This is a genomic window from Alicyclobacillus tolerans (assembly GCF_900142255.1).
Taxonomy (GTDB): domain Bacteria; phylum Bacillota; class Bacilli; order Alicyclobacillales; family Alicyclobacillaceae; genus Alicyclobacillus_I; species Alicyclobacillus_I tolerans.
This window is the reverse complement of record NZ_FRAF01000022.1, coordinates 1-57,671: the sequence shown is the minus strand read 5'-3', so window position 1 is coordinate 57,671 and position 57,671 is coordinate 1. Positions and strand designations below refer to the sequence as shown.

The 57,671-nt window shown below is 44.5% G+C and carries 56 protein-coding genes, 6 tRNA genes and 1 riboswitch (1 of these 63 running past the window's edge); of the genes, 44 read left to right on the top strand and 18 right to left on the bottom strand.

The genetic code is table 11. From position 1 onward, the window contains the following. The 4 genes from BUA75_RS12095 to BUA75_RS12080 form a co-directional block, all read left to right on the top strand. Nucleotides 1–182 carry the 3' end of a manganese efflux pump MntP gene (locus BUA75_RS12095; protein WP_072874856.1) on the top strand. The gene continues 349 nt to the left of window position 1, outside the view, so only the last 182 of its 531 coding nucleotides appear in the window; its start codon lies beyond the left edge, outside the window; its stop codon occupies nucleotides 180–182. Between the two features lie 78 nt (nucleotides 183–260). Next, nucleotides 261–1,133, top strand: a complete 873-nt coding sequence (locus tag BUA75_RS12090; protein ID WP_072874855.1) for a phosphosulfolactate synthase — start codon at nucleotides 261–263, stop codon at nucleotides 1,131–1,133. A 131-nt stretch (nucleotides 1,134–1,264) separates the two neighbouring features. Next, nucleotides 1,265–2,401, top strand: coding sequence for a citrate synthase (locus BUA75_RS12085; RefSeq protein WP_072874854.1), 1,137 nt, complete (start codon nucleotides 1,265–1,267; stop codon nucleotides 2,399–2,401). Nucleotides 2,402–2,490: 89 nt separating this feature from the next. Further along, nucleotides 2,491–2,718 carry an alpha/beta-type small acid-soluble spore protein gene (locus tag BUA75_RS12080; protein ID WP_072874853.1) on the top strand — a complete coding sequence of 76 codons (228 nt, stop codon included), beginning with the start codon at nucleotides 2,491–2,493 and terminating at the stop codon, nucleotides 2,716–2,718. Nucleotides 2,719–2,824: 106 nt separating this feature from the next. Here the strand turns inward: BUA75_RS12080 and BUA75_RS12075 are convergent, their stop codons facing one another. From BUA75_RS12075 to BUA75_RS12065, 3 genes are all read right to left on the bottom strand, one after another. After that, nucleotides 2,825–3,820 (bottom strand): fatty acid desaturase, encoded by a 996-nt coding sequence (locus BUA75_RS12075; protein ID WP_072874852.1) that lies wholly within the window; start codon nucleotides 3,818–3,820, stop codon nucleotides 2,825–2,827. A gap of 194 nt (nucleotides 3,821–4,014) precedes the next feature. Beyond that, on the bottom strand, nucleotides 4,015–4,446 hold the full coding sequence (locus tag BUA75_RS12070; protein ID WP_072874851.1) for a CBS domain-containing protein: 432 nt from the start codon (nucleotides 4,444–4,446) through the stop codon (nucleotides 4,015–4,017). 63 nt (nucleotides 4,447–4,509) lie between these two features. Next, nucleotides 4,510–4,866 (bottom strand): hypothetical protein, encoded by a 357-nt coding sequence (locus BUA75_RS12065; RefSeq protein WP_072874850.1) that lies wholly within the window; start codon nucleotides 4,864–4,866, stop codon nucleotides 4,510–4,512. Between the two features lie 88 nt (nucleotides 4,867–4,954). Here BUA75_RS12065 and BUA75_RS12060 point away from each other — a divergent pair, with 88 nt between their 5' ends. The 8 genes from BUA75_RS12060 to speD all read left to right on the top strand — a co-directional run bounded on the left by BUA75_RS12060 (nucleotide 4,955) and on the right by speD (nucleotide 10,961). Next, entirely contained in the window at nucleotides 4,955–5,266 is a 312-nt protein-coding gene (locus BUA75_RS12060; RefSeq protein WP_072874849.1) for a hypothetical protein, read from the top strand. 87 nt (nucleotides 5,267–5,353) lie between these two features. Beyond that, nucleotides 5,354–6,214 (top strand): efflux RND transporter periplasmic adaptor subunit, encoded by an 861-nt coding sequence (locus tag BUA75_RS12055; protein WP_072874848.1) that lies wholly within the window; start codon nucleotides 5,354–5,356, stop codon nucleotides 6,212–6,214. Continuing rightward, nucleotides 6,211–6,903, top strand: a complete 693-nt coding sequence (locus BUA75_RS12050) for an ABC transporter ATP-binding protein (RefSeq protein ID WP_072874847.1) — start codon at nucleotides 6,211–6,213, stop codon at nucleotides 6,901–6,903. Before BUA75_RS12055 ends, BUA75_RS12050 begins: the two co-directional genes overlap by 4 nt. Beyond that, nucleotides 6,890–8,098 carry an ABC transporter permease gene (locus BUA75_RS12045; RefSeq protein WP_072874846.1) on the top strand — a complete coding sequence of 403 codons (1,209 nt, stop codon included), beginning with the start codon at nucleotides 6,890–6,892 and terminating at the stop codon, nucleotides 8,096–8,098. The genes BUA75_RS12050 and BUA75_RS12045 overlap by 14 nt, the downstream gene beginning before the upstream one ends. A gap of 89 nt (nucleotides 8,099–8,187) precedes the next feature. Beyond that, nucleotides 8,188–8,493, top strand: a complete 306-nt coding sequence (locus BUA75_RS12040) for a hypothetical protein (protein WP_072874845.1) — start codon at nucleotides 8,188–8,190, stop codon at nucleotides 8,491–8,493. Continuing rightward, complete coding sequence (locus tag BUA75_RS12035; RefSeq protein ID WP_083574321.1) at nucleotides 8,490–9,650, top strand: glycosyltransferase family 4 protein; 1,161 nt, start codon at nucleotides 8,490–8,492, stop codon at nucleotides 9,648–9,650. Before BUA75_RS12040 ends, BUA75_RS12035 begins: the two co-directional genes overlap by 4 nt. Then, entirely contained in the window at nucleotides 9,647–10,345 is a 699-nt protein-coding gene (locus BUA75_RS12030; protein WP_072874844.1) for a rhomboid family intramembrane serine protease, read from the top strand. The genes BUA75_RS12035 and BUA75_RS12030 overlap by 4 nt, the downstream gene beginning before the upstream one ends. Before the next feature lie 229 nt (nucleotides 10,346–10,574). After that, a complete protein-coding gene (gene speD, locus BUA75_RS12025; protein ID WP_072874843.1) occupies nucleotides 10,575–10,961 on the top strand; it encodes an adenosylmethionine decarboxylase in 387 nt (128 codons plus the stop codon). 276 nt (nucleotides 10,962–11,237) lie between these two features. On the opposite strand, the gene BUA75_RS12020 is transcribed toward speD, so the two are convergent. Further along, a complete protein-coding gene (locus BUA75_RS12020; RefSeq protein WP_238413525.1) occupies nucleotides 11,238–11,741 on the bottom strand; it encodes a PepSY domain-containing protein in 504 nt (167 codons plus the stop codon). 221 nt (nucleotides 11,742–11,962) lie between these two features. Here BUA75_RS12020 and BUA75_RS12015 point away from each other — a divergent pair. The 21 genes from BUA75_RS12015 to BUA75_RS11920 all read left to right on the top strand — a co-directional run bounded on the left by BUA75_RS12015 (nucleotide 11,963) and on the right by BUA75_RS11920 (nucleotide 30,264). After that, nucleotides 11,963–12,037, top strand: a tRNA-Ala gene (locus tag BUA75_RS12015). 42 nt (nucleotides 12,038–12,079) lie between these two features. Continuing rightward, nucleotides 12,080–12,155, top strand: a tRNA-Phe gene (locus tag BUA75_RS12010). 35 nt (nucleotides 12,156–12,190) lie between these two features. Next, a tRNA-Gly gene (locus BUA75_RS12005) sits at nucleotides 12,191–12,265 on the top strand. An 88-nt stretch (nucleotides 12,266–12,353) separates the two neighbouring features. After that, nucleotides 12,354–12,427, top strand: a tRNA-Cys gene (locus BUA75_RS12000). 137 nt (nucleotides 12,428–12,564) lie between these two features. Next, nucleotides 12,565–13,068, top strand: a complete 504-nt coding sequence (locus BUA75_RS11995; RefSeq protein WP_165612012.1) for a GNAT family N-acetyltransferase — start codon at nucleotides 12,565–12,567, stop codon at nucleotides 13,066–13,068. Between the two features lie 233 nt (nucleotides 13,069–13,301). Next, nucleotides 13,302–14,258 (top strand): MIP/aquaporin family protein, encoded by a 957-nt coding sequence (locus BUA75_RS11990; protein ID WP_207549759.1) that lies wholly within the window; start codon nucleotides 13,302–13,304, stop codon nucleotides 14,256–14,258. A gap of 42 nt (nucleotides 14,259–14,300) precedes the next feature. Then, on the top strand, nucleotides 14,301–15,803 hold the full coding sequence (glpK, locus tag BUA75_RS11985) for a glycerol kinase GlpK (RefSeq protein WP_072874842.1): 1,503 nt from the start codon (nucleotides 14,301–14,303) through the stop codon (nucleotides 15,801–15,803). A 148-nt stretch (nucleotides 15,804–15,951) separates the two neighbouring features. After that, nucleotides 15,952–16,027, top strand: a tRNA-Phe gene (locus BUA75_RS11980). Nucleotides 16,028–16,062: 35 nt separating this feature from the next. After that, nucleotides 16,063–16,137 (top strand) — tRNA-Gly (locus BUA75_RS11975). Nucleotides 16,138–16,432: 295 nt separating this feature from the next. Then, complete coding sequence (locus BUA75_RS11970) at nucleotides 16,433–17,695, top strand: FAD-dependent oxidoreductase (RefSeq protein WP_072874841.1); 1,263 nt, start codon at nucleotides 16,433–16,435, stop codon at nucleotides 17,693–17,695. A gap of 64 nt (nucleotides 17,696–17,759) precedes the next feature. Further along, nucleotides 17,760–18,746 carry a 2-hydroxyacid dehydrogenase gene (locus BUA75_RS11965; RefSeq protein ID WP_129583636.1) on the top strand — a complete coding sequence of 329 codons (987 nt, stop codon included), beginning with the start codon at nucleotides 17,760–17,762 and terminating at the stop codon, nucleotides 18,744–18,746. A 161-nt stretch (nucleotides 18,747–18,907) separates the two neighbouring features. Continuing rightward, a riboswitch (cyclic di-AMP (ydaO/yuaA leader) is annotated at nucleotides 18,908–19,075 on the top strand. A gap of 2 nt (nucleotides 19,076–19,077) precedes the next feature. Continuing rightward, complete coding sequence (locus BUA75_RS11960) at nucleotides 19,078–19,923, top strand: C40 family peptidase (RefSeq protein WP_072874839.1); 846 nt, start codon at nucleotides 19,078–19,080, stop codon at nucleotides 19,921–19,923. Nucleotides 19,924–20,114: 191 nt separating this feature from the next. Next, a complete protein-coding gene (locus tag BUA75_RS15945) occupies nucleotides 20,115–20,252 on the top strand; it encodes a hypothetical protein (protein WP_165612011.1) in 138 nt (45 codons plus the stop codon). A 210-nt stretch (nucleotides 20,253–20,462) separates the two neighbouring features. Next, complete coding sequence (locus tag BUA75_RS11955) at nucleotides 20,463–20,723, top strand: hypothetical protein (RefSeq protein WP_072874838.1); 261 nt, start codon at nucleotides 20,463–20,465, stop codon at nucleotides 20,721–20,723. 148 nt (nucleotides 20,724–20,871) lie between these two features. Continuing rightward, a complete protein-coding gene (gene gnd / locus BUA75_RS11950) occupies nucleotides 20,872–21,768 on the top strand; it encodes a phosphogluconate dehydrogenase (NAD(+)-dependent, decarboxylating) (RefSeq protein WP_072874837.1) in 897 nt (298 codons plus the stop codon). 190 nt (nucleotides 21,769–21,958) lie between these two features. After that, nucleotides 21,959–22,309, top strand: a complete 351-nt coding sequence (locus BUA75_RS11945; protein WP_072874836.1) for a YojF family protein — start codon at nucleotides 21,959–21,961, stop codon at nucleotides 22,307–22,309. A 57-nt stretch (nucleotides 22,310–22,366) separates the two neighbouring features. Beyond that, nucleotides 22,367–23,056 carry a bacillithiol biosynthesis deacetylase BshB2 gene (gene bshB2 / locus BUA75_RS11940; protein WP_072874835.1) on the top strand — a complete coding sequence of 230 codons (690 nt, stop codon included), beginning with the start codon at nucleotides 22,367–22,369 and terminating at the stop codon, nucleotides 23,054–23,056. 185 nt (nucleotides 23,057–23,241) lie between these two features. Next, nucleotides 23,242–25,728, top strand: a complete 2,487-nt coding sequence (locus BUA75_RS11935; RefSeq protein WP_072874834.1) for a GGDEF domain-containing phosphodiesterase — start codon at nucleotides 23,242–23,244, stop codon at nucleotides 25,726–25,728. 31 nt (nucleotides 25,729–25,759) lie between these two features. Continuing rightward, nucleotides 25,760–26,989 (top strand): aminopeptidase, encoded by a 1,230-nt coding sequence (locus BUA75_RS11930; protein WP_072874833.1) that lies wholly within the window; start codon nucleotides 25,760–25,762, stop codon nucleotides 26,987–26,989. A 45-nt stretch (nucleotides 26,990–27,034) separates the two neighbouring features. After that, a complete protein-coding gene (locus tag BUA75_RS11925) occupies nucleotides 27,035–29,479 on the top strand; it encodes a GNAT family N-acetyltransferase (protein ID WP_129583635.1) in 2,445 nt (814 codons plus the stop codon). A gap of 35 nt (nucleotides 29,480–29,514) precedes the next feature. Beyond that, on the top strand, nucleotides 29,515–30,264 hold the full coding sequence (locus BUA75_RS11920; protein ID WP_072874831.1) for an NAD-dependent protein deacylase: 750 nt from the start codon (nucleotides 29,515–29,517) through the stop codon (nucleotides 30,262–30,264). A gap of 152 nt (nucleotides 30,265–30,416) precedes the next feature. On the opposite strand, the gene BUA75_RS11915 is transcribed toward BUA75_RS11920, so the two are convergent. Then, on the bottom strand, nucleotides 30,417–31,010 hold the full coding sequence (locus tag BUA75_RS11915) for a hypothetical protein (protein WP_072874830.1): 594 nt from the start codon (nucleotides 31,008–31,010) through the stop codon (nucleotides 30,417–30,419). 247 nt (nucleotides 31,011–31,257) lie between these two features. On the opposite strand from BUA75_RS11915, the gene trxB reads away from it, so the two are divergent. Beyond that, nucleotides 31,258–32,232, top strand: a complete 975-nt coding sequence (gene trxB, locus BUA75_RS11910) for a thioredoxin-disulfide reductase (RefSeq protein WP_072874829.1) — start codon at nucleotides 31,258–31,260, stop codon at nucleotides 32,230–32,232. Nucleotides 32,233–32,320: 88 nt separating this feature from the next. After that, nucleotides 32,321–33,118, top strand: coding sequence for a polyadenylate binding domain-containing protein (locus tag BUA75_RS11905; RefSeq protein ID WP_072874828.1), 798 nt, complete (start codon nucleotides 32,321–32,323; stop codon nucleotides 33,116–33,118). Nucleotides 33,119–33,255: 137 nt separating this feature from the next. On the opposite strand, the gene BUA75_RS11900 is transcribed toward BUA75_RS11905, so the two are convergent. After that, the gene (locus tag BUA75_RS11900) at nucleotides 33,256–34,395 is read right to left on the bottom strand and encodes a glycosyltransferase family 2 protein (protein WP_207549758.1); all 1,140 of its coding nucleotides are present in this window, start codon (nucleotides 34,393–34,395) and stop codon (nucleotides 33,256–33,258) included. Nucleotides 34,396–34,607: 212 nt separating this feature from the next. On the opposite strand from BUA75_RS11900, the gene BUA75_RS11895 reads away from it, so the two are divergent. Together BUA75_RS11895 and BUA75_RS11890 are read left to right on the top strand one after the other, a co-directional pair. Continuing rightward, nucleotides 34,608–34,988 (top strand): DUF423 domain-containing protein, encoded by a 381-nt coding sequence (locus BUA75_RS11895; protein ID WP_242650320.1) that lies wholly within the window; start codon nucleotides 34,608–34,610, stop codon nucleotides 34,986–34,988. Nucleotides 34,989–35,015: 27 nt separating this feature from the next. Then, the gene (locus BUA75_RS11890) at nucleotides 35,016–36,107 is read left to right on the top strand and encodes an HD-GYP domain-containing protein (protein ID WP_072874826.1); all 1,092 of its coding nucleotides are present in this window, start codon (nucleotides 35,016–35,018) and stop codon (nucleotides 36,105–36,107) included. Here BUA75_RS11890 and BUA75_RS11885 read toward each other — a convergent pair. Beyond that, complete coding sequence (locus BUA75_RS11885) at nucleotides 36,051–37,013, bottom strand: DMT family transporter (RefSeq protein ID WP_072874825.1); 963 nt, start codon at nucleotides 37,011–37,013, stop codon at nucleotides 36,051–36,053. The genes BUA75_RS11890 and BUA75_RS11885 overlap by 57 nt on opposite strands. 136 nt (nucleotides 37,014–37,149) lie before the next feature. Here BUA75_RS11885 and BUA75_RS11880 point away from each other — a divergent pair, with 136 nt between their 5' ends. Next, nucleotides 37,150–38,307 carry a trans-sulfuration enzyme family protein gene (locus BUA75_RS11880; protein WP_072874824.1) on the top strand — a complete coding sequence of 386 codons (1,158 nt, stop codon included), beginning with the start codon at nucleotides 37,150–37,152 and terminating at the stop codon, nucleotides 38,305–38,307. 22 nt (nucleotides 38,308–38,329) lie between these two features. On the opposite strand, the gene BUA75_RS11875 is transcribed toward BUA75_RS11880, so the two are convergent. Further along, nucleotides 38,330–38,980 (bottom strand): Maf family protein, encoded by a 651-nt coding sequence (locus tag BUA75_RS11875; RefSeq protein ID WP_083574318.1) that lies wholly within the window; start codon nucleotides 38,978–38,980, stop codon nucleotides 38,330–38,332. Between the two features lie 98 nt (nucleotides 38,981–39,078). Here BUA75_RS11875 and BUA75_RS11870 point away from each other — a divergent pair, with 98 nt between their 5' ends. After that, nucleotides 39,079–39,276, top strand: a complete 198-nt coding sequence (locus BUA75_RS11870; RefSeq protein ID WP_072874823.1) for a hypothetical protein — start codon at nucleotides 39,079–39,081, stop codon at nucleotides 39,274–39,276. 126 nt (nucleotides 39,277–39,402) lie between these two features. Next, nucleotides 39,403–40,551, top strand: a complete 1,149-nt coding sequence (locus BUA75_RS11865) for an MFS transporter (protein ID WP_072874822.1) — start codon at nucleotides 39,403–39,405, stop codon at nucleotides 40,549–40,551. Here the strand turns inward: BUA75_RS11865 and BUA75_RS11860 are convergent. Together BUA75_RS11860 and BUA75_RS11855 are read right to left on the bottom strand one after the other, a co-directional pair. After that, nucleotides 40,499–41,782 carry a BaiN/RdsA family NAD(P)/FAD-dependent oxidoreductase gene (locus BUA75_RS11860; protein WP_278247875.1) on the bottom strand — a complete coding sequence of 428 codons (1,284 nt, stop codon included), beginning with the start codon at nucleotides 41,780–41,782 and terminating at the stop codon, nucleotides 40,499–40,501. The genes BUA75_RS11865 and BUA75_RS11860 overlap by 53 nt on opposite strands. Before the next feature lie 41 nt (nucleotides 41,783–41,823). Beyond that, nucleotides 41,824–42,753 (bottom strand): DMT family transporter, encoded by a 930-nt coding sequence (locus BUA75_RS11855; RefSeq protein ID WP_072874821.1) that lies wholly within the window; start codon nucleotides 42,751–42,753, stop codon nucleotides 41,824–41,826. 299 nt (nucleotides 42,754–43,052) lie between these two features. Between BUA75_RS11855 and BUA75_RS11850 the strand changes: the two genes are divergently transcribed. After that, the gene (locus tag BUA75_RS11850; protein WP_072874820.1) at nucleotides 43,053–44,219 is read left to right on the top strand and encodes an iron-containing alcohol dehydrogenase; all 1,167 of its coding nucleotides are present in this window, start codon (nucleotides 43,053–43,055) and stop codon (nucleotides 44,217–44,219) included. 444 nt (nucleotides 44,220–44,663) lie between these two features. Here BUA75_RS11850 and BUA75_RS11845 read toward each other — a convergent pair whose 3' ends face one another. Beyond that, nucleotides 44,664–45,857 carry a G1 family glutamic endopeptidase gene (locus BUA75_RS11845; RefSeq protein ID WP_072874819.1) on the bottom strand — a complete coding sequence of 398 codons (1,194 nt, stop codon included), beginning with the start codon at nucleotides 45,855–45,857 and terminating at the stop codon, nucleotides 44,664–44,666. 168 nt (nucleotides 45,858–46,025) lie between these two features. Between BUA75_RS11845 and BUA75_RS11840 the strand changes: the two genes are divergently transcribed. Beyond that, the gene (locus tag BUA75_RS11840; RefSeq protein ID WP_072874818.1) at nucleotides 46,026–46,532 is read left to right on the top strand and encodes a hypothetical protein; all 507 of its coding nucleotides are present in this window, start codon (nucleotides 46,026–46,028) and stop codon (nucleotides 46,530–46,532) included. A gap of 79 nt (nucleotides 46,533–46,611) precedes the next feature. Here BUA75_RS11840 and acnA read toward each other — a convergent pair whose 3' ends face one another. The 6 genes from acnA to BUA75_RS11810 form a co-directional block, all read right to left on the bottom strand. Further along, entirely contained in the window at nucleotides 46,612–49,323 is a 2,712-nt protein-coding gene (gene acnA, locus BUA75_RS11835) for an aconitate hydratase AcnA (protein ID WP_072874817.1), read from the bottom strand. A gap of 105 nt (nucleotides 49,324–49,428) precedes the next feature. Further along, entirely contained in the window at nucleotides 49,429–50,595 is a 1,167-nt protein-coding gene (locus BUA75_RS11830) for a THUMP domain-containing class I SAM-dependent RNA methyltransferase (RefSeq protein WP_072874816.1), read from the bottom strand. Nucleotides 50,596–50,698: 103 nt separating this feature from the next. Then, nucleotides 50,699–51,664, bottom strand: coding sequence for an MraY family glycosyltransferase (locus tag BUA75_RS11825; protein WP_072874815.1), 966 nt, complete (start codon nucleotides 51,662–51,664; stop codon nucleotides 50,699–50,701). Beyond that, nucleotides 51,661–52,866 carry an ornithine--oxo-acid transaminase gene (locus BUA75_RS11820; protein WP_072874814.1) on the bottom strand — a complete coding sequence of 402 codons (1,206 nt, stop codon included), beginning with the start codon at nucleotides 52,864–52,866 and terminating at the stop codon, nucleotides 51,661–51,663. Before BUA75_RS11820 ends, BUA75_RS11825 begins: the two co-directional genes overlap by 4 nt. Nucleotides 52,867–53,032: 166 nt before the next feature. Next, nucleotides 53,033–53,239 (bottom strand): YjzC family protein, encoded by a 207-nt coding sequence (locus tag BUA75_RS11815; protein WP_072874813.1) that lies wholly within the window; start codon nucleotides 53,237–53,239, stop codon nucleotides 53,033–53,035. A 106-nt stretch (nucleotides 53,240–53,345) separates the two neighbouring features. Continuing rightward, on the bottom strand, nucleotides 53,346–54,413 hold the full coding sequence (locus BUA75_RS11810; protein WP_072874812.1) for a class I fructose-bisphosphate aldolase: 1,068 nt from the start codon (nucleotides 54,411–54,413) through the stop codon (nucleotides 53,346–53,348). Between the two features lie 221 nt (nucleotides 54,414–54,634). On the opposite strand from BUA75_RS11810, the gene ispG reads away from it, so the two are divergent. Both ispG and BUA75_RS11800 read left to right on the top strand, forming a co-directional pair. Then, entirely contained in the window at nucleotides 54,635–55,744 is a 1,110-nt protein-coding gene (gene ispG, locus BUA75_RS11805) for a flavodoxin-dependent (E)-4-hydroxy-3-methylbut-2-enyl-diphosphate synthase (RefSeq protein ID WP_072874811.1), read from the top strand. A 206-nt stretch (nucleotides 55,745–55,950) separates the two neighbouring features. Beyond that, on the top strand, nucleotides 55,951–57,486 hold the full coding sequence (locus tag BUA75_RS11800) for an APC family permease (RefSeq protein ID WP_072874810.1): 1,536 nt from the start codon (nucleotides 55,951–55,953) through the stop codon (nucleotides 57,484–57,486). A 9-nt stretch (nucleotides 57,487–57,495) separates the two neighbouring features. On the opposite strand, the gene BUA75_RS11795 is transcribed toward BUA75_RS11800, so the two are convergent. Continuing rightward, nucleotides 57,496–57,669: an ATP-binding protein gene (locus BUA75_RS11795; RefSeq protein WP_444861023.1), complete on the bottom strand. Its 174-nt coding sequence runs from the start codon at nucleotides 57,667–57,669 to the stop codon at nucleotides 57,496–57,498. Between the last annotated feature and the right edge of the window lie 2 nt (nucleotides 57,670–57,671).

Here is a 57,671-nt window from a genome sequence, read left to right as displayed (position 1 = left end):
TTGGGCTGGGTGTCATGCGTGTTCCTTGGATTGATGCCAGTTTAACTTTTGGAGCCATCTCGCTTTTGATGACTATTTTGGCGCTTGAGACGGGCCGCTGGCTAGGACGTTCTTTGCGTATGCCTGTTCATCAGTTTGCTGGAGCGCTTTTGGTTGTTATAGCTTGTGTTTTTGCCCTTTAGGAATCGGCGTTTCTCTGAGACACCGGAATCCGCCTCATGCCATAGACTGTGCTATTGGCGATGGGAGGGAATCGGTAGATGGAATCTTTGCCTTGGAACGTCTGGTATACAGCCCAGTTGCCCAAACGTGCGGAAAAACCAAGATTTCGCGGCATCACAGTCGCTATGGATACTGGGATTCCTTTTAGTTTCATGCAGGCAAGTTTACAAAATGTACATCCATATATAGACTTTTGGAAGTTTGCTTACGGCAGCCCTGTATTCACTACACCTTCCATTCTGCAAAATAAAATTTCCCTTTGTCACGAGTATCATATTCGGCCTCTATCTTCTGGTATTTTGTTTGAGTATGCGGCGCTGCGTAATGAATCCGGAGAATTTTTGGACGCGCTTCATGAAGCAGGTTTCGATGCGGTGGAAATCAGTTTTCGTCTAGCTGACGCAAAAAACAGCCATTGGGTGACACGAATAGAAGAAAGTAAAAATAAAAATTTTACAGTTTTTACAGAGTTGGTACTTCCTTCTTCGCCAGATTCTGTTCCTTCTTATCTTGCTTTGATTGCTGCTCATTTGATGGCTGGAGTTGATTACATTCAGTTGTTAGCAGAAGATCATCGTACATCCGCTTTTACCTTTTACAAAGAGTGGCAACCTATTCTGGAAGAGGCTTTTGGAGAACGAATACATCATTTGGTTTGGCCAGTGCCTGACGCGGAAGAACTTTCTCGATTGCCGCAACTGGCTTTGGGGAATCTAAATATGCATCTTGTGCGTCCGCAGCAACTGATGATTGTTGAGTCTGCCCGAAGAAGATTGCTTGGAGAATGCTCTGCAAAACCCAAGGAATGGATGCTTGGGAATGAGATAGACATATACGCTCCTTCCCAGCGACAAGAAGGGTTAAAGACCAAATTGAATCAGGGCTTATGGATGCCTCCCGAGAAAAAATGATGGCATGTCAATTTTTTTGTCAGCCTCATTTGTAGTATACTCAAATTAGGATGGACGATCTCGTTGCACGGGTTTTTGCAACCAATGTTTGATCAAAGCAGGAAACATATCTGGGAGTGGAGGGATTATCCATGGCAAACGATTCAACCGCATTTGTTGCCGGGTTAGAAGATGTTGTAGCTAATACATCCAATATTTGCTTTGTGGATGGTAAAGAGGGACGGCTTGTCTACCAGGGTTATGATATCCACGATTTGATTGCAGGCCATGCGACTTTCGAGGAAGTTATTTATCTTCTTTGGCACGGTAAATTGCCCAATAAAACTGAATTGCAGCAATTGACTCAAGAAATAGCGAATGAGCGTAAGTTGGATGAACCTACGCTGAAACTGTTAAAATCGTTACCGAAAAACTCCAATGCTATGGAGGTATTACGTACAGCAGTATCTTTTCTTGGGCTGTACGATCCAGACGAAGGTCATGAAACTCTGGAAGCCAATCTTCGCAAGGCAACTCGCTTAGTGGCTAAAATTCCTGCTCTTGTTACTGGATTTGAACGGATTCGTCAAGGTCTCGAACCTGTTCAGCCCGATACAACGCTCAGCGCAGCGGCTGATTTCTTTTATCAGCTAAATGGAAAAAAACCTACAGAATTTGAGGAAAAAGCGTTTAATATCGCTTTGATTTTGCATGCTGACCATGAATTGAATGCTTCTACATTTTCAGCTCGTGTCACGGCGGGAACACTGTCTGATATGTACTCAGCAATTACGTCTGCTGTTGGAACGCTCAAAGGCCCACTGCATGGTGGAGCGAATGAGCAAGTCATGAAGATGTTGTTGGAAATCGGTGACATAAATAAAGCGGAAGCTTGGATTGAAAATGCTTTGGAGCAAAAGAAAAAAATTATGGGCTTTGGCCATCGCGTTTATCGTACGGAAGATCCGCGTGCGACTCATCTGCGCCAGTTGAGCAAGCAAGCAGGAGAACTAAAGGGTGAGACGAAATGGTTTGAAATGTCGCAAATTGTCGAGCGCGTTGTCAAAGAGAAAAAAGGTCTCAACCCAAACGTCGACTTTTACTCAGCATCCATGTATTATTCGCTTGGATTACCCACACATCTTTATACACCGATTTTTGCCTGCAGTCGCATCGCGGGTTGGACGGCTCATGTGCTTGAACAATATCAAAACAATCGCTTGATTCGTCCGCGAGCAGAATATACTGGGCTCACTCATGCCCAATTTGTCCCTATCGAACAACGGTAACAACGGTAATATGTGTTTGTCTAACACCTTCTCCTCAGGGCACATTAAGATTGCAAGTTCATCTAAGACTCTCTGAGGAGGCGTTACACATGACGCAGAATAGCTCATCGAATCCATTGCTGATTCAGCAGGCTACCCAGGCTCTACAATCGCTGAAATATGAGGTTGCCTCAGAACTTGGCATTACCCCACCAGCTGACGGTTATTGGGGAGCTGTTTCGTCTTATGAAAATGGTTCTATTGGTGGAAGTATTACCAAAAAATTAGTTGCCTATGCACAGCAAAGACTAGCTGCGACTGAATCCTCGGTTGAATAATTGGGTTTGAACAATGGGGCTATCCTATAGGTCACCTTTGATGACGATAGGAATAGCCCCGTTAAGTATGAGTTTTTTATATTTTATTGTGGGAAGAAAAAGCTTTCTAATCGTCCCTAATTTCGCTGAAATGGATAAATTTTTTCTGTTCCTCATCCCACAAACGATAGAATAGGGAATCTAAACTCTGCCTCAACCCAATATGTCGAACCTGTCGAAAAGCATCAACATTTTCGTGTGCTTTTTGCAACTGATAATTGGGAATACGGGGACCAAGATGGTGTACATGATGGAATCCAATATTACCCGTAAACCATTGTAAAATGAGTGGGAGCTTGTAAAATGAACTCCCCTGCAGAGCGGCGTCAAAATAATTCCACTTATTTTGTTCTTCAAAATAACTGCCATCAAATTGATGCTGAATATAAAATAACCAAATACCGATGATACCAGAACCATAAAAAATGGTTCCTTGTACCACCAGTACCACTTGCCATCCCCAATAGCTTCCCAGTACCAGAAGAGAAGTTAAAATGAAAATTGTTGTTCCATACGTGTTCCATCGTTCTTTTCGTTCTGCTCCTTTTCGGTTCATGCGTGCTTTGCAAAAAAGATATATAGGTCCTAATCCAAATAAAATAAGTGGATTACGATACAATCGATATATCATTTTTTTCTTAGGAGAGAGTTGCCGATATTCGTTAACTGTCAATATCCAAATATCACCTATCCCTCTATGGTTTAAATTTCCGCTCGTTGCATGATGTAAAGCATGTTCGTATCGCCATTTGTAATAAGGAAACCCTGTCAAAAATCCTGTGAATAATCCAACCCATTCGTTAGTTTTGGGATGCTTGAAAAATGAGTAGTGACCACAGTCATGAAAAATGATAAATATTCTCATAAAAAAACCTGAAGCAGCCAATGCCAACAGAGGAGTTAGCCAGATCCAATGATCAAGCATACTTTTAGCAGACAGATACCATAATGCTAAATAGGGAATACTGCTGTTTATCAATTGCCATGTAGAAGTTTTCCAATTGGCTTCTTCAAAAGGTTCAATTCGTTTTTTCCATTTTCGCGCGTGTTCTTGAGTGCTAATTGCTCGTCATCCTTTCCAGCCTTTTGTCTTCGAATTCGGTGATTCTTGATAAAACGCTGTAATGCTGAATCTATTCACAAAACACTGCAAATGACACAGAAAATTGACTCAAACATGTATTTACCCAATAGAAAACGCCTTCACGTTCACACTAAAGTGTGATGTGAAGGCGTATGTGTATGGGTTTGAAATGTTTAGTGTACGCCTGCTGCTGTACGACACTCGGAGATTTTGCTCAATGCGTCGCCAGCTTCGTTAATATGAATATCCACGGTTGCTAGGTCGCCAATCGAACAAATGCCGCAAATTCGGCCTTGAGCATCTACAACAGGCAGTCGGCGTATTTGGTGTTGAGCCATGATGTCAGCCGCTTCATGAGCGTCAGTATCTGGTGTGCAGGTGATGACTTGATTGGACATACAATCTTTGACGGTAGCCTGAAGATTGCCTTTGGCTACAGCGCGCAAGCAAATATCGCGATCGGTAATCATACCCACCACTTTATTGTCTTTGCAAACTGGTACGGAGCCACAATCCTCGCTAGCCATGATTTGCGCAGCTTGCTGTATGGAATCATTTTCCTGGCAACATTGCACATCAGATGTCATGAAGTGTTTGACCTTCATTGCGCATTCGCCCTCCTCAAGATAAAGTGTGGTTCTCCTTTATCGTCTCCAGCAAAGTTGATTTTAAGCAATTTTGCGCCAAGCAAGTAGTTCCGCAATTGCCAAATAAATTGTCCAAGCTCCTGTCAAGATTCGCACAAGCAGTTCAAGAGGATGTGGAGAATGCAAATAAGGCATGGTAGAAAGGTAGGGAAGGCCGGACCAAGAAAGAAGGATCAGTCCTAACAGAGTACCACCTGACAGACGATATCGAGATCGACATCTGGCAAGTCCAATGAAGAGGATGCCTAATCCAAGCAAAATAAAATTGTCTTGGCTGGACAGTTGCATATAATCTCCAAATTGGTGAAATATAAATCCCCAAACGCCAAGGATGATGTAACACCATCCAAAGACGCGATAGACGACCTGTGTGGACATGCAGACAACCTCCCGAATTCTCATGGTTTACCTTATGATGGATTGTCCCATGCTTATGAATAGACTGAGCTTGAAGGAGTGAAGGAATTTGGACTTGCTTGAACAAATTTCCCAATTGTCACAGCGCTTGCGCGAAGCAGTACGGATGTGTGAGTATTTGCAAATGCAACTGAACCATCATCAAGAATCTTTACGCCCTCAAGCCAGAGAGCCGCAAGTTCATAAATCGGATTCTCATGTCAAGCGCAATCCAGCCACTTACACGTATGCGCCTACATCAGCAGTGGAGTCTCATCTTTTATCACCCATTCAAGAGTCTTTCTCGCTTCAAGCAACAGAAACGACTTCCGTCATGATGTCACCTCGTCAATCTGAGTATTCTATCTATGGGAGAGTCTGAATACACCTTCCCAATAAGCCATCTTTCTATAAAGTTTGTCTATGGTAAAATAATGCTATCTCCATTGACGGTTTATGAGGTGTACGTGTGCAAAGGCGCAGATTTTGGCGGCATTATGGTTGGTGGCTAGTCATTTTATGTCTGGTTTGTCTGTTGACGGTAGCCGGATGGTTGCTCTGGCAACGTCAGAAACCAGTGCGATTGCAGTGGACTGAAGTGAGTAAGCATAATCTTTCCAATGCTATTATGGAAAGTGGCACCGTTAAACCTGTGCAGCGTCAGTTGGTTTTTCTCAATCAGCTGCCAGGTCCTATTGAAAATACGTATGTCCATCCAGGTGAAGTGGTCAAAAAAGGACAGGCACTGTTTACGTCTGGTGGTGTGTCTTGGCCAGCCAGCATAACAGGGCAAGTTCTTTTTGTGCATCCACAAGGAGTCGATTCTTCAGGTCAGCCCGAACCCGTCATCGAAGTTGCCAGTCTGCAAAAACAAATTGTCATTGAAGTATCAGAAGAAAATGCGGTTCATGTCCATGCTGGTCAGCGAGTCCTATTGACTGCGGACGCTTATCCAGGTCAGACGTGGAGAGGTACAGTCATCAGTGTAGCTCCATATGCTGCTGAGAATGTCAATGGTTCTTCTCAAGTAGAAGTCGATATAAAACCACATACTCCCTTTACCGTTCCTTATGGATTTACTGTACATGCAGAATGGAACACGGTTATTGCGCAGCATGTCCTGACAATTCCATACTCTGCGCTCGTTCAAGATGGAACTCAGTATGCTGTGTTTGTATATCAAAATCATCGTGTTCAAGAAAAAATCGTTTCATTAGGACAGACGGACAATTCATTGGTCCAGGTCCTTTCCGGATTGTCAGACGGACAAAAAATCGTGAACAATCCACCTTCTTCTCTACAATCCGGTGAGGTGGTAGTTCAGCCATGATTCGCGTTAAAAATTTGCAAAAATCATATCAAATGGGGAAGGAAAGTTTAACCATACTGCATCAGGCTACGTTTACCATTCGCCAAGGAGAGTTTGTAGCAGTGGTGGGTCCTTCTGGGAGTGGTAAATCTACTTTGATGCATATTCTTGGTTGTTTGGATCGACCGACAAGTGGTGAGTATTGGTTTCATGATCAGGATACGTCACAACTTACGGGCTACGAATTGGCTCAATTGCGCAATCGAAAAATTGGTTTTGTGTTTCAAAATTTTCATCTACTCCCCAGAATGACAGCACGCCAAAATGTCGAACTCCCCATGATGTATGCAGGAATGAAACGCGCTGAACGACGCAAACGGGCAGAAGACTTACTCGAAACATTGGGACTTTCTGAACGCCTCCATCATCTTCCCAATGAATTGTCAGGGGGGCAGAAACAGAGAGTGGCGATTGCCCGCGCGCTTGCCAATCGTCCAGAACTATTGCTCGCAGATGAACCTACTGGTGCTCTGGATTCAACAACCAGCCATGAAATTTTAGAGATTTTTCAAGAACTCCACCAGTCGGGAGTGACCTTGCTTATCATTACCCACGATTATCGTGTTGCCCAATATGCGAAACGCCACCTATTTGTAGAAGATGGGTTTGTCAGCGAACGAACTTGGGAGGATATTCATGAACGCAACTGAACTTCTTACTTCTGCGTTTCTTTCCATGCGAGCACATTTACTTCGATCGCTGCTGACGATGCTTGGAATTTTCATTGGCGTCGCTTCGATTATCGCTATCGTTGCCATTGGTAAAGGCGGACAAAATGCTGTTGTATCGACCCTTGAAAACAACCAGTTGCGGCAAACCATTGAGATTGTACCTCGTGAATTGGTGGTTCCAGGCATTCCTCAGCCGGGACAAATACTTTCATTTTCAAATGAAGATTTTGACATTGCTCGTCAATTTCAGGGAGTTTTGCAAGTAGCAGAAACACTTTACGGGCAGGCTGCTGTCAGTGCAGGCAGACAGTCAGCGAATTTGATGTTGGAGGGTGGACCTGATTATTTAAACGGTTTGGCTAATTTTTCTGTTATCCAAGGAAGAATGTTTACAAACGGAGATGTGCTTACCCATCAGAATGTGGCGTTGCTAAGTCAGCAAGCTGCGCTTCAGTTGTTTGGACGAGAAAATGTTGTCGGACAGTCGCTTGTAGTGGGCGGGCAAACTTTACAGGTCATTGGTGTGACAGCATCCACAGAACCCTCTTTATTGAACGGCATCCTGGGAGGCGGTGCGGTCTATTTACCCTATACTACTTTAGAAGGCATATTCCCGAATTGGACGGCTTCAGAAATGGATATTGCCGTTCAACCAGGAGTATCCGTGCCAGAATTGTCGCAACGAATTGTTACAGCACTCAATATTCATGCACATAGCGCAGAGGCGTTTGAAACGTCGGCTGGATTTTTGCAAGGCATTGAGAAATTGATAGGGACCATCACTAATATTTTAACGCTTGTCATTGGGGCGGTTGCAGGTATTGCTTTAGTGGTTGGTGGAGTAGGAGTCATGAATATTATGCTTGTATCCGTGACAGAAAGAACACAAGAAATCGGTATTCGTATGTCTCTTGGAGCCACAAAATCCGCCATTGTATGGCAGTTTTTGTTTGAATCTATGATGCTTACCGCAACAGGTGGATTATTAGGCATTGTTTTTGGTGTGTTGGTGACTATTATAGTTCGGGCGGCTTTTCATTTTCCGGTTGCTGTATCTTGGCAAGTATCTATTGGAGCATTTTTGTTTTCTGCGCTTATTGGTCTTGTTTGTGGATTGTATCCAGCTTTAAAAGCGTCCCGTCTGTTGCCAGTCGATGCTTTGCGTTATGAATAAGTCACAGGTCACGACGCGATGTTTGTTCCATAGAGTTCCTTTTTGTATACTGAAACTATGGCTAGTGGAAAAGGAAGTGATTGAGCGACATGAAATTGGGTGTCAACATTGAATATGAAGGAAAAAACTATGACATTTTAGAGTTGCCATCTGAAGCATTCACCTCGCTCATCCCTGGGTTAACTGTTGAGCAATTTCAGCATCTGGACAAAATGTTTCAACCCTATTGGCACGATCCAACTGTGAGGAGAAATCATATTTTACAGTTTGCAGCCGAGATTTTAGGAACCTCCTTGGATTATTTGTTTATGAATCAAGAAACCGTTCGTTTTACCAAACATGACGTTGAAGAATATATTGAACATTACACCAAACAGGGGAATCGACCTTCTTGAATAGGATTGCACCCAATACAAAGTTACGTGTTTATGTCTTAGCTGCTGGAAACGAGCGAGGCGGTGCTGCGACTCATCTTTTGACGCTTGCCCGTTACGCTCAACAAGCGCGAATGGAGTATCATTTTTTATTATGGGGCAATGGTCCTCTCAGTACTCAATTGAGCGAGATTGCCGTAGAGCAGACCTGTTTAGAGATTTCCTCTTTACGTCATGCTAAACAACGCATTTGTCAGATGCTGCAATCGGATCGTTCGGCCATTTTACATTCTCATGGTCCAAGATTAAATGTGATTGCTGCACAAATAGCAAAACAAACAGGCGTTCCATTCACGAGTACCATTCATAGTAACCCTTATCTCGACTATCTTGCATCACGATGGAAATCAATCATTTATCCACAGTTGCATTTATACAGTTTGCGCAGGGCTATGGGTTTATTTGTTGTTTCCGAAGCTTTTGCACCTTTATTGCCTGTTAAAGATGTGGCTTTTGTACCCAATGCTCTGGATTTGCAAATCATGCCAAGCGCCTCTACGGAATTGAGATCGATCTTACGCAAGAAAATTCAAATACCGCTTGATACTCCACTGGTTGGAATTGCTGCCCGGTTTGATCCGGTTAAAAATATACCCTTGCTCTTGCGTGCTTTTGCACAAATGAATAACGTTTCTGCTCATTTGGTGATTGCAGGGGATGGTCCCTTACGCAAGGAATACGAGCAAATCGTTGAAAGCTTAGGTTTGCAGCAGCGTGTACATTTTCTCGGATTTTGGGAGTCAATGAAAGATTTTTACGCTGCTTTGGATTGGCACGTGCTACCTTCTAAAAGTGAGGGCTTACCGTCGGCTATTTTAGAGGCTGGAGCTACGGGCGTACCGACCATCGGATCGGACATAGCTGGTATTCTTCAACTGATTGAACACGAGAAAACAGGTTATATTGTAAAAGAAGGAGACAGTAAAGCGCTGGCTGTAGCGCTCGATTATTGTCTGGAACATCCTCAATTACGCCGGCGTTTGGTTGATGCTTTTCAGGCTGAAGTTTTGCCGAGATATCGGCCAGAGAAGATGCTGGAATCATATGCGCGAGGGTATGAGTGGTTCTTAGGATGGAGTCCAGTGACTTATATTCATAGGCGGAGGACTGGCCTATGAAGACCACGCTGTCCGTAGGCTTGCCAAGTTACAAGGAAGTGAGGACGAATCTAGGAGTTGCCTGGAGGAATTCGCCTGCAACAGTACTTCTTGTGGCATGTTGTGTGGGCTGGTTTTTACTGATGCAGTCTATTACGGGACATACTCCAGTTGGGGATGTACGGGCAGGTGCGCTGGTGGTGGGGGCTGTTTGGCGAGGCCATATTTACGAATTCGTCTCCAGTCTTTTTGTTCACGCATCATGGTTGCATTTGCTTGTCAATATGATTTCTCTCTGGTCTTTGCGTATTGTGGAACAAATTTTTCGCTGGCGTTTTTTTCTTGTGGTTTATGTTCTTGCGGGTATTGTGGGTAATTTGATTTCCGTTTTTTTCTATTCTCCAGGAACGATTTTGCTCGGTGCGTCGGGTGCGATTTTTGGAATCTTTGGTGTTATTCTTGTGATGTCCTATTTAGGGCTTTTTACAAAGCGTACAACTTATTGGATTTGGTTTTTGCTAGCTGTCAATCTTTTGTTTGATCTCGTTCAACCCCAGATAAACATTTTGGCTCATTTAGGAGGTCTTATCTGTGGGGCGGGATTGCTCTTTCTGTTTCGCAACTTCGGAAATCGGCATATGGTATGGAAAGGTGCTTCCTATGTTTGTATCGTGCTCATTGGCCTTGCTTGGATAGGAGTTTGTGCCCGTCTTTGACACACTCTGCTAAATTCCGCAATTGACAGGTATTTCAGTGTTGCAAATTGTCGGGGTGAGACTTATACTATCCCTCGTAATCTTAACCAGAACCATTTTGGATGAAAACGGAACAAGTGCGGCCTGCACTTAAAGGGTTAGGACCTCTATGGACTAACTTTCCCCCGTGGTGTAGGTGGGTTCCGTATGCCGAAAGGCATGGAACTTTTGGATGGAGGGGGATTTTGCAATGGATACAATGGGTCGTCATGTCATCGCAGAACTGTGGGGTTGTAGCGCAGAAAAGCTGAACGATGTGCAGGCAATTGAACGACTGATGGTTAATGCAGCACTGGAAGCAGGAGCAGAAGTGCGAGAAGTCGCTTTTCATAAATTTGCTCCGCAGGGTGTGAGTGGTGTGGTTATCATCTCAGAATCTCACCTGACCATTCACAGTTTTCCAGAACACGGTTATGCGAGTATTGATGTTTACACCTGCGGAGATCGCATTGATCCAAATGTAGCGTGTGATTACATCACCCGGTTTTTGGGAGCTAAACGCCTCGAGTCTATTGAGGTGCCGCGCGGTGTAGGACCTATTCAATTAAGTGAGGTAAGAACACGAGCCATTTCTTAAAGCAGTAAGTCGATTGGCTAGGAATAGGTTCATATTGTTCAGATGAAAATGACAATAGGTTTGTTTGTATGAGCTTTATTGGGATTCGGACAGCCCATGACAACCTCAGCAAGTGAAGAACGCTTCAATAAAGTAAAAGGGATTAGTGGGATGTCTATTGTTTGCATGAAAAAGAAGACACTGGGTTCTTTCGAATATACCCAGTGTCTTTTCCGTGCTTTCATACGTTTTCTGAAGTCTGGCAGTTGTTAATGATTTGCAATCCATTGACTTGCCTTACTCGCCACTTCCCGCGAATACTTTTGTATGGTGGGTTGGCAGCGGTTTGTCCATAAGAATTTTTCCATTTCCTGCGTCGACTACGACCAAATACTTGTCTTCATCGTCTTCAATAATAGCCATATAGACAAGACTTGTGCGAATGTTGCGTAATTGCAGTTCTGCAACTTTCATACCGGGATGTTCACTGATAACTACTTTTTGTGCTTGTGCGGCTGAGATTTTAGCAAATTTCTGCAGCTTCTCTGTATAGGCTTTTTGACTGGCTTCGAATGCTTGACGAAGTGCGTCCCGCGGTACTTGGACAGAAGATTGAATTTCAAAACGGCGTCCCGGTTCTGGAGCGTCGGCTGGCTGCATGGCAGCATTAATAGGATAAAGCGTTTGATGGATATGTTGTTTACAAGAATTGTGTTGGCATGCGCTTTGAGCCAATACTGTAGACATCGGGGCGAACGTCAGCATTGCCGTCATACTTGTTGCCATCAACCATTTTTTCATGTTTTACTCCCTTTCGTGAGGTGCAACATTTTATATGTAAGATGTCCAACGAATTCCAAGTTATACATCTTAAAAGGATTCTATAGAGAAATTTGGATAACTGTTTCTGATGAAATTGTCGCGTTGCTAGTTTAGAAAAATCAAGTTGAGGTACAGCCACTGCTTGCAATAGAGAATAAAACGCGATATAATCCAAAACGTTCGCTGTTTGTAAAGGGCAAGGGACCGTAGCTCAATGGGAGAGCACTGCGCTGGCAGCGCAGGGGTTGTGGGTTCGAGTCCCATCGGTTCCACCATTCTTGTATGTTACACATCGGTAGTTGAATGGTTGTTGAAATGGCTCGGTAGCTCAGTCGGTAGAGCAGAGGACTGAAAATCCTCGTGTCGGCGGTTCGATTCCGTCCCGAGCCACCAGTGTCGTGTAAGGCAGAGCGTAAGAGATGAAATGTGCGGAAGTGGCTCAGGGGTAGAGCATCGCCTTGCCAAGGCGAGGGTCGCGGGTTCGAATCCCGTCTTCCGCTCCAAAAGCAGTCGCGGCAAGCAGGATTCTTACCCAAGGGTTCCCCCCTTCGGGGTTGATAATTTGTCATTCAACATCGATGCATTTGATATGGCGCCATAGCCAAGTGGTAAGGCAGAGGTCTGCAAAACCTTTATCCCCGGTTCGAATCCGGGTGGCGCCTCCAAAAGTAAAATCAGTTGTGACGCAGTTTCTCGAAGCATGAGAGATTGCGTTTTTTATTTCTGTTGGTTTTTATCAATTGTCTGTGTTGGCACCGCAATTTTTTCTTGTAAGCTGCTTCAACCTGAAGGGATGACTAAAATGATGATATTTGATTCGGAGTATTTCTACGTATGTCCGATTGAAATATCTGACGTAGATAATGTTGTTGAAGTGTATAACTCCAATATGATTTTTTTGGAAAAACATACGAAAAATTATCCAGTTACATTTGAATGGGTTACTGAAGAACTGAAGTCAATGAGGAATGCGGGATTTTGTTCATGCAAGGTGGTTGACAAGCGTACAGGGAAAATGGTTGGAATCATTGACTATAAAATCGAGCAAGAATCCTATTTGTCGCTGTTAATCGTTCATCAAGATTATCAAAATATGGGATATGGTAAGCAAATCTATAGAGCATTCGAGGATTATGCCAAATCGAGAAAGAGCCAATGTATCAGATTGGATGTCGCCAATGGTTACAGCGACAAAGTAATCAATTTCTGGATTGCAAACGGATTTGAAAAGTTGGAGGACATAAAACTGAATTGGGCAGGGGTAACTTTGTCTGCCGTAATAATGAAGAAGTACATTTTAACTTAACCATGTCATTCTCAATAGTTTTTTCGATAGGCAGAAATGAAAAATAAGGTCGATCATTATTTTACGAAAAAACTAATGAAAGCGGTTTACAACTATCTTCTATTCATGTACACTCCAATCAAGTTAATCTTTTGCCCGTGAGTTTAGGAGACGGCGGCAGTGTCAGCCAAAAGGCTTACATGCCACTGTCTTTTTTTCATGGGTGATTGGATCACAAGTAAGAGAGGGGGGAATTGGGATTTTATAAAAGTAATTCAACTAAAAAGATTTCTAATAAAGGGGGATTTATTTTGTCAATAGCATTTCAACGAAAGAGTTGGCGCTGTACATTAATGGGAGAATTGATAGCAGAATTTTTTGGTACACTTTTATTGATCGCTTTTGGCGATGGAGGAGTTGCGGTAGCAGTAGTGGGACTATCTGAATCAGGAAGAACACCTCCAAATTTGGGAGGAAATTGGCTGTTGATAACGTGGGGATGGGCATTTGCCGTAGCTCTTGCTGTATACGTAACTGGTGGTGTAAATGGTGCCCATATGAATCCTGCTGTTTCTTTTGCAATGGCTATAAAAGGAGACTTACCTTGGAAAAAATTCATTCCGTATTCTATCTCGCAAATAGTAGGTGCATTTTGTGGAGCGGCTATTGTCTATTGGGACTACTATAGAGCTATTGATGCATTTAATGTGCAACACCATATCACCTCTTTAGCGGGAATAGGTGGGAGTGCTACTTTTGGTATCTTTGCCACTAGTCCTGCTCCCTATTTTTCACATCTTTGGGGTCCGTTACTGGATCAGATTTTAGGAACAATGTTCTTGTTGTTATTTATTCTTGGAATTACTGATATGAAAAACATGGGTGTTCAAGGGAATTTGGGTCCATTTATGATTGGTATCGCTGTTGCGGCGATTGGCATGTCATTTGGTGTTGATGCGGGTTATGCAATTAATCCAGCGAGAGATTTTGGTCCAAGATTGTTTGCATGGATTGTAGGTTATGGGCATAATGCTTTTCCTGGTCCATTAGGTTATTGGTGGGTACCTATTGTAGGACCTATTATAGGGGGCGGACTTGCAGTTTTTGTATACCGTTGGTTCATTGAAAAGACACTCATTGAGCGAGCCTCTATAAAAGCAAACCTCAAAGAGGGAGTTGTTTCATCAGAAAATATAACGGAAAGAGTCTAATCTGTTATTTCTATCTAAAATACTAAGAGAGGATGAATAATTGTGGAAAAATCTTATGTTCTGGCGTTTGACCAAGGAACCACAAGTTCAAGAGCGATTTTGCTTGATCAAAGCGGCAATCTATACAGCGTAGCTCAGAAGGAGTTTCATCAAATCTACCCCAATGCTGGTTGGGTTGAGCACGATCCTATGGAAATCTGGGGCAGTCAAAGTGGAGTCGCTCGTGAGGTGCTAGAAAAGGCTGCTGTCTCTCCAGAAGAAGTAGCTGCTATTGGTATTACAAATCAGCGAGAAACAACCATTGTTTGGGATTCGGGGACAGGAAAACCGATATATAATGCCATTGTTTGGCAAGATCGCAGAACAGCCTCTATCTGTGACGAACTAAAAGCACGTGGATTAACCGAGATCATCCGTCAAAAAACGGGTCTGGTAGTGGATGCCTATTTTTCAGGGACCAAAATTAAATGGATTCTCGATCACGTTGAAGGTGCAAGAGAAAGAGCTGCTCGTGGTGAACTGCTCTTTGGTACGGTAGACAGTTGGCTTGTTTGGAATCTGACGCGGGGTAAAGTGCATATGACAGACTATACCAATGCTTCCCGTACGATGTTGTTTAATATTCATACTTTAGATTGGGATGAGGAATTGCTCAAAGAACTAGATATTCCCAAAGCTATGTTACCAACAGTGCGTCCGTCAAGTGAAGTTTATGGATATACAGATGAACGAACTTTTGGTGGAGCCAATATACCTATTGCAGGTATTGCGGGAGATCAACAAGCGGCACTATTTGGTCAGACGTGTTTTGAGCCTGGTATGGTTAAAAATACCTATGGAACTGGCTGTTTCATGTTAATGAATACAGGTGAAAAACCGGTAGATTCAAAATCTGGATTGCTGACGACTATCGCTTGGGGAATCGACGGTAAAGTCACCTACGCGCTGGAAGGAAGCGTATTCATCGCCGGTGCGGCGATTCAATGGCTCAGGGACGGTCTCAAGTTTTTCGATAGTGCAGTAGACTCGGAGTATTTTGCCTCCAAAGTGGAAAGTTCCGACGGAGTTTATGTCGTTCCGGCTTTTGCAGGGTTAGGAGCACCTTATTGGGATATGTATGCGCGAGGAGCCATTTACGGGTTGACACGCGGTACTACGAAAGAGCATCTCACGCGTGCCACATTGGACTCATTAGCTTATCAGACAAAGGATATCATTGATGCCATGCAGTCGGATTCCGGCATTTTGTTGAAATCGTTACGGGTTGATGGAGGTGCAGTAGCCAATAATCTCCTCATGCAATTTCAAGCGGATATTCTTGGTGTACCTGTGGAACGTCCACGCATCACTGAATCGACAGCGCTTGGTGCAGCTTATTTAGCAGGTATAGCTGTAGGATTTTGGACAAAGGAAGAAGTGACTAAAACGGTCGATCTCGATCGAGTATTCAAGCCAGAAATGGCGGAAACAACGCGATCGAACTTATATAAGGGCTGGCAGAAAGCAGTGAAGAGAACCATGCATTGGGAAAGTGATGAAGAATAATGTGATGAATTTTGGTTGAGAGACGAATGAGCCGCAACCAGGTAACCGACTTTTGTCAAGGGTACAGGTTTGCGGCTTTCTTTGTGAAAGCCAAATTGCAGTTGAATTAAAAAGGGCTTTGTGATATGTTTGTAAAGTCACTCTAAAAGGCTCGGTAGCTCAGTCGGTAGAGCAGAGGACTGAAAATCCTCGTGTCGGCGGTTCGATTCCGTCCCGAGCCACCAGTGTCGTGTAAGGCAGAGCGTAAGAGATGAAATGTGCGGAAGTGGCTCAGGGGTAGAGCATCGCCTTGCCAAGGCGAGGGTCGCGGGTTCGAATCCCGTCTTCCGCTCCAAAAGCAGTCGCGGCAAGCAGGATTCTCACCCAAGGGTTCCCCCCTTCGGGGACTAGCGTGGACTGTGACCACGCGTCGGAATCCCGTCTTCCGCTCCAAAAGAATAATGCTCGTTATGACTCCCTACAGCTTCTTGGACTCAGGAAGCTGTTTTTTATTTCTCTCCCATAATGACCCATATATGCCTAGTGTCTGTTTTCCATTTTGCAGACAATTGAGTTAGAATTATGACTAGGTCATAAAAAAGAATAGGATTCATAGGATGAAGTAGTGCAAATGATTGGGGGAAGTATGAGTGCACGACCGTAATGTAACGTATGATGTGGTCGTGGTGGGCGGTGGCTCGGCAGGAGTAGCGGCAGCGGTAGGCGCAGCGCGAATGGGTGCATCCACTTTGCTTCTGGAGAAAAATCCTTACTTTGGCGGTGCCGCGACGCATAGTTCCGTGTTAACCTATTGTGGTTTCTTTGCTCAGCAAGATCCTCTATTGCAAGTCGTAGGTGGAGTAGGAAATGAATTGCTTGAACGGCTGCGTAGATATGGCGTATATCGGGAGCCTTATCGCAATCCTCGCACTGGAAACGTTATAGTTCCACTCGATAGTGAATTAACGAAATTGGCATTGGACGATCTCGTTCTTCAACATCGTGTGACGCCCTTACTACATTGTCAGGTAATTGAAGTAGAGCGCAGTGGAGACTGCGTATCAACGGTTATTGGCTACGATCATGCGGGCAAATTGAGGATATCAGCGCAGGCGTTTGTCGACGCAAGTGGTGATGCTGACTTGTCAGCCTTGTCTGGAGCAGAAGTTGTTCAGGGTAGTCCGGAAGGCATGGTACAAGCAAGTACATTGGTGATGCGTATTGGTGGAGTCCATCCATCAGTTTCGCTGGACAAGTCCATATTCGAGCAAGCTATTCAGAAGGCCAAGCAAGAAGGTTATCATCATTTAAGTAAAGAGCGTGGTATGCTTTTGCGTCTGCCTAAGTCTGGGGATGTTTTGGCGATGTTTGCGGATGAGGACGTGGATGCCTTGCAATCTGCTCAATTGACCAAAGCAGAAATTTCTGCAAGAAAACAGGCGTGGGAGTATATGGACGTCTTCTGCAAGTATATCCCAGGATTTGAGAACGCTTATTTAGTGCAAACAGGTCCAGCTATGGGAGTGCGTGAAACCAGACACGTACTTGGCAATTACATACTTTCCGGTGAAGATGTTGTGAACGGTATTCGACATGATGATGCAGTAGCACGGGGCGGCTGGCCCATTGAGATTCATCGACCGGGAAAACCGGCGGAATATCTTTCCATTAAGAATCAAGCATACTACGACATACCTTTGCGTTCACTCACCGTACGTGGTTTCAAAAATCTTTGGTGTGCCGGCCGAATTATTTCTTGTGATGCATTAGCTTTTGCATCTGTTCGAGTCATGGGTACCGCATTTGCCACTGGTCATGCTGCCGGAGTAGCAGCTGCCTATTACGCGGCTACAAAGAAGTATGATGTCACTGCTATTCGTCAGGAACTGATTCAGCAGGGAGCTTCGATATAATCCCGTTGAGGCTAGCAAGCTAGCAAGACTATCTGCAGAACGTCAGGAAATGGGGGAATTCGCTGTGCGCAAAGCTAAAGTATACGTGCCTGATACGGTAGCAGTAGAAGCGATTGACATGCTGCGGCAAGATTTTGAAGTTGTCTATACCCCCAAAGAAAATGCTGTTACGCCTTTGTCTGAATTGCTGGAACGATTGCAAGATGTGGATGGCCTGCTTGTATATCCACGCGTTCCGATTGACAAGAATTTATTGGATCAAGCACCAAATTTAAGAGTAGTAAGCAACATAGCTGTAGGGTATGACAATTTCGACTTATCGGAAATGGCGAAACAGAAAGTGGTTGGCACCCATACTCCTGATGTTCTGACTGAAACTACAGCAGATTTAGCCTTTGGCTTACTTCTCGCCGCAGCAAGACGCATACCTGAGGCGGATGCTTTCGTCAAATCTGGGCAATGGCATGCTAACGTTCCGAATTTGCTGGCGGGTACAGATGTGTATGGAAGGATAATAGGAATTGTAGGCATGGGACGAATCGGCACCGCTGTAGCACGCCGAGCGTTGGGTTTTGGTATGCGCGTTCTGTATTACAATCGGAGACGCCGGTCGGATATTGAGAACACCATGCATGTGCACTATGTTCATTTAGACCATCTTTTGCAGACGAGTGATTTTGTAGTTGTATTGACCCCACTGACTGAAGAAACGGTTCATTTGATTGGTCGATCACAGTTAGAGCAAATGAAACCAGATGCATATTTGATTAATGTAGCCCGAGGGAAAGTAGTAGATGAACAGGCTTTGATTTTCGCTTTACAAAATGGTTGGATTCGCGGAGCAGGTCTTGATGTTTATGAGAACGAACCCTTGCCATCAAATCATCCATTTTTACATATGAACCAAGTTGTCACTTTACCTCACATCGGGAGTTCGACAGTGGAAACACGCAAAGCAATGGCACTATTGGCAGCAGAAAATTTACGCTGCGCCTTGCTTGACGAAAAGCCACCGCACATGGTTAATCCAGAAGTATGGGATGGTAAATAGTCACTGTCCAACAGCGATCAATCCAACTTCTTGATGGCTCTTTCTTCTTGTCCAATCAAGGCAAGTCTATTTAAATAGAAAAAAATTTTCATGAGGTGGCTAATTTATGGTAAAAAGGATTGACCAACCAAGCGATATTTCGGTATACTTCCGCCAGACGTCGACATAAAACGCCGAACCCTCTTGGCGTCGGGGGACGGGGGACATTCTTTTTTGGGGCGAATCCTAAAGAGCTGAATATTCTATTTTTTCTATGCTTTTTTGGTAGGGCGCTCACAAGCTGCGGCCCGAGCCCGTCAACTAACCTCGTAGGTGCACAGGGAGCTTAAGTGTGAAAAAAACAGTTAAATTTGCGCTGTCTTTTGCTGCGTTTGCAGCCATGAACACGTCTGTCGTTTTTGCCGCCACCACATCTTTCACAGTTCAACCCGGAGATTCCCTCTACCTTATTGCTCAACGCTATCACACATCTGTTGCCAGCTTGAAAACTTTAAATCATCTCAGTGGAGACCTGATTTTTCCTGGTCAGCATTTGGAAGTAGAGACCAGTGATGTTGCTGGTGACTTGCAACCTGCAACAGTTTCTACACAAGTGGTAACCGTTCAACCCGGACAGAGTCTTTGGTCCATCAGTCAAGCGCATGGTGTTAGCCTCAGTCAGCTTGAGCAATGGAATCACCTCACCAACAATTCCATCTTGCATGTAGGAGAAAAAATTCAATTAAACGGCCCATCTTCATCTTATGCTACGGATAATCTCAGTGCTCGTAGTGGTGGACCCATGTCGACCAACTTGTCAGAGGCCGTATTAGGAGAAGAGATTGCCCAGTACGCCAGGCAGTATGTCGGCTACCCTTATGTGTATGGTGGAATGAGTCCCAGTGGCTTTGATTGCTCTGGTTTTGTCAAGTTTGTCTATGCGCATTTTGGTATCTATGTTGATAGAACCAGCTATGGACAATTTGCAGAGGGTGTACATATTTCTGAATCTGACTTGCAACCGGGCGATTTAGTGTTTTTTGACACGGACGGATATGGAGCTTCCCATGTGGGCATTTATTTAGGTGACGGTGAATTCATCAGCGCACAAACTCCAGCTTCAGGTGTTCAAATCGCTTCGCTTTACAATGAGTATTATTGGGCTCCCCATTATATTGGTGCTACAAGAATATACTAATCTAATGGTCTTGAAATGTGATTGAAATTGGCTGTATTTGATTTGAAAAAAGGGTTCGGAGTGCATCGTTTGTGAATGCACTCCTTATTTATGCATGGACAACTCCTTTTATGCTAGGCATAAACCGTTTCAGGCTTTTGGCAACAAGTCATACCATACAGTGAAATGTGCCGAGAAGGAGGTTGTCAATCATGGGTGTATTTGGTGGATACACACAATGGGCAGTCGTATTTCTCATTATCTTTGTTTTGTTCTTCTTGCTTGTCCCAACTGTCAAAGCAGCAGGTTGTGGCTGTGGCTGCGGTGGAGCCTGCGGTGCACTGTATTAAGTGTAAAACTAGCGCCGGCGGGAGAAGACAGGGTTGTCTCTCCCGATTTTTGTTTGGAAACGTTGGTTGTGACAGGAAAATGTCAAAACAAAGCGAATCGATAACATGCGTCAGTAAAATGTTGATTACATAGCGGACTTAATGGAGAAAGAGCCAAAAAATATCGCATTCATCTTTTGATATTGATTTTATGTAGGGAGGTTTGCCAACTTGGTTTCTTATCAAGTTCCTCAATGTCGTGAATGTAAATCTCCGCTAACAGTCGTTGAGCACCATATTCATGAATATATGCGCCAAATACGCCCGAGTGGCAAAGCGGACAAGCCATTTAAAGGGTCTTTTCGTCATTATACGAATGAAATTTTAAAGTGTGAAAAATGTGGACAACGTTATTTGGCTAGAAGAGATGAACTAGGGCGCTTTTTAAGAGGGAAAAAAATAACTCGACCCATTGGAGCGCTAAAGCTCTGAATACTTGCTAAAGTTAGCAGTGCATGGTATGACCTGCGGTTTGGCAATCTATATGAAAATCGTGCTGATTTTCCAGTGAGGAAAAAAGTGACATGGATTGATATCATCGGTCAGTGCGTAAATTGAGTGCAGAGAGGATGAAGTTACTGTGCAAGTTGGCCTAATTGGTCTCGGCAAAATGGGACATAATCTCGGATTAAATTTGATGGATCACGGTCATGAAGTCATAGCCTACGATATTAGCCAGGATGCAAGACGTACTTTTGAACAATCTGGTGGTCAAACGAAAGAAACCATTGCCGATTTGGTACTTTCTCTCAACCAACCACGCGTTATATGGGTTATGGTGCCGGCGGGAAAAATTGTCGATGAAGTGCTTGAGCAAGTGGTTGTTCATTTAGATGCTGAGGATATCGTTATCGATGGAGGTAATTCACATTACCAAGACACCTTGCGTCGAGCGAAAAATTTATTCTCTAAAGACATATACTTTTTTGATGTGGGAACTTCGGGGGGCACTTCGGGTGCGCGCCATGGAGCCTGTTATATGATAGGCGGCGATAAAGAGAAATTTGCACAGATTGAACCTCTTTTTCGCGATACGGCAGTGGACGAAGGCTATTTGTACACGGGCAAAGTCGGAAGTGGACACTACAGTAAAATGGTGCACAACGGAATTGAATATGGCATGATGGCAGCTATTGGAGAAGGATTTGAGGTGCTGCACCGCAGTGGTTTTGAGTATGATTACAGAGCTTTGGCGCACGTCTGGTCGCATGGCTCTGTTATTCGCGGTTGGTTGATGGAGCTGACAGAGAAGGCGTTTGAAGAAGATCCGCAACTCGATTCTATTCGCGGTGTTATGCATTCTTCAGGAGAAGGAAAATGGACGGTTGACGAAGCCTTGAATTTGGAAGTTCCTACACCTGTGATAGCCATGGCCTTGATGATGCGTTATCGATCACGTGAAAATGATACGTTTACCGGCAAAGTGGTTGCAGCTTTACGCAATCAGTTTGGTGGACATGCTGTGGAAAAAGCATAACCATCCATATCTTTCTAGCGCGATCGAGATAAATAAATGAAAAGATGGATTTCTATATCAACTGCCACGGGTGCATTCCTTGGCAGTTGTATATTTTGTAGAATATGATGTCCAGCGAACAGGTTGAATTTCTTAGGTAACATACTTATAGTTAGATAGAGTTCATGGAAAGGCATAAGGAGGAGACGGGATGGGACCAATCCAACGGGTGCTCGCTGATGAAAAGTTGCAGTCGTTCGTCGGCCAAGAAGTCTATTTGCATCTGGAAACTACCAACGGAGCTTACGCCGGGAACAATCCCAGCGGCGGCATGGCCGTGTGTGCTTATATTCGCAATGTAAAAGTGAAATTTTCGCGTGCCTCCATTACTGGTCTTGGCCCCTATCGTGCGGGTATGAAAATGGACGGTGGCTGGATATATGCAGAAGGACTGACGGATTGGGAAGAAACGCCTGACGGGAAATTGCTCTTTGCAGGTTACGACAATGAGGGCAGGTTGGCTGTTTCTCTGGAGATCAGCAAAACACCCTTTCGTGTCTGAGATAGGCCAAAAGTGAAACTGTTCTGAGACCGTCCAGAAAAGAGAGGAGTTGGTAAAATGGAACGCGTAATGGTTGTGTTGCCTCATCCTGATGATGAAACGTTTGGATGTGGTGGTACAATTGCAAAGTTTGCCAAAGAAGGTGCGCAAATACTTTACATGTGTGGCACTTTGGGTGAAATGGGACGCAATATGGGGAAACCATTTTTTGCAACTCGTGAAACACTGCCCGATGTGCGTGCTAGAGAATTAGAAGAAGCTTGTGCAGTGTTAGGAATTCAAGAAATCCAAAAAATGGGTCTTCGCGATAAAACGGTTGAATTTGAAGATGCTCATGAATTGGCTAACCGTATCCGTCAAGAGATGATTCGTTTCAAACCGCAGTTGCTGATTACGCATTATCCCAAATACGGTGTTCATCCCGATCACGATGCGCTTGGATATGCGGCGATTCTTGCTGTCAAAATGCTTCCTAAAGATGAACGTCCTCTCATCTATGCTCATGCCATTACGCACAATCGTATGCAAACTTTAGGAAAACCGGATGTTGAGATTGAGATAGCCGATGTGTTGGAAACCAAAGTGGCGGCCATTCGTGCGCATCGTTCACAATCAGAAGCCATGATGAAGCGCTGGAGTGAAAATACGGAACCAGATGAAGCCTGGAAAAAGCGCATGGATCAAATGATGAAAAAAGAAGTCTTTTGGTTGTATGATGCAGATCGTTTGCCTGAAACACTCTGGTGACATCAGCATAATTTGAATATCATTCAAAGATGTCAGAAATGGGAGTCTATTTTACAATAGATCCCATTTTTGTTTTGTTTATTTTATATTTTAAATCAAAAACTGCAGGAAAGTTATAAAAAATCGTCGAAATTTCTTGAAGAGTGTATACAGGGGAAAAGTTGGGTAGTGGGGGTCAATGCGCCATGTCGGACGCAAATCTATTTTACAAAAAACAAATGTTAATGGTTCCTAATTACAGTCATCAGTCTGAAGAGAATCTCTTTGAACAATTTTTTGTCCATCATCCGGATGGTCTGTGTTGTCTCAATGAAGAAGGCTGTATTTTGGACATCAATCCCGCTGGATTGGCGCTCTTTGGCTATCAAAAAGATTGGGTAGTAGGTCATGATTTGAGTGAATTTTTGCAATGGACGGGAAGCCGTGAAGATATCAAAAAAGAGATACTCACGGTTATGCAGGGCAAGAAGAAATCATTTCAGCTATCCATTCGCCATGCGGATGGGCATATCATCGATATGGCTGTGTCGGTGATTCCACATTGGAGTTTGGGACAAGTCATCGGAGTGCTTGGTATTTTTCGTGATGTCAGTCAAGAAAATCAAATTTCGCGTGAATTGAGGAGTATTCGTTCTCGGTTGTCGGCCATGCTGGAAAGTCTGGAAATGGTAATGTGGTCAGTCAATTTAATCAAAGATGAGATTCTTTTCTGTTCATCTGGAGTAGAGCGGCTTGTTGGTTACACATCTGAGGAACTGGTTTTGTCTAAAGATTTGTGGCGTAGTATTTTTCATCCTGAAGATGATTGGTTACGTGAACAACTTGTGGACAGTGTACGTCAGGGAAACAAGAGCAAAATTATTCATCGTGTCTTTCACAAGAATGGTTCAGTTCGATTTATGGCTACCCATGGTGTGCCGGTTTTTGACGAAGGCGGCAACCTGATTCGAATGGATGGGCTTTCCTATGATATGACAGAATACATATTAAAGGAACAGGAACTAGGAAATGAGCGAAAGAAATTTTACACCGTTCTGGAGTTAATTCCTGACCCCATTGTCATCCATCATGAGGGTCAATTGGATTATTTAAATCCAGCAGCTTGTCAGTTGTTTGGAGTAGTCAATGAAAAAGCGCGGACGCAATCTGTTTTTTCTTACTGTAGTCCCGACGCAAGAGATTTTCTTGCAAGTGAGATGCAACAATTGGTGAGTAGTGGAAATACGCATTCCTTTGTAAAACATGAACTGGTTTTACTTCGTTCTGACGGTACAGAATTTATTGGAGAGACTACTTGCAAACTGTTTTATGAAAACAACCATCCTGCTATTGTCACCTTGATTCGTGATGTGACAGAGCGTCGACAGCAGTATGATTATCTGGCTCGGGTCGCTTATGTCTGCCCCTTGACTCAGCTTCCCAATCGCAATCGATTTTTATCGATTGTGGAAGAAACCATGCGTTCAACTGTGAAGAATATGGAATTTGCTGTACTTATGCTCAATATTGACCGTTTTAAGTATGTGAATGACTCCTTCGGGTACAGTTTTGGGGATTCGGTGATTCGTGAAGTAGCCGATCGACTTTCTCGTATAGTGGCTTCGAATGGTGTGGTTGCGCGCATGGGCGGTGATGAATTTGGTATATTGTTTGAAAGCGAATCCCAAGCCTTTTCCGCAGCAAACCGTATTTTAAAACAATTTGAAACTCCATTGACTGTTCAGGGAAAAGCGGTATATCTAACTCTTTCCATGGGACTGGCAGCGTATCCGCGGGATGGTGAGGAGAGCGAAGGACTGCTCAAACATGCGGATGTTGCTCTTTACGCTGCTAAAGAGGCGGGGGGCAATTGTCTGCGTCGCTATCAGTCGCTGACGCACAGCAGTTGGTTGGATAACATTCAACTGGATGCAGAGATGCGTAAAGCGCTTGAACAACAAGAATTTGTTCTCTACTATCAGCCTAAAATTGACATGCGTACAAGGCGCATTGTGGCTATGGAAGCGCTTTTGCGATGGGTTCGAGGGGATGGGAAAAGTATTCCGCCCAGTCGATTTATCACTTTGGCAGAACAAACAGGTTTTATTGTGAATTTAGGGGAATTCGCCATGCGGGAGGCATGCCGACAAATGATGGAGTGGCGTGCGAGAGGTTTGCAGGATGTAAAGGTATCTGTCAACGTATCCATCAAACAATTTTTGCATGCCAATATGCTTGAACAAGTGCAACAAACGCTGTCAGCGGTAGACATGCCACCCAGTCTTCTTGACATAGAAATTACAGAGAGTGTGTTAATGCAAAATCAGCGCGATCTCGTTTCTATACTCAAGCATCTTCTTAAACTTGGTGTGGATATTTCGATTGACGATTTTGGTACGGGTTACTCGTCGTTTGGCTACTTACGAGAATTTATGCCATCTAGTATTAAAATTGATCAATCTTTTATCCATCGCATGAAAGATGATTGGCGTGAGCAGGCCATTGTCAGCACATTGGTGCAGATGGCACACAATTTGCACCTGAATGTGGTGGCAGAAGGTGTGGAAACGGAAGAACAGCTTGAAATTTTACAAACGCTCGGATGTGATGTGTTGCAAGGATTTTACTTTTCACCGCCTGTCTCTTCTGAGCGAATGAACAGAATGCTTTTAGAAGAGGGCTACATCGATTGAAAGTCTTCTTAAACATAAAGGAGAGATTTACATGCCAAGTCAAGAACAATTGAAAAAATATGCGGACGTGCTGTTGAGAGTAGGTTTAAACATTCAATCGGGGCAGCCATTGGTGATTAACGCGCCGATTGAAACGGCTCCCTTTGTTCGAATTTTGACGGAGCGTGCTTATGTTGCTGGAGCTTCAAGAGTCTCTATACACTGGCATGATGCGTTGACAGAACGGGTTCAGCTACAAATGGAGAGTGAAGAAAATTTACAGCATGTTCCTCGTTGGTTCATTGCTCGTGCGGATGAAGTAATGGAAGAAAACTCTGCTTCGTTACATATTGCAGCAGATAACCCAGATGTTTTTAAAGATGTGCCTCCCCAACGCCTGTCTCTTCGTCAGCGGGCAATCGGAGAAAAACTTCGTCATATCAATCAGAAATTTATGGAAGATGAAATTACTTGGCTTGTTGCATCTATGCCGACGGCTGATTGGGCTAAAAAAATGTATTCCGAATTGCCAACGGATGAAGCCATTGAAAAACTCTGGGACACCATCTTTACAGTGATGCGCATGAATGCGGAAGATCCAATTCTAGCCTGGCAAACTCATCTGAATGGGCTCAAACAACGTGCGGCGTTTTTAAATGAAAAACATTTTGCCAAACTTCACTATACGGCTCCTGGAACGGATTTGTGGATTACATTGCCGGAAACTCACCGTTGGCAGGCGGCTGACAGTGTCAATGCTCAAGGCACAACTTTTACTGCTAATCTTCCTACGGAAGAGGTTTATACGCTACCTTATAAATATGGTGTGGAAGGTACAGTGGTAAGTACAATGCCTCTCTCCCATAATGGAGTCATTATAGAAAATATTCAATTGCGTTTTGAAGGTGGCCGAATTGTGGAATATCACGCAAGTCGTGGTGAAGAGACATTAAAAGAAATCATAGAGTTGGATGACGGATCACACTATTTGGGGGAAGTTGCGCTTGTGCCCATATCCTCGCCTATTTACCAATTACAACAATTGTTCTACAACACGTTGTTTGATGAGAATGCATCTTGTCATTTGGCTATTGGCAAGGCGTATCCAACTTGCCTTACGAATGGTAAAGGTAAATCAGAACAAGAACTCATTGACATGGGTGTCAATGATAGTTTAAACCACGTCGATTTTATGATTGGTTCTGACCAATTGAATATTGATGGGGTGACTCAAGACAATCAGATTGTTCCGTTGTTTCAGAACGGTGAATGGGTTATTTAAGGTTTTTGAAAAAATTTCTTAGCGTGAATACAGGGGGGGTTCTCATTGGCTCGCGTCATACTGCGCGACGGAAGAGTGGCTGAGTTGCGGCGGGCCCGCAATACGAAAGAAGAAGTTGCACGCATTCGAGAGCTATTCGCGAAGACATCTCCTGAAAGTCTTTATTTTCGTTTTTTCCACATGATTAAGGAAGTGGACGACAAAACCATCATCAGCATGATGGGGGATGGGAAACAGGCTCTGGCGCTGATTTGTCTCCATGAAGATGAGGTTGTTGCGTTAGGCAATTACAAAGCAACTCATGATGAAATGGCGGAAGTAGCTTTTCTTGTCAAAGATGGTTTTCAAGGGCGAGGCATAGGCAGTTTATTGCTGGCTCACTTGGCAGAGGCCGCCTGGCTTTCTGGTTTTCGCAATCTGGAAGCTCATATCCTGCGGGACAATTATAGAATGTTGCAAGTTTTTCGCGCCAGTGGCTTTGAAATGGTATCTGAATCAGATGGGAACAGCGTCCATTTGATTTGGAGACTTGGGCGTCACGAACAAAGCCGTAATTTGCAAGCAGTACGTGAGAAACTGGCCACAGCAGCTTCTCTTCATCCTTTTTTTCAACCGAAAACCGTAGCGTTAATAGGTGCGTCGCGCAATCCTAAATCCATGAGTCATCAAATACTTCGCAATCTACTGACTGCCGAATTTACAGGTGTGCTCTATCCTGTTCACCCAACAGCCAAAGCGATTGCAGGTGTACGTGCTTATCCAAGTGTCAAAGATATTCCAGACTCTGTTGATCTCGCTGTCATTGCTGTGCCAGCCGCAGGTGTAGAGGATGTTGTGGATGATTGCTTGTCAGCAGGTGTGAAAGCCGTCATGATTCTATCCTCGGGATTTTCTGATGTGAATGCCGCTGGAGCAGAGTTGGAACAAGCCCTTTTGGATAAGTTGCGTTCAGCAGGCTGTCGTTTGATGGGACCCAATATGCTAGGAGTTTTGAATACGTCTGAACAAGTGCGCTTAAATGCTTCATTTGCACCAGAGATGCCCAAATCGGGACGGGTGGCTATAGCCAGTCATTCCGGAGCGTTGGGCATAGCCATTTTAGATTATGCCAGTAAAGTTGGAGTTGGCGTCTCTTCGTTTGCATCCCTTGGCAATCGAGCGGATGTATCGGGTAATGATTTACTGCAGTATTGGGAGACGGACAGTGAAACGGATATCATTTTGCTCTATTTAGAGACGTTTGGCAATCCTAAGAAATTTTCGCGCATTACACGTCGTTTGACACGCAATAAGCCTGTCTTGGCTGTAAAAAGCGGACGCAGTCCAGCCAGCCTCTTTGCTTCCCATCGTATTGGTCCAGCATTGGTACACGATGATGAAACAATCTCAGCATTATTTCGTCAAGCGGGAATTATTCGCGCAGATTCGCTGCAGGAAATGTTTGATATCACTGCACTTCTTTCCACACCAGTTTGGGCATCCGGAGATAGAGTCGCTATTGTGACCAATACTTCCGGAGGTGCAGTGTTGACTGCGGATATGCTGACTCGCGAGCGCCTGCGATTGATGCACCCGGTCATTAATCTGGGCTTTGAGGCGTTGGCAGACAGTTATCGCGAAGTCCTGCCTGTAGTTCTTGAAGACAACTCAGTAGATGCAGTGCTTGTTCTCTATACACCCGTGGGACCATCGGAAGAGGATGAGGTAGCAGAAGCGATTGCTGATGCACTGCGTGAAGTGCGCGCTAAAAAACTAGGTCAAGGTGAGAAATTTACCAAACCTGTAGTTGCCAATTTTCTTTTTCGAGGGGACTATCTGGTACGTTACATTCCTGTTGATACCGCCTATCGCGTTCCCATTTATCCTTTCCCAGAAAGCGCTGTGCGAGCGTTGGCGCGGGTAGTAGAATATCAAAATTATCGCCGATCTCCTGTTGGACGAATTGTTGATTTAGCCGATTTTGACGGTGAGACGGTACGCAACCATGTTCGTCAACAACTGGGTTCGAATGTACATCGCACTTTGCAAGAAAGAGAACTTCGAGAACTGGTTGAAATGGCTGGCTTTACTTTAGAGCAGCTTCCAGAAGAATGCAGAGTTCGTTGCAGCATTCGTGTTGAATCCGATCCTCTTTTTGGAAATCTTTTACGCACGTACCCGGAAGGGATTGGCGCATTTCAAGGGGTTTACGCTGTTCGCCTTTTGCCTTTAACAGATCTCGATGCAGATGCACTAGCCCGTTTGGTTGCTGGGTGGTTTGCTGATGCTCACACTCGACAGCGCGGTAAATCAGCATTGGCTTACTATGACGGTTGGGTTAGTGATTTAACCGACTTTTTTTCCCGGTTATCTCAACTTGTAGAAGATGTACCCGAAGTCAGTGGATTACAGGTCACCATCGGAAATTATGAGGGGCAAATAGGTTGGGTTGGAAAAGTTCATGCTGAGCTAGGCCGTCCAAGTGAATCGGAAGGTCCGGTACTTGAATAACCGTGCTCATTGAAAATGAAAGGCGGAAACAGTCCATGGATTGGCAGACGGCAGAGAGGATGGCCAATGGAATAGCGCGCGCTAGACGCCTTGTGGTTTTAACAGGCGCTGGTATGAGTACGGAATCGGGTATTCCTGATTTTCGCTCTGCCTCTGGATTGTGGTCGGCAAACCATCGTATGGAGAAAATGTCAATTTCTTATTGGAAGCAGAATCCAGATGATTTTTGGGCTGTTTTTCGAGAAACTTTTCTCTCTCCTTACTTTCTGCAGGCTAAACCACATATGGGACATTATGCGTTAGCTTCACTTGAGGAAGGGGGCAGGCACGGTCTTGTTCTGTTGACGCAGAATGTGGATGGACTTCATCAACTAGCAGGCAATCGTCATGTGATAGAGCTGCACGGCCATTTGCGCACTGCTCATTGCCCGCTTTGTCATACTGCTTACCATATGGCTGATTTGCCAAGAGATGAGACTCCTTATTGCACCTCGCTAACCTTGAAGGGTGAATGTGGCTATCCATTGCGGCCCGATGTTGTACTTTTTGGCGATCCGGTTCCTGACTATACGAAAGCCGCACTTTTGATAGAGCAGGCTGATTTATTGCTCGTCCTAGGCTCTTCTTTACTTGTCGAACCGGTTGCCAGTCTGCCTTTCTCCAGACAGGCGTCGTGTCCACTTTATATTCTCAATGAGGAGTCTACACCTCTGGATGCTGAGGCAGAAATCGTTCTGCATGCCAAAATTGGCGAAGTATTACCCGGATTGTTGGCTATGGTATAAGGGCAAGCTATGTAGATAAATAAAAAACCTCCAATTTCACGGTGATGAGCGAAATTGGAGGTTACTTCTTTCTTGATATTTGTTAAGGTAATGCTTGCCTATGATTTGACATTGAATGTAAAAGCAACCTTAGTGCAACAGACACAAGAATCTTAGACCCACCAGTGTGCATGGTTAGCAAAATTCAAGGTCACGCCGTAGGTCAGATAAAGTAACCAAATGCCAGTGAGAAATTGAAACAAACCAACTGATTTATTCCAAAATCCGCTGTTCATAAAACGTGCAAACACTTCACTGATATAGATTAATGTCAGACCCACAAACAATATAGCAGCAGGAATATCACCATTACCGCCGAAGGAAATTATACCAAGTACGCTTAAGAACAGTAAAGGAATAGCCATCCACGCTTCAGGGCCAGAGTCTGTTCCCTTATAACGGCGTAAACCGAGAACAAGCCAATGGATACCATAAATAGTAAATGCGAGGGCTGCCATATACAGCGGAGCAGCATTGGCGTATACGGGAAACCAAGACATGCCCACCATAAGGTAAATGCCTGTTAATAATTGGGCAAAACCACCAAGAAAGATACCCCATAAACCTAACGTTTTCTCATGCTTTTCCTTATCTTTGCTCCAGTTTGGGCCATTGAAGAGAGTAGAGCCACCTTGGACAAAGTAGTTAATGGAAAGTCCAAGGAAACCAATGGCGATGGGCCAGAAGGGTGAGGATGGAAATGACATGATAATACCTCCTTTGATTGTGATATTTGATAAATAAATAGGGATAATGAAAGAAAACACTTTCATCTGATAACATATCATATGGAAATAGAAAAAGAAAAGGCAATTAATAAAAGAAATTTAAATAGGGAAGTACACTAACTAATGTTTATCGTGATCGAATGTCAAAAATAAAGAAATTCTAGCGATAGTGTAAGTCTTGCGTTACAATTTGTAAGTAGTCAATGGATGTGAAAGGATGGTTACTATGACAACTCACCACGAAGTGATGATTTTGGGGACTGGACCAGCCGGGTATACAGCGGCTATTTATACCGCACGGGCAAATTTACATCCGTTTGTTTTGGAAGGTCATGAGCCCGGTGGTCAATTGACGTTGACGACGGAAGTTGAAAATTTCCCAGGATTTGCTGATGGTATTGACGGCCCGGTGTTAATGGAAAATATGCGCAAACAGGCAGAACGCATGGGGGCGACTTTTCAGTTTGGTAAAGCAGTAGAAGTGGATTTATCAAAGCGTCCATTTACTGTCAAAGTAGATGATGGCAGTTCACACACAGCGGATGCTCTTATCCTCGCTACGGGTGCTTCTGCTAAAATGCTGAATATTCCTGGCGAGCAAGATATGATTGGTCGAGGTGTTTCCACGTGCGCTACCTGTGATGGCCGCTTTTTTGCCAATAAAGAAATTATTGTGGTAGGTGGCGGCGATTCGGCAATGGAAGAGGCTACTTATCTGACAAGGCACGCCTCAAAAGTCACGATTGTCCATCGGCGCAATGAATTGCGAGCTTCAAAAATTATGCAGGAGAGAGCAAGAAACAATCCAAAAATCGCCTGGGTGTTAAATGTTACTCCTATTGAAGTTGTGAGCGAGAACGGTAAAATGAAGGGTCTCAAAGTTCAGGATAACGAATCTGGTCAAGAGCGTCTTATTGAAGCGGATGGAGTATTTGTAGCTATAGGGCATCAACCGAATACGGATTTTCTGCAAAATCAGTTAGAAGTCAATGACATTGGCTATATCGTGACGCGGGGAAATACCAGTCTCACCAGTGTGGAAGGTGTTTTTGCCTGTGGAGACGTTATGGATCCTCACTACAGGCAAGCGATTACTGCAGCCGGAAGTGGTTGTAAAGCGGCTATGGATGCGGAAAAATTTCTTGAAGGTAGCGCTTTTCATGATTGGTCCATTGATTTACAGGAAGCTCCAAAGATGTAATATAGCATAAAAAAATCCTCTGCATAGGAATGTGCGCGCCAACACATACTTTGTTTGGTTCGCATATTCCCGCAAAGGAGAGGATTTTATGAACCAATCGTATCAACAAGGTGGATATGGTATGCAGGGGCAAACACTCAGTCAGTTTGCTACTCCGTCTCAAACTGTGCAGCGCCATATTCAACAAGATTTAGGCTATTATGGTCAACAAACACAAAGTTACCATCAGCCGATGCCAACTTCCATGGGATATGGAATGGGCCAACAAGGTGGAGCACATTATGGACATTCCACATTCTCTGAGTATGGTACTCCTGCACATGTTGTACAACAGCATATGCAACAGGATTTAGGGCATCAGCCGATGCCAACTTCCATGGGATATGGAATGGGCCAACAAGGTGGAGCACATTATGGACATTCCACATTCTCTGAGTATGGTACTCCTGCACATGTTGTACAACAACATATGCAACAGGACCTAGGTCAACAGAGAATGCCCATGGCACAATCTGGGTCACATGGTTCCATGATGATGGCTGGCGGCTATCAGCAAGGTTACTCTCAACCTGCACTGCATCAGGTTATGCAAGCCGCTCCAGTAGGTTATCAAGGCCAAATGTCGAGTCAACAGGGACCTATCATGAGTTCCAACCTCTACACGCAAGGTCATTATTCTCCTCAACACCCTTATCCTCAAATGAATCACGGTCATTCCATGCTATCTGAATATGGCACCTCTCCCCAAGTTGTTCAACAGCATATTCAGCAGGATTTACAGCATGGTATCGGCAACATGACCTCTGAACAAGCTGGTCATCGTGTTGGTCAAGCGGTACAAATGGGCATGTCTATGATGGGTCAACCGTATCGCCCCTATTCCTAAACCTCTTTACGCATAAATCGGTTGTTTTTAGACAAACTCGATTGACTGTATGGCTTTTGAAGAATTGACAATGACACGGCCTTCATCCTACTTGGGTGAAGGCCGTGTATGGAGATAACATTACGTCAATGTATGATTTATGTTTTGATATTTTCTTGCCGCTTTATATTCCATACTTTGCCTTTCCATTCCACCTGTTTGACAATCATTATCTTCCAAACTGAATGTAGAAACATGATGACTAACAGTAATGATGAAATTGGAAAGAGTGAAGCGCTGATTACGGAAAAAGAACCGGATCGGCGTAATAGGGCAAGCAGAAGAGCCGCTTCTGCAAAGTAGGCAATACTAAAAGCAATAAAATGGGATTTTGTGGGTTGCTGTGAATTTAACCAAATGGGCCAAAAACTGAGTAGACCCATAATCCACAGGACAATTAGAAACGATCGCCATCGATTACCTTCCGCTAAGGCAGAAGCAGCCAGGGTTTTAACCCAGCTTGTCCATAATTCGTTTAGGTTTTTATGGATATTTTGAAAAATCGTGTTTCCTCCAAGTAAATTGATAACTGGGACATAAAAGCTCATTTTTTGGGCAAATCGATACTGTTCCAAAATTTCTGAACGTACGAGCAGATGACTGCCCACATGAAAGTAAACTTCTTTGGGCGTTAAAGAAAACGGTCCAAACCCACCGCTTTGGCGAGGAGGCAACGCTCCTTTACTCATCATTAAGACGGTTGAAGCGTTGGCAAGAAGGGTCAATTGCTCAAAACTCTCCTGATGTTTATGGGAGGGTTGTACGGTATAATAAGCTGCCGTAGGTGGAAGATTGCGCAGCCATTGAAGCAAATGGCCCGGCTCAATATATACATCAGCATCAGCAAACAGCAACCAATCTCCTTTAGCTCGTGTTGCGCCAGAAATAAGCGCCCAAGTTTTACCGTACCAGGCTCGCGGTGAGTGGCGCAAGGAATGAACTTTTGCCCCAGCAGCCATTGCAATAAAAGCAGTTCGATCTGTAGATGAATCATCCACCACAATAATTTCTGCAATTAAATTTGGATCGAGTTCATGAGCACTCATCCACAACGGCAAGTTGGTTCGAAGATTTTCTTCTTCGTTGCGTGCTGGAATAATGACAGAGATACGCATCGGATACTTTTTGCGCAGCATAGGTGCTACATTTGCGCCAATGACAGCAGGAAGCGGCTGGGGATGGCGCGGGATGGGACGAACCATGGTAAAAAGCAAATATATGCCTGCCAGAAAGCTCACAGTAGGCAGAATCAGGTGAACAATCAAATCGCTTACCCCATCTCTTTTATATCTTTGAGGGCATCCTACCATATTCAGGAGAAGAATGATATTGTAAAGCAGTCTTTTCATTCTTGAATCCCAGCTTGGCAGGAGTTTTCATCTTTGCATAGAAAACCATCGATCAGATGCTTGTAAGAGAGTCTAATGACATCATGAATCATTGAAAAGAGGTGTTCCCACTGTTTTTTTTAGCTGTAGGTGCAATTATGGCTTTCTTGGCGGTGGCATTGGGAGCATTTGCGGCGCATGGTTTGAGGCAAAAGCGTGATGTGTCCGAATTGCAGGTATTTCAAACTGGGGTCACTTATCAAATGTATCATGCGCTTGCCATAATTGGAGTTGCTTCTTTGCACTTTTGGCAACCACAACTTCTTACACTTTGGGTAGAAGTGTGTTTTTTGGTGGGTATCATTTTATTTTCAGGAAGTCTTTATCTTTTAACATGGACAAGAGTTAAACGTTGGGGAGCTGTAACACCTGTTGGTGGCATCTTTTTTCTCTTAGGTTGGGCATTGTTGTTTGTCCTAGCTCTTCAACATCTCAACACCTAATCGCGCCTATCGAGGTGAATATCGGCCATGCGCATGAAAGCTGTCTCATCACTTGTACCCGGAGAATTGCTCGCTCAACCTGTATTCGGTAAAAGCGGTCAAATATTACTTCAAAAGCATGTCGAATTAACTTCATCCTACATCAGAAAGCTGGAGAACTATGGGCATACTTATGTATTCATAGAAGATCCAAGAACCGAAGATATTGAAGTGTCAGACGCTTTGTCTCAAGAATTGCAAGCTGAAGTTTTAATCAAAATCGAGCGTACTTTCAAGAAAATTCAAAAATCTTTTGAAGACCCAACTTATACACGTGATATTCGATTAGGTGATACTTTTCAAGAATTATTTGGACTATTATTCGATCACGTTCTGAAAAATCAGGTGGTTTTGACGCATCTGACGTCTCTTTATACGAGTGATAATTTTTTATACAGTCATTGCATGAACGTGTCACTCTATGCCGGAGCCATCGCAGTAGGGAATGGATACAGTGAATCGCGAGTCAAAGAACTGGGCGTGGGTGCTATGTTGCATGACATTGGGAAATTAGCCATCGATAAAAGTATTCTGGACAAGCCCGGCAGATTGACGGATGAAGAGCGCACGCTGGTAGAGCAACATTGTCAAATTGGCTATGATCTACTGATTCAGCAGCCATCCATTCACTCTCTTTCTGCTCATTGTGCGCTTCAACATCATGAACGCATGAACGGAAAAGGATATCCGCGCCGCTTGAAAGGAATGGAGATACACGAGTTTGGAAGAATTATGGCAGTGGCGGATGTCTATGACGCGCTGACTTCAAATCGTGTTTATCGCAAGGCGTTTTTGCCGCATGAAGCGGTGGAGATGCTTTATGCGGGCTCTGGAGTAGATTTTGATCCTGAATTTATTCGACTTTTTGTTAAACATGTCAATGTCTATCCACCTGGTGTACCTGTTGTTTTAAACGGTATTTTTGAGGGAGTGGTGGTAAGAAACAATCCACAAAATCTATTGCGGCCGGTGGTACGAATTTTGCGTGAATCAGGTCGAGATGTCGAGCCGTATGATATAGATTTATCCGTCTGTCTCCATATGGTGATTAGCAATGTTATCCAATCCACCGTCTCCTGAGTTGGTTGAAGGGAGAGTATCCTTCAATAAGGATGTTTTCCGCAAGAATAGATAGACTCCAGTAAGCAACAATATGCCGCCCATTGCTTCTTGCCAGTGAATCCATTGATTTAACAGCAGCCAAGCAAGTAGTATAGCCCCAAGGGGTTCACCCAAAATGGTCATAGAAACAGCTGAAGCCGGAAGTTTCTTTAAAACCAAATTAAAGAGAGCGTGACCGAGCAGAGTGGAGACAAGGGCGAGTAACAAAAAGAGTATCCAATTATTGAATGAATAGTTGAACCAGGGAGAACGGTGAATCAAAGTATCTAAGGCTAGTAACAGGGTGGCTATAGAAAATACGCTGACATTATAGGTCCAGACGCTGACATTTGTTCGCGCCTTTTGGCCAGCGAGCATGTAAAGAGCAGCAAATATTGTGCCAAGAAATGCATAAATATCTCCCAAAAAGGCGTTTTGGCTCAATTGTAAATCATTGTAACCCACAAGTGACGTTCCGCATAGCGCAATGAAACAAGCGCATTGTTGCCAACGATTTAATCGTTCACCGAAGAGAAAAAAGGCTCCACATGCTACGAGGACGGGCTGTAATGCTACAATAAGCGTGGATGAAGAAACGGAAGTATATTTTAAAGAAAGAATCCAAAAGACAAAATGGAAGCCAAGAAACACACCGGCACATCCGATAGAAACGAGATCGACCCAAGATAATTTGGACCATAGCGTTCTTTCGCGCCAAGCGAAGGGTATGATGAGAAGTGAAGCTATAAGCATTCGATAAAATCCAATTACACTGGCAGGAGCGGTTGACATTTTTATAAAAATGGATGAGAAAGATACCGCAATCACTGCAACAACCAGAAGTGCGCTATACTGAAATCGCTGGTTTGAAAATTTTTTAAGCATTTGTACTACGCTCCTCAGCAAGCGAACTGATGCCAAACAGGGCGTTGCAGAAAAATAGTTCCTGCAATTTCAATGAAATTCATTAAAAGCAACAGATGAAATCGTATGCTGTTGCGGTAAAGAAGGAGTAGCGGGCATGAATTTGGACACCCTTTTAGCACAATTAGGGAACCGTCAGGATCCTGTTACAGGAAGTGTTTCGGCACCTGTTTATCGAGCAACTACATATGCGCATCCAGCGCTCGGGCAAAGTACCGGCTTTGATTATACACGAACAGGCAACCCTACACGCACTATTTTAGAACGCGCTATTGCGGATTTGGAAGGTGGAGCGAGAGGGTTTGCGTTTAGTTCTGGGATGGCTGCTGTTCATGCTGTCATGCAGTTGTTTTCGCCAGGTGACCATTTGATTTTTTCGAATGATTTGTATGGAGGCACATATCGGCTGGTAGAAAAGTTTTTACGTAAAGTAGGGATAGAGGCAAGTTACGTAGATACGAGTAACTTGGAAGAAGTGCAAACTGCTATACAATCGCAGACACGCGGTCTTTTTGTTGAGACGCCTACCAATCCCACTTTAAAAGTCGCTGATTTACAAGCCTTGGGTGACCTTTGTAAAACTCATCAGCTTCTTTATATTGTGGACAACACCTTTATGACGCCCTATTTGCAACGGCCAATGCAATATGGTGCAGATATTGTTGTACACTCCGCCACTAAATTTCTCGGAGGACATAACGATGTACTGGCAGGACTTGTTGTGACGAAAACGGAAGAATTAGGTAATGATCTTTATTTCATACAAAATTCTATCGGATCCACGCTCGGCCCTGACGATTCTTGGTTACTTTTGCGCGGTATGAAAACTTTAGCTCTCCGTATGGAGCGTCATTCTAAAACAGCCTCTGTTCTTGCTCAGTATCTGTCGGGACATCCGTTGATAGCGCGTGTATATTATCCAGGCTTAGAACTTCATCCTGGATACGCTGTACAGAAAAAGCAATCAAGCGATTTTGGCGGCATGCTCTCCTTTGAAGTCATACATGAATCGATGGTGCCTGTTATTTTAAAACAGGTGCGATTGATTACGTTTGCTGAGAGTCTTGGCGGTACGGAAACCCTTATCACTTATCCTGCTGTGCAAACTCACGCGGATATTCCTGAAAAGATACGCGAAGCTTGTGGGGTTACCCAGCGCTTACTTCGTCTCTCCGTAGGCCTGGAAAATGCGGTGGATTTGCAGATGGACTTAGAAAACGCCTTGACGGAAGCTGCTCAAATAACTTCATCTTGACGCGTTTGTGCTGTTTGGCTGGCTACGATTTGAAAGTTGAAAATAAAGGTTCTTGATATCCTATACGTTTAGCCAAAGACCACAAAACTCTTGGTGATAGACCCATTACGGTAAAAAAATCACCTTCCACTTTTTCAATAAACTGTGCACCCATGCCTTGAGCAGCATAGGCGCCCGCTTTGTCGAGAGGTTCACCTGTAGCAATATAACGGACAAAATCTTCTCGCTGAATGTTTGCGAAAGTTACTTTAGCGCAGTCTGTCTCACTGACGAGTAGGTGGTTTTTCAGATCGTAAATAGCAATACATGTCCAGACTAGATGGCTTCGTCCGCTGAGAGCCATCAGTGTCGCCAGAGCTTCGTTGGCATCGCTGGGCTTGCCGATAGCCGTTCCATCGAGATCGACCAAAGTGTCTGCAGTTACTATCCACCAGGGCTGATGATTGGGTGTTGGGATGAGAAAGTGTTCTTCCTGCAGTTGTTGATATACGGCGTGAGCTTTAGCTTCTGCAAGCAGTTTGACTTGTTTTTCTGGTGGGTAATCTTTTGCGAAAGATTCGTCTAAATGGCTAGGACGTATGTGATATGTTTGTCCGAGCATATCCAATATGGCTTGGCGGCGTTGTGAACTAGAACCTAGTAGCCAATGAATCCTGATGCTGTCATTTTTCATCAGTTATCGTGCTCCTTTATAAAGAAATTATCATGATTCTCCATTGTTTTGCACACAATGAGACTGCTTGTCGATTTTTAGTCAAGGAGGCCTGTACAATGACGACTCGACGCAAATCCATAGGACGTGGAGATGAAGCAGTAGGTCCTGTTCTCTCTCCAGAAGCCAGCACAGCTATGGCGCGCGGTGAACATCGCGGAGAACATCGACCACACGGGAATCCTAAATACGGAAAGTACAGTCGAAAATTGGGTGGTTCCTACGGTTCGTCAGTACAGCATAACCTAAACGACTAAGTTAGACAGCAGACGGCTTGGCAGTCCATTTTCGCGCCACTTTAGCGCGGATGGATCTTGCCGTCCCATCTCATTCTGGCAATACTACTTTCATAATGAAGATGGACAGGAGGACAGAAAGAAACTATGATTTCCCGTCCATTGATGCTCTATCTAGGCAGTGAGACTTTGTTGAGTCTAGGTATTGGCATGGCACAATATGCGCTACCTTTTTTTTATGCACATCAAGGTTTGACAGACGCTCGTATTGGCGTGTTGTTTTCGATTAATGCGCTTTGTGGAGCTTTTGTTGCTTTACTCTTGGGTGGTGTTGCTGACAGGCTTGGAGCTTCGAAAGTTTGGAAATTAGCAACACTGATTATTGTTCTCGGATATTTGGGCATTGGCGTTGGTAATTTACAATGGGTGTATGCTGTCTGCACAGCTTTGGCGGGAATTGGTGGCTCACTTTTGGTCTCGACAGAGAATGTAGTTCTCTCTTCTCTGACGGTTTCATCAGAGAAGGCACATATCTTCAGTCGGTTTGTTGCCATGTACATGTTTTGCATGGGCGCAGGTAACGTACTTGCTGGTTTTCTTTCGCCAATTTTAGGATTTCGTCATGTTCTTTTACTCGGTACAGCGATTGCGCTCATAGCTCCAGTCATTCGATTGTTCGTGAGAGCTCCTGATGCAAAGGCTCATCGCGCTTTTCGCAAACCTTCGCGGAGAATCATTTGGATGAGTGGATTCTCCTTTCTGTTTGGCCTAGCACCTGGTTTACTGTCTCAATTTATGACGCTTGTTTTACATCAGAATTTTGGTGGCTCCCCAGAAGCCATATCGATTGTTTCTGCACTGGCTATGTTTATGGTATCTATAGGTTCTGCAACAGTAGGGCCGTTAATTCGTCGAGTTCGTGAATTTCCTACTCTATCCATGGCTTTTGCTCTTTCAGCGGGGACCACTGCAGCTTCTGCGTGGGTATCGGGATTTTGGTCCTTTTCTGGACTTTATCTTGTTCGTACGGCGGCTAGTTCCATTCCGCAACCAATTGTAGATGCGTCCTTTCTCCGTTTTTTAGCAGAAACCGAGTATGCGCAAATGTTTGGAGTTCGTGTGGCCGGTGCTAATCTTGGCAGTGCTGTTGGAAGTTGGTGGGGAGGCAGCCTATTGTCGCAGCGCATGCTGCAACCGCTTCTTTGGCTGTCAGCTGCCTTTTTCTTTGTAGCTTACGTTTACATTATGTTGCTGTTGCGTAGTATGCGGCACTCTCTCCAGCTGTCCAACCAGTAGAAAAGGCGACTGTAATATTGTATCCGCCTGTGTGGGCGTGTACGTCCATCACTTCTCCAGCAAAATAGAGACCGTTGCAGAGTTTGGAAGCCATAGTTTTGGGGTCAATCTCTTTGACAGAGACCCCTCCTCCAGTTACTGTGGCTTTGCTAAGAGACAACGTACCTTGAATGGGGAGAGTAAAACAATGAATGATTTCCTCGATTTTTTCCAATTCACCATTGGAAATCTCGGCCATGGGCCGATTACCTTGCACTTTGGCACGCTCTAAAACAGCAGTGGCCAGTCTTTCAGGCATCATTTCCGTCAATACATGATGCAAATGCCTGCGAGGCGAACGCTGTCGACGCTGCACCCAGTTAGCCAGCCCTTCTTCCTTGCTGAACACAGGAGCCAGATTAATAGCAAGGATCAATGAATCTGCAGGTTCTTTTCGTTTGGTGACGGATACATAGTGACTGCATCGTAAAGCGGCAGGACCACTGACGCCGAAATGCGTAAAAATCATGTCTCCGTTCTGTACCGTCAAAATTTTTCCGCGTTTATGGAGAAGAGTCAATTCTACATTTTGTAAAGAGAGACCTTGTAAACTGCGATTTTGAATACAAGGAGCGTTAGAGACCAGCGGTACTTCGGTAGGAAAAGGCGCAACAATGGTGTGTCCAGCCTCGATTGCCCACGGATACGCGTCTCCTGTGCTGCCTGTGGCAGGTACACTGCATCCTCCAGTGGCAATGACTACGGCTGGTGATCGTAAAGTTTCTCCGCTTTGCAGTATTACGCCGCAAATTTTGCCTTCTCTCAGATAGAGTTGTTTCACGGGTGTACGTAAGCGAATGTCCACATCTAGCCTGCGTACTTCGTTGACCAGAGCGGCAACAACGGTCAATGCACTATTACTCACTGGAAAAACTCTTCCTCGATCTTCTTCTTTCAGCTCAATTCCGAGATTTTGGAAAAATTGCATGATATGTTGATTATTGAAACGATGCAAAGTGGAATAAAGAAATTTGGCATTTCCAGGGATATTCTCCATTAGCTCCGGTAAGGGCTTGGCGTTTGTTACATTGCATCGACCGCCGCCTGAAATAGCTAGTTTGCGTCCTAATTTTTCTCCCTTCTCAAGCAATAGGGTTCGCGCACCTTTTTCAGCAGCCGCTACGGCAGCCATTAAGCCTGCAGGACCTCCGCCTATAATAATCACATCAGCATGTTCATTTTTTGTTAGCAAACATTTTCACTCCACCTTGTTCTTATCCAACCATTATTGTATCACGGGAAGAGGTGCGGTCCTATGGCAATGGTTAAAATGCCTAATGTACCCAGACAAGCTGCAAATACTGAGTAGGCGGAGAAGGATTCCAATTGTGATAAGAAAAGAATGGAGAATAAAGTCACCAACAAGGGTTCCGCTCCACTGATAGCCGCCACAGTAGAAATCGGAATATTTTGGCTTGCAGCAAAGAAAAATAAGATGCCAACAGCAGAAAGAAAACCTGCCGTCGCAAAGTAAGCGCCTGTTTGTCGCCAAGGATAGGACGACCAATGGTTTTGCAAGGGTGGGTAGATCAATCTGACCAAAAAATAGACGATTGTGGCTACTGTACAGTCCATCGCGGCTGCGGTTAGACTGGGGAAGTTATGGAGTACAGCTAGTTTGCGTGCACTGTGGCCAATTCCTTGAAATGTTGCTGCAAAGAAAGCAAGGCTCATTCCGGATGTAAAAAAAGACCAGGTTATTCCGCGTAAAGGCTTTATTTTTTGTTCGTGGAAAAGCAGTCCAATGCTTAAACCGATAAGGCCGATCCCGACAAGTTGACCGATATCAGGTTGCTCTCTCAGCCAAAGAAAGGCAATCGCCATTGTGAAGATGGGAGAGAGTGATTTGACAATTATTCCTCGCGTTGCACCGACCGCAGCAATTGCTCGATAGAGAAAATATCTTCCTAAAAATGTACCTAAGATTCCAGAGAGCAAGGAATATAGAAAGGAAGATAGAGGCGCATGTAAAACGGATAAGAGCATTTGCTGATGCGTCAAATAGTTAATCAGCCAAAAACCGTCCAGAAGGAGAGTACTCACGATGAGCACAGGTAATAGACCGGCGTCAGTGATGGCAGCTTCTGACTGACCGCGGCGCAGAACGACATAGGATAACGAATAGCAGAGTGTTGACAAAACTGCAAACATCACTCCTGACACGCGGTATCCTCGCTTTCTCAGGCCTGTAAGCCTCGGATTCACGGGCCTGAAAGCCACGCTTAATTGGATCTGGAACTCCATTCAATTTGCTTGAGTTGAGACCAGTTCACAGTGGATGCAAAACTTGCAGACGACTATCTTCATGTATATGAAGTGAAGGACAACTTTAGACAGACAGAAGAAAGCAGCTATTTGCCGCCTTTAATCATGTTTTGGTCTGGAGACCAAAACATGATAAACTAATTATTAGCTTGCAAAAGGTAACCATTTTGCCATTTGCAAAATCAGGAGGAGATTTTATGAACCCGTTTCGTTTTCAAAATCCAACAGCACTTTACTATGGGAAAGGTCAATTGGAACAGCATCTTGTTGAGGAAATTCGTAAATATGGAAACAAAGTGTTGTTGCTATACGGCGGTGGAAGTATCAAGCGTTTTGGACTGTACGACAAAGTTATCCACCTGCTTAGAGAAGGTAGCATTGAGTGGGTTGAACTCGCTGGTGTCGAACCTAATCCCCGTTTGACAACAGTTCATAAAGGCATCGATCTCTGCAAAACGGAGGGCGTACACCTTATTCTTGCAGTAGGTGGGGGTTCAGTTTTAGACTGCGCTAAAGCGATTGCTATGGGAGTCAAGTTTGATGGTGAAGTGTATGACATCTATCAACGCAAGGCAGTTGCTAAAGATGCCTTACCGATTGGAACCATTCTTACTTTAGCAGCCACCGGATCGGAAATGAATTCTGGTGGAGTTATTACAAATTGGGAAACCAAAGAAAAACTCGGCGGCGGTTCTCCTTATACATTCCCGAAATTTTCATTCTGTGATGCAGAAAATACATTTACAGTACCTCGTGATCAGACAATTTATGGTATCTGTGACATGCTTGCGCATTGTTATGAACACTATTTTCATCCCACGGAAAATGCGCCATTGCAAAGGCGCCTTATAGAGTCTGTAATAAAAACCATTATTGAAAATGCTCGTAAAGTCATTGACGAACCAACTAACTATGAAGCCAGAGAGACGATAATGTACTGCTCGACCATGGCACTAAACGGCATGATTAGCATGGGGATTGAAGGAGATTGGGCTAATCACGCAATGGAACATGAAATCAGTGCCATTTACGATATTCCTCATGGTGGCGGTCTTGCTATATTATTTCCACACTGGATGGACTTTGTTTCTCAGGAAAAACCAGAGCGTTTTGCTGATCTCGCTGTCCATGTGTTCGGAATCAATCCAGCGGGCAAAAGTACATCTCAATTGGCTGCTGAAGGGATTGAAAAGGTTCGAGAATTTTACCGTTCGATTGAAGTGCCACAGAGATTGGCTGATTATCAAATCGGCTCAGAAAATCTGGAGCGTATGGCCGAACAGAGTGTGCGTTTTGGAGAAATAGGGAAGTATCGCAAATTGAACAAAAATGATGTATTGAGAATTTTGCAAGCTGCGCTATAAATTGATATATTAACCCCTGCCCCTGCCTCATTGTTAAAACGGAGGCAGGTTTTTTCTTGTGGGTGACCATGATTGCGACGGTCATAGTAGATAATGTATGGTCGGTATGAACAAGCAGACAACTAGAAGTTTTTGGTTTACCTATATGGACGGCATATCTTGGTCTTGTAATGTTCGTCTGGGCTGTTATTCCCTTGATAGGATGACTTCGCCGGATGAAAGTGGAGGAATCCATCTTGTTTGCTCATATCGGTGAAGCTTATGGACCATACAGGCAGCGCACATGGCGTTTGCTGCCGTGGATCTATTGATGGCTGGAAATTTTTTAAGAGATCTCTGTTCCATCCAGTGTGAAAAGAAACTCAATAGAAAAGGCTAGGTTGCCCTAGCCTTCAAAATCCGATGTGAAATCGATTTGTCCTGTTTATTAAATGAGATTTTAGATTACCAAGCGGTCCACTGGATGGTCCATTGCCAGTTCCCTTGTTGATTATGGACAACATGAGTATGCACATGTTGACTCAACAGCTGTAGAGGATTCCAACTCGAGTAGTTGGAGTGAGTTCCAGCATTCGTTAAATTACCAAAGGCACCCCAGTTGTTATTGGACAGTAATGATTGCAACTGTTGCTCTGCCTGTTGCAACTGTGCGACCCATTGCTGTTGAAGTTGTATCCAGCTTGATCCGTTAGAGGGAAGCAAAGAACTCCAGCTTCCGTTTGGATTTCCAAAAGCTTGTTGTAACTGTTGTTGCAATTGGTTTTGCATCTGTTGCCATTGCTGCCACGCTTCTGAACTATCAGAAGATGGGAAAGGACCTGTTGGAACTTGTTGAACGACTGTAATTTGTGGCACTGTAGTGGCTCCAGAGTTGCCTGTATCTGAAGTGTAAAAACTGGTATCTCCTTGGTAGAGCTGTGAAGGCTGAACCAAAACCGTTTGACCGTCAGTGCCAACTAAAGCCATAGGCTCAGTGGATGCATCAGATTGAAGAATAGGTAACCCATTGGCGGTTGCATTTGTATATCGAATCGTACCCATTTGTGCTAACGGAATGAGATTCAACGAGACATCGGAAGGATCTTCGCTTATCCAGTCCGCGCTTGTACCCATCGCTTCCTGATAGGCGGGAGATACTTCTACTTCCTTTGTATATGTTTGGGTTTGTCCATTATCAGATACCACAGCTTTTAACAGGAACGTGTTTGAATTAGCCGATACAGACGCAATGGAAGCAGAAACAGTTGCTCCAGCCGGAAGAGTCAACCAATCATTCGCTGCATTCGGTAATTTCTCCCAAAAAAGCACATTTTCCGCCTGTCCATTATCCATGGTTTCCACAGTACCCATTTGCAATAAATCTTTTGATTGCACGCCACCGAGCCCAATCCACTGAGCTGCTGCAGACTGATCTTCACCTTCAATGGCTGGGACCTGCCAAGTGCCGGTCACAGAATGAAAGGTTTGACCAGGCTTGGCGATATCGACATAACCAGCCCAGTTTTTGCTGCCGATTTCATCCGTTGCGTATAGGGGAGCATGTTTTATACTTTGAGAATTGGAAGACGCATGCATCTGGAGTGCAATTGTAGCAGGTACAGCTACAACTGCAGACATTAAAATGGCTTTGCCAAGCATGCTGGTGCACCTCCCTCATTCTAGTTGATTGATTTTTATTTTACTGTACTACGGAAACTTCGAAAAGTGCTTGAAAGATAATTCCTCTTCCCAAATTGATGATTTTGTGTCGATTGGGGCAAAGTAAAATGAATCCCCCAACAACTATGTGTATGGAAGTGATGGAAAATGAGAAGACATGCTTGGAGTGCAGCAGCCGTTTTTTTGGCAACCTTTCTGCTGCCAGGCTGTGGCGAATACCATCCTGAACAAAACATCAAATTGAGCAATAACGAAGTTGCCGATATTCTTCCTACTAGTGTAGCCGGTAAACCTATGACCTTAAACATGCCTAAGCGAATTCAGAATCCACCGCCAACTCATGTGGCCATAGTTGGGAAAGAGTTGCATATCTGGTCTGATGATGCTTGGTATGGTCATCAGGTAGAAGTCTTTCACGTACCAGCCCGTGACATTTCATTACAAGATGGACACTTTGCACTTGCCAGTACGGGAAGTGTCCAGAAAATTGCTAGTGGCACCATTCAACCGAATGGCACATGGTCGGTATACTGGCCAGGCGGAGCAGTGTACGTTGCTGATAAGCAACACGAGTTTTTTCTTATTCGTACGAATGAAGGTCAATTCGGACTTGCAGAGTATTCTCCAGCAAAAATCCACCATAAAAATACTTAAAAATAAGCCTCCTTCTCCACGTTGGTGTGGATAGGGAGGCTTATTTCATGTCTGCTCAAACTTATAGAGGTGTAGGTCGTTACGCTTCCATAAAGTTGCGTAATACAGTCTGGAGAATACCGCCATTGCGGTAGTACTCAATTTCCACATGACTGTCAAGGCGCAGTGTAACAGGGAATGATACGCTTGAACCGTCTTCTTTGTGGGCAACCACTTTGAGTTCTTGGCGAGGAGTTAACTCACCATCTAAGCCTTCAATCGTAAAGGTTTCGCGGCCTGTCAGGCCATGAGTTTCAGCGCTCTCACCATTTTTAAACTGTAATGGCAATACACCCATACCTACCAGGTTACTGCGGTGGATGCGTTCAAAACTCTCCGCAATGACTGCTTTCACACCCAATAAGTATGTTCCTTTAGCAGCCCAGTCACGGGAAGAACCAGTACCGTATTCTTTACCAGCAAGAATAATCAGCGGCAAATGGTTTTCCTGATATTTCATAGCTGCATCGTAAATGGGCATGACTTCGCCATTCGGGAAATAGGTGGTATAGCCACCTTCAGTGCCTGGGGCAATCTTATTGCGAATACGAATATTCGCAAACGTTCCTCTCATCATTACCTCATGATTGCCGCGCCGTGATCCGTAAGAGTTAAAATCGTAAGGCTCTACTTTGTGATCTACCAAATATTTTCCGGCTGGGCTATTGACAGCAATATTGCCGGCTGGCGAAATATGGTCGGTAGTGACAGAGTCGCCAAGGTAAGCGAGTACACGAGCCTCTTTAATGTTTTCAGCAGGAGGCAGTTCCTTACTAAGACCGACAAAGAAGGGAGGATGTTGGATATAAGTTGATTGTTCATCCCAAGCGTAGAGCTCTCCCTGTGGGACGTCGAGTGCGTTCCAACGCTCGTTGCCTTGGAAAACTTCCGAATAGCGGCTTTGGAATAGCTTGGCGTCCATTGCCAAGTTGACCGCATCAGCCACTTCTTTGCTGCTTGGCCAGATATCTTTCAAATACACCGGTTGACCGTCTTTGCCTGTGCCAAGTGGTTCGCTTGTCAAATCAATATCGACACTGCCAGCGAGAGCATAAGCTACTACAAGCGGCGGTGAAGCCAGATAGTTAGCTCGCACTAAAGAGTGGATGCGGCCTTCAAAGTTGCGGTTGCCAGAAAGTACAGCCGCTACGAGTAAATCATTCTCACGGATTGGCCCTGCAATCTCTTCCGGCAAAGGTCCACTATTTCCGATACAAGTGGTGCATCCATAACCAACCACATCGAATCCAATTTGAGCCAACGAGTCGAGCAACCCTGCTTTTTCCAGGTAATCTGTGACTACTCTGGAGCCGGGTGCCAGGCTGGTTTTCACATATTTCGGAGGGGTGAGACCTTTTTCTACAGCTTTTTTAGCCAACAGACCAGCACCCATCATGACATATGGGTTAGAAGTGTTGGTACAACTGGTAATGGCTGCAATGGCCACAGCACCTGGTTTCATGGTGGAGGTCGATCCGTCTGGATGATGAATAGCCACTTCTTTCTTGCGGCCAGCTTCATCAAGACCAAATCCGCCTTTATCGACCGGAGTTTGCATGCCATTTTCAAAGGTCGATTTCATATCGCTAAGTTTGATACTGTCTTGTGGACGTTTTGGACCAGCCATGGTGGGTTGAACCGTAGCCAAGTCGAGTTCCAATGTGTCTGTAAATACTGGATCAGCCATACTGTCAGTCCGGAATAAGCCTTGCGCTTTGCAGTAAGTTTCCACAAGCTGTACAAGTTCTTCTTCACGACCAGTATTGCGCAGATAGTTGAGCGTCTCACTGTCTACTGGGAAAAAGCCCATGGTTGCTCCATATTCGGGTGCCATGTTGGCCACAGTAGCGCGATCGGCCAATGAAATATTGGAAAGTCCAGAACCATAAAACTCTACAAATTTTCCTACTACGCCTTTTTTACGCAACATGTGGGTGACGGTCAAGGCTAAATCTGTAGCTGTAGCGCCTTCTGGTAACTGGCCGGTTAGTTTGAATCCAATAACTTCAGGTAACAGTTGATAGAGAGGTTGACCTAGCATACAAGCTTCGGCTTCAATTCCACCAACCCCCCAGCCCAAAACACCAATGCCGTTAATCATGGTTGTATGGGAGTCAGTGCCTACGAGTGAGTCAGGGAAGACAACTATTTCGTTACCCTCTTGCTTTTGTTGGACAACTTTCGCTAAATATTCGAGGTTGACCTGGTGAACAATACCGGTTCCAGGCGGCACTACGCGGAAATTGTCAAAGGCGGTTTGTGCCCAACGCAAAAATTTGTAGCGTTCTTCATTGCGTTCAAATTCTTTGTTGATGTTAAATTGCAATGCTTCAGCAGAGCCGAAAGCATCTACTTGTACGGAGTGGTCAATAACTAAATCCACTGGAATGAGGGGATTAATGCGTTTAGGATCACCACCCAGAGTATGCATAGCAGCACGCAGGGCAGCTAGATCGACCACCGCAGGCACTCCTGTAAAATCCTGCAGGAGGATACGTGCAGGCTTAAAAGGCACATCAGCGTTTTGTGGTTTCGGTGCATTCCAATTGGCTAAATCCCGAACATGTTGCTCAGTAATTACTCGTCCGTCCGCCTGTCGCAAAACAGCTTCCAGTAGAATTTTAATGGAAAAAGGAAGACGCGAGACGGAGCCAACTCCAGCCTGTTCCAGTGCCGGCAAGGAATAATAAATATAATTCTTATTGCCAACCTGGAGGTTTTGGCGGGCTTGGAACAGATTGTTTTCTGCCATGTTGAGCACTCCTTTGCTACTATGAGTTCTAGAATATTTTCGCAGACGAAAGGTTCCTTGTAAAATCGATATCCTTTTTTTCGATAGGGATATCACAGGAAAAAATCACAGAACATTCGGTCCTGTCTGTAGCCAGATATCATCTGGACGAGGCGGTAGAGGTCCAATGTTCTGGTAAAACTGGGTTTCTAAACGTCCATTATAGAGTTTGCGACGCTTATGGATAGGTGCTTGAAAGTATTGTTCATAACTGCGATCGCTGGTAATGACAAAAACAGACCAATTTGGATTTTCTTGCTTCATGCGCGAAAGTTCTCGATAGATGTTCGGGAGTTCTGCCCGTTCTCCCATGCGTTCGCCATAGGGAGGATTGGTAATAATGCAGCCAAACTCGCCATTTGTATGAACATCGGTAATGTTTTTTTTATAAATTTTTACATCTTCTCCTACTCCAGCTTGACGCGCATGATATTCCGCATAAGAAAGGACATCGGCATTGTAATCACTGGCTGTGATATTCAATTCCACATTTTGACGACGGGATTCGCGCGCCTCTTCTCGGGCCATTTGCCAAATTTGTGGAGTGAGAGCCGGCCATTCTTCACTGGCAAAGCTACGACGCAAACCTGGCGCTTGATTTCGCCCAATCATGGCTGCTTCAATGGCAATGGTTCCAGAACCACATAGCGGATCGAGCAAAGGGCGATGTCCTTGCCATCGACTCAGCAAAACTAATCCCGCTGCTAAAGTTTCGCGAAGAGGGGCCGTGGCCGTGAGTTTACGATAACCGCGTTTATGCAGACCAATACCGCTGCTGTCTAGCCAAATTTGACATTGATTTTTGTGCAGTACAAAAGTGAAAGCAAACAGTGGGCCATTTTCAGGTAATTCATAAACTCCGAATTGTTCACGCATGGTTTCTACCAGTGCTTTTTTAACAATACTCTGACATGCAGGTACGCTGTGTAACTGAGACTGTACTGAACGTCCTGTAACAGGAAAGCGTGCATCAGACGTTAACCAATCTTTGAGACGAATTTCCTTTGTTCCAGTGAAAAGTTGTTCAAAAGTGCGTGCTTCAAACTCAGCAAGTTTAATATAAACTCTGTCCGCTGTTCTTAACCAAAGATTTGCGTAGACAAGTGCAGCAACTGGTCCTGTAAATTCCACATACCCATTCATCGTTTGTGTGTTTTCAAAGCCAAGATTGTGAAGTTCGCGAGCAACCACGGATTCCAATCCGAAAGCTGCTGTCGCGATGAATTGAAACATAGTCAATCTCCTTTTTAGCCAACTGCATGTAAAGTTAGCAGTTACCGTCAAGTTAAGTGATTCATTGTTTTATCAAGACAAACGTGCGCAAGAATGGCCCGTTTCAACGGGCCGATAGCAAGAGAACTATCATGGAGGCTAGCGAGAAACACGCACTCAGGAGATAAATCAAGGCAACCGTTTGGCGTTGTGAAAAACCAGCCCGCAATAGACTGTGATGGACGTGCGATTTATCAGGCTTGTACACGGGTTGACCGCGCCATGCGCGAATCAGCACTACACGTAAGGCATCAAAAATGGGTACACCCAAAGCTAAAACAGGGACGACAATGGATACGATTGTAGCGGATTTGAAGGAACCAATAGCAGCAATACTACCAAGTGTATAACCTAAAACAGTACTTCCAGCATCTCCCATAATAATCTTGGCAGGGTGGAAGTTGTGGCGCAAAAATCCAAGCGCTGCACCTACGACAGCTAAGGCGAATATAGCTGATGCGTGATCAGTTTTAAGCAGAGCTACAAAAAATAAAGTGATGCCTGAAATTGCAGCAATGCCAGCTGCCAGCCCATCTACACCGTCCAGAAAATTAAAGACATTAATCACGCCTACAATCCAGACAACAGTAATGATTTGAGCCAGAAGATGCGGCATTACAATAAAGCCGGGTGAATCAAAAGGTGAACTGACCACACGGATAACTCCACCGAATGCAGGTACCATCAAGGCGGCAATAATTTGAATCATAAATCGAACAGCTACGGAAAAATCTTTTCCGCGAGTTTTATAAAAATCGTCTATGACGCCAATCAAAAACAATAAAAACGCGCCGACCATAACACCGAAATAAGGGGAAGCCAAAGATTTTAACTTTATAAAATAAAGAATACCTGCTGCCAAGATACCCATGAAAATAGCTGCACCGCCAAGTAACGGGAGAGGTTGCTGATGAATTTTTCGATCGTTGGGCAAATCAACAAATTTCCATCGCATTGCTAATTTGCGAGCAGCAGGAGTGCAGATAAACGAGAGAATGAAAGCGATACAGCCAGGCAACCAGACGTTCATTGTTGCAACACCGCACGAATACGTGTAAGTGCATCATCCAATTCCGGTTTTTCAATAATCAATGGCGGCGCAAAGCGAATGACATTTTCGTGTGTCTCTTTGCAGAGAAGCCCACGTTGCATCAGTGCTTCGCAGTAGGGGCGGGCAGATGTATTCAGTTCAAGCCCAATAAACAAACCCCGTCCTCTCACTTGAACAATGTGTCGATTTTGGATTTGTTGCAGGTTATGCAAAAAATATTTGCCCAGCTCCAGTGAGCGTTCAGCCAAATTCTCTTCTAAAGTGACATCTATGGCTGCAATGGCGACAGCGCAAGCAAGCGGATTTCCGCCAAATGTCGAACCGTGTGAACCCGGATTGAAGACATCCAGAATTTCTTTCTTTGCAGCTACAGCGGAGATAGGAAAAACTCCACCGCCCAACGCTTTACCAAGAATGTACATATCAGGTTTTACATTTTCCCAGTCACAAGCAAACATTTTACCTGTTCGTCCAAATCCTGTTTGAATTTCATCAGCAATAAACAGGACACGATTGGCTTGGCAAAGTTCCAGAGCTTGTTTCAGATATCCCTCCGGTGGCAGGATAATACCAGCTTCTCCTTGAATAGGCTCTATTAAGAAAGCGGCCGTATTTTCTGTAATCGCGTTTTGTAAAGCTTGAATGTCACCGTAAGGAATCACTTTAAATCCTGGTGTGAGGGGTCCAAACTGACGCTGATATTCTTTTTCTGAAGACATCGAGATTGCGGTAACGGTGCGACCGTGAAAATTACCTTGACAGACAATAATTTCCGCTTGATAGTCAGCTACCCCTTTTACCTCATAAGCCCAGCGCCTAGCCGCTTTGATAGCTGTTTCTACTGCTTCAGCACCTGTATTCATAGGGAGTACTTTGTCCATCTTCGTCAGCCGGCAAAGTTTTTCATAAAAGAGTCCCAAATTATCACTATGAAACGCGCGTGACGTGAGTGTAACGCGATCGGCCTGCTCTTTGAGAGCAGCGATGATGCGAGGATGTCTATGCCCTGGATTAAGCGCGGAATAAGCGCTTAGCATGTCCATATAGCGATTGCCTTCGGGATCCTCCACCCAAATTCTTTCCGCTTTGCTCACGACGATGGGCAATGGATGATAATTATGTGCGCCAAGCCGTTCTGTCTGTTCCATGATGATTTGCGATCTCGATAGGTTTTGAGACATATTCATACCCCTTCCATACACTGTCAACCTTTTGGGTCACAGCTTGAACCCTTGCTGATTTCAATATCTTTTGGCAGCTTGGCGCTGGCCATCAGCCAACGCCAGTGCCAGTCAGTGCCGGATAGATAAAGATTTCAGAGTGTGTCAATGCACCAAGATACTGAATTCAGTTGCGATGTTTCACGTCACCATTTTTGACGCGTGTCCACTTTCGGTTACCATTGGTTGTGCGTGGAAACCGATCGCCTTTATGCAGGTGGAGTTCACGCGCATGCAGGATTCCTTCACTGTCTGGGTGTTCGCCAATTTCTCGATATACGCCGTCATTGGGTACTTCCCATCCGGGTTCAAACTGGTTATGCTCTCCGCCCATCTGGAACGCCTCCTCATGCATTGGAACTGCAACTGTCCTTTTCACAGTATGCTTTGGCGTTGGGCGAATCTATGCATGTACAACAGGATTGACCCATTGTACCATTTTAGGCGAGTGTAACCTCTTTGCAGAGGTAGACATCCTGAATCGCATGCAAAAGCGCAGCACCTTCCTGCATGGGGCGTTGGAACGCTTTGCGACCAGATATTAGTCCCATACCACCAGCTCGTTTGTTGATAACCGCAGTACGGACGGCTTCAGCAAAATCATTCTCGCCGCTGGCGCCGCCAGAGTTAATAAGACCAATTCTTCCCATATAACAATTGGCTACTTGATAGCGCGTCAAGTCGATGGGATGGGGGCTGGTCAATTCCGTGTAGATGCGTTCGTCGGTTTTTCCGTAAGAACTTCCTTCCATATTAAGAGCTTTAAATCCTCCATTGGTTTCGGGAAGTTTTTGTTTGATAATATCAGCTTCAATGGTTACACCGAGATGATTGGCTTGACCTGTCAAGTCTGCAGCCAAATGATAGTCTGTTTTGCCTTGCTTAAACTGCGGATTACGCAAGTAACACCATAAAATCGTAAACATTCCAAGCTCGTGGGCTCGTGCAAATGCCTCACTGACTTCTTGCAATTGGCGAGTGGATTCATCAGAACCGAAGTAGATGGTAGCTCCAATTCCAGCTGCCCCCATATCGTAAGCTTGCTGAACACTGGCAAACATGACCTGATCGAACTTGTTTGGGTATGTGAGCAGTTCATTGTGATTAATCTTTACAATAAAAGGAATCTTGTGTGCGTACTTGCGAGATGTCAATGCTAAAACACCAAGAGTGGATGCAACGCCATTGCATCCGCCTTCCAAAGCCAATTTCACAATGTTTTCCGGATTGAAGTAAGCTGGATTTTTAGCAAATGAAGCACCTGCAGAATGTTCAATCCCTTGATCCACCGGCAAGATGGAAACATAGCCTGTACCTGCTAAACGACCGGTGCCAAGCAATCTCTGTAAGTTGCCTAGCACACGGTTGTTTCGGTTGGATGCAGCAAAAACGTCATCAACCGCTGTTGCTGACGGAGCATATAAATCACTGGCTGGGATGGTCTGGCTGACATGTTCCAGTAAATCATCAGCTTCTTGACCTAAATATTCGCGAATTTTTTCAATCATAGGGGAGCCACTCCTTCGCCCGGGTTCATTTGCATCCGCTTTAAGCAGTTTGCGTCTTGAATGCCCGAATCTTGTTTTGTACGATTATTAATGTAGCAGAAAGTAGGCACTTGGCAAATACGGCCATTCAGTGTCCCGCTGATTCTTGATAAAGAATGAATTGACAAGTAAGTCGAATCTGATGATTGAACCTGTTTAAAACGGAGAGGAGTCCATTTATTTTGTATACACGTGAGAAAACACGACCCGTACGTGTCGGTGATTTGGTCATTGGCGGAAATCATCAAGTCGTCATACAGAGTATGACGACAACGAAGACAGCGGATGTCAAAGCTACAGTTGCTGAGATTCTTCGTCTGGAAGAAGCAGGTTGTCAGGTGGTTCGTGTAACGGTCAACACACGAGAAGCGGCTGCTGCCATTCCTGAAATTAAGAAGCAAATTCACATCCCTTTGGTTGCAGATATTCACTTTGATTATCGTCTTGCTTTAGAGGCCATTCGCGGTGGAGTAGATAAGGTACGTATTAATCCAGGCAACATCGGCAAGCGGGATCGAGTGGAGGAAGTGGTCAAGGCTTGTAAGGAGCGACAAATTCCGATACGTATTGGCGTAAATGCCGGTTCGCTTGAACGCCATATATTAGAGAAATATGGCTATCCAACTGCAGAAGGAATGTTAGAAAGTGCGCTCCATCACATTCGTATTTTAGAAGAGCTTGATTTTTACGACATTATTGTATCCATGAAAGCGTCTGATGTTCCGCTTGCCATTGAATCCTATCGTTTGGCTGCAGAATCATTTCCCTATCCGTTGCATTTGGGAATCACTGAGTCGGGTACTTTGTTTGGCGGTACTATCAAAAGTTCAGCGGGGCTAGGAACACTTTTACAAATGGGGATCGGCAATACCATGCGCGTCTCTTTGTCGGCCGATCCGGTTGAAGAAATCCGCGTTGCCCGTGAGCTTTTGAAAACTTTTCACATAGTCTCTGATGCGGTCACGATTGTCTCCTGTCCGACGTGTGGACGTATCGATATCGATCTTATTTCACTTGCCAGTGAGATTGAACGTTTCACTGAAAATATTCGCGCTCCCATTAAAGTCTCCGTACTTGGTTGTGCGGTCAACGGACCAGGAGAGGCGCGTGAAGCGGATATAGGTGTTGCTGGCGCTCGTGGAGAAGGATTATTGTTCCGGCGCGGCGAAGTCGTCCGCAAGGTTCCGGAGCAGGAATTACTGGACGAATTAAAGAAAGAAATACTTATCATGGCTAAGCGATATGAAGAAACGGGCAGTATCTACGAAGAAGGGGAGATCCGAAAAGCGTAATCCGGAAAAATTTTTCACGCTGTTTTTCGAGAAATAGGAGACGCTATGTTTTAGCAATTCACATTCATCGACATCTCAATCAGAAATGATGTCGAGACGGGTTTCTCAAAAAAGAAGGCAGGTCGACAAAAGGTTTAGACTTTGTCTGTCGACCGCCTTTTTTACTTCATTGCTTGGCCATGAAAATGAGGAGTAGGAGGGGTTTCATGGAAGCAGGTTTTCGCAAACAACTCGGTTTTTGGTCCCTAACAGCGGCTTCCATTGGAGGAGTGATTGGTTCCGGTTGGCTGTTTAGCGCCATGTATGCTGCTCAAGCTGCCGGTCCAGCTGCTATTTTGGCCTGGATTATTGGTGGACTTGCCATGCTTTGCGTGGGGTTGGTTTATTCAGAGCTTGGGGCGACGCGTCCTGAAGCTGGCGGTATTGTTCGCTATCCAACGTATTCAAATGGAACATTGGTCTCATCTATCGTTTCATGGAGTACCTGGATTAGCTATTCTGCTAATGCGCCAACAGAGGCTTCAGCGGTTATGCAGTATCTCAGTCATTTTTTTCCTGCTTTATATAACGGAAAATCGTTAACCGGTTTGGGGATTACTTTTGCCATATTACTTATGCTTGTTTTTGTTGTTATCAATTACTTTGGTGTACGCCTGTTTGCGCGAGTCAATAATACCATTACGGCCATTAAAGTAGGCGTACCGCTTTTGACGATTGTAGCCCTTCTTGCTACTTCGTTTCATCCGGGAAACCTTAACAGTCCAGCAGCAGGTGGTTTTGCGCCGTATGGACTGGCAGGTGCGCTTGGTGCCATCGCTACTTCAGGAATCGTATTTGCGTATACTGGATTTCGTCAGGCCATCGATCTCTCCGGAGAAGCGGCTAATCCCAAAAGAGATGTTCCGCGCGCTGTGATCACGGTTGTGCTCGTCTCTATTGTGGTGTACCTGCTTTTGCAAATTGCCTTTATTGGTGCTTTGCCACATTCATTGTTGAGTCATGGATTTGGATCTATTAATTTCAAATCGCCTTTTGCCAATATTGCATTGCTTATTAATTTAACGTGGCTTTCGTGGATTCTATATGCGGATTCAGCTATATCTCCAACGGGCAGTGCAATTGTCTATGCGGCATCGAATGCTCGAGTTACTTATTCCATGGGAGTTAACCGTTTCTTCCCCAAATTTGTAACGCGATTGCATCCCAAATATCGAGTACCTTTTGTCGCGCTCTTTATTAATATTTTACTTGGGTTCACTTTACTTTTACCGCTTCCCAGTTGGCATTCGTTAATTGCGGTAATGGGTTCATTAACAGGCTTCAGCTATGCGACAGGTGCTGTTGCTGTGATTGCTTTTCGTCGCAAAGGATTGAGTGGCAAAGATACACAAATCCGTGGTATCAACCTTATTGCTCCGATTGCTTTCGTAGTTTCTGGCCTGATTTCGTATTGGGCTGGATGGGACAAACTGAGCAAAGCCATCATCTTGCTCATCATCGGAATTATTGTATATTTCTGGTCTTATTTTCACTATAAAAAGCCACGTAAAGATATTGTTGGTGGAATATGGATGCTTGCCTATATTTTCTTAATGCTCATTTGTTCTTATCTTTGCATATTCCGGGGCTTTTGGACACTGAATCCGGAAAGTCGTGGACAGTCGTTCCGAAAAGTCTTGGACAGTGAGTCCGGAAACTCTTGGACACTTTCCGTTCGTCCATGTGGGATTACTTTGAATTAAACAAATTTCTTAGTTCGTTGCAACAGTTTTGTCTCCCTCAGGAGCGTTTTTTACCCCACTCAGTAGTTTTCGCATCGACTCCCCTTTCAGTTGAATCTTGTATGCGTCGTGGACTAGGCGGTCCAGCACAGCGTCTGCTAGAGTCGAGTCAGAAAATTGTTCGTACCACAGTTCTACTGGTATTT

Coding starts and splice junctions, on each gene's coding strand:
- BUA75_RS12090 (WP_072874855.1), top strand. CDS start 261: ATGGAATCTTTGCCTTGGAACGTCTGGTATACAGCCCAGTTGCCCAAA.
- BUA75_RS12085 (WP_072874854.1), top strand. CDS start 1,265: ATGGCAAACGATTCAACCGCATTTGTTGCCGGGTTAGAAGATGTTGTA.
- BUA75_RS12080 (WP_072874853.1), top strand. CDS start 2,491: ATGACGCAGAATAGCTCATCGAATCCATTGCTGATTCAGCAGGCTACC.
- BUA75_RS12070 (WP_072874851.1), bottom strand. CDS start 4,446: ATGAAGGTCAAACACTTCATGACATCTGATGTGCAATGTTGCCAGGAA.
- BUA75_RS12065 (WP_072874850.1), bottom strand. CDS start 4,866: ATGTCCACACAGGTCGTCTATCGCGTCTTTGGATGGTGTTACATCATC.
- BUA75_RS12050 (WP_072874847.1), top strand. CDS start 6,211: ATGATTCGCGTTAAAAATTTGCAAAAATCATATCAAATGGGGAAGGAA.
- BUA75_RS12045 (WP_072874846.1), top strand. CDS start 6,890: ATGAACGCAACTGAACTTCTTACTTCTGCGTTTCTTTCCATGCGAGCA.
- BUA75_RS12040 (WP_072874845.1), top strand. CDS start 8,188: ATGAAATTGGGTGTCAACATTGAATATGAAGGAAAAAACTATGACATT.
- BUA75_RS12030 (WP_072874844.1), top strand. CDS start 9,647: ATGAAGACCACGCTGTCCGTAGGCTTGCCAAGTTACAAGGAAGTGAGG.
- speD (WP_072874843.1), top strand. CDS start 10,575: ATGGATACAATGGGTCGTCATGTCATCGCAGAACTGTGGGGTTGTAGC.
- BUA75_RS12020 (WP_238413525.1), bottom strand. CDS start 11,741: ATGAAAAAATGGTTGATGGCAACAAGTATGACGGCAATGCTGACGTTC.
- BUA75_RS11995 (WP_165612012.1), top strand. CDS start 12,565: ATGATGATATTTGATTCGGAGTATTTCTACGTATGTCCGATTGAAATA.
- BUA75_RS15945 (WP_165612011.1), top strand. CDS start 20,115: ATGGGTGTATTTGGTGGATACACACAATGGGCAGTCGTATTTCTCATT.
- BUA75_RS11945 (WP_072874836.1), top strand. CDS start 21,959: ATGGGACCAATCCAACGGGTGCTCGCTGATGAAAAGTTGCAGTCGTTC.
- bshB2 (WP_072874835.1), top strand. CDS start 22,367: ATGGAACGCGTAATGGTTGTGTTGCCTCATCCTGATGATGAAACGTTT.
- BUA75_RS11935 (WP_072874834.1), top strand. CDS start 23,242: ATGTCGGACGCAAATCTATTTTACAAAAAACAAATGTTAATGGTTCCT.
- BUA75_RS11930 (WP_072874833.1), top strand. CDS start 25,760: ATGCCAAGTCAAGAACAATTGAAAAAATATGCGGACGTGCTGTTGAGA.
- BUA75_RS11920 (WP_072874831.1), top strand. CDS start 29,515: ATGGATTGGCAGACGGCAGAGAGGATGGCCAATGGAATAGCGCGCGCT.
- BUA75_RS11915 (WP_072874830.1), bottom strand. CDS start 31,010: ATGTCATTTCCATCCTCACCCTTCTGGCCCATCGCCATTGGTTTCCTT.
- trxB (WP_072874829.1), top strand. CDS start 31,258: ATGACAACTCACCACGAAGTGATGATTTTGGGGACTGGACCAGCCGGG.
- BUA75_RS11905 (WP_072874828.1), top strand. CDS start 32,321: ATGAACCAATCGTATCAACAAGGTGGATATGGTATGCAGGGGCAAACA.
- BUA75_RS11890 (WP_072874826.1), top strand. CDS start 35,016: ATGCGCATGAAAGCTGTCTCATCACTTGTACCCGGAGAATTGCTCGCT.
- BUA75_RS11885 (WP_072874825.1), bottom strand. CDS start 37,013: ATGCTTAAAAAATTTTCAAACCAGCGATTTCAGTATAGCGCACTTCTG.
- BUA75_RS11880 (WP_072874824.1), top strand. CDS start 37,150: ATGAATTTGGACACCCTTTTAGCACAATTAGGGAACCGTCAGGATCCT.
- BUA75_RS11875 (WP_083574318.1), bottom strand. CDS start 38,980: ATGAAAAATGACAGCATCAGGATTCATTGGCTACTAGGTTCTAGTTCA.
- BUA75_RS11870 (WP_072874823.1), top strand. CDS start 39,079: ATGACGACTCGACGCAAATCCATAGGACGTGGAGATGAAGCAGTAGGT.
- BUA75_RS11865 (WP_072874822.1), top strand. CDS start 39,403: ATGATTTCCCGTCCATTGATGCTCTATCTAGGCAGTGAGACTTTGTTG.
- BUA75_RS11850 (WP_072874820.1), top strand. CDS start 43,053: ATGAACCCGTTTCGTTTTCAAAATCCAACAGCACTTTACTATGGGAAA.
- BUA75_RS11845 (WP_072874819.1), bottom strand. CDS start 45,857: ATGCTTGGCAAAGCCATTTTAATGTCTGCAGTTGTAGCTGTACCTGCT.
- BUA75_RS11840 (WP_072874818.1), top strand. CDS start 46,026: ATGAGAAGACATGCTTGGAGTGCAGCAGCCGTTTTTTTGGCAACCTTT.
- acnA (WP_072874817.1), bottom strand. CDS start 49,323: ATGGCAGAAAACAATCTGTTCCAAGCCCGCCAAAACCTCCAGGTTGGC.
- BUA75_RS11830 (WP_072874816.1), bottom strand. CDS start 50,595: ATGTTTCAATTCATCGCGACAGCAGCTTTCGGATTGGAATCCGTGGTT.
- BUA75_RS11825 (WP_072874815.1), bottom strand. CDS start 51,664: ATGAACGTCTGGTTGCCTGGCTGTATCGCTTTCATTCTCTCGTTTATC.
- BUA75_RS11820 (WP_072874814.1), bottom strand. CDS start 52,866: ATGTCTCAAAACCTATCGAGATCGCAAATCATCATGGAACAGACAGAA.
- BUA75_RS11815 (WP_072874813.1), bottom strand. CDS start 53,239: ATGGGCGGAGAGCATAACCAGTTTGAACCCGGATGGGAAGTACCCAAT.
- BUA75_RS11810 (WP_072874812.1), bottom strand. CDS start 54,413: ATGATTGAAAAAATTCGCGAATATTTAGGTCAAGAAGCTGATGATTTA.
- BUA75_RS11800 (WP_072874810.1), top strand. CDS start 55,951: ATGGAAGCAGGTTTTCGCAAACAACTCGGTTTTTGGTCCCTAACAGCG.